The sequence below is a fragment of the Bacillus sp. F9_6S_D1_P_5 genome, from assembly GCF_054823925.1.
This window is the reverse complement of sequence record NZ_JBTREW010000027.1, coordinates 1-55,857: the sequence shown is the minus strand read 5'-3', so window position 1 is coordinate 55,857 and position 55,857 is coordinate 1. Positions and strand designations below refer to the sequence as shown.

71 protein-coding genes, 1 rRNA gene and 2 other annotated features (1 of these 74 only partly in view) are annotated in these 55,857 nt (G+C 39.1%); of the genes, 1 reads left to right on the top strand and 71 read right to left on the bottom strand.

Annotation, left to right across the window (positions count from 1 at the left end):
• Positions 1 to 276, top strand: the end of a protein-coding gene (gene gerD, locus ACUXEY_RS24770; RefSeq protein WP_166705278.1) for a spore germination protein GerD. It extends 342 nt beyond the left edge of the window; 276 of the gene's 618 nt are visible here — the last part of the coding sequence; its start codon lies beyond the left edge, outside the window; it ends in the stop codon at positions 274 to 276.
• A gap of 53 nt (positions 277 to 329) precedes the next feature.
• Here the strand turns inward: gerD and ACUXEY_RS24765 are convergent, their stop codons facing one another.
• From ACUXEY_RS24765 to rrf, 71 genes are all read right to left on the bottom strand, one after another.
• Entirely contained in the window at positions 330 to 1,397 is a 1,068-nt protein-coding gene (locus tag ACUXEY_RS24765; RefSeq protein ID WP_166705277.1) for an Mrp/NBP35 family ATP-binding protein, read from the bottom strand.
• A gap of 141 nt (positions 1,398 to 1,538) precedes the next feature.
• The gene (cwlD, locus tag ACUXEY_RS24760) at positions 1,539 to 2,252 is read right to left on the bottom strand and encodes an N-acetylmuramoyl-L-alanine amidase CwlD (protein WP_060629217.1); all 714 of its coding nucleotides are present in this window, start codon (positions 2,250 to 2,252) and stop codon (positions 1,539 to 1,541) included.
• Between the two features lie 66 nt (positions 2,253 to 2,318).
• Positions 2,319 to 2,747, bottom strand: a complete 429-nt coding sequence (locus ACUXEY_RS24755) for a DUF2521 family protein (protein ID WP_048526371.1) — start codon at positions 2,745 to 2,747, stop codon at positions 2,319 to 2,321.
• Positions 2,748 to 2,909: 162 nt separating this feature from the next.
• Complete coding sequence (gene rpsI, locus ACUXEY_RS24750; RefSeq protein ID WP_000079986.1) at positions 2,910 to 3,302, bottom strand: 30S ribosomal protein S9; 393 nt, start codon at positions 3,300 to 3,302, stop codon at positions 2,910 to 2,912.
• A gap of 21 nt (positions 3,303 to 3,323) precedes the next feature.
• Positions 3,324 to 3,761, bottom strand: a complete 438-nt coding sequence (gene rplM, locus ACUXEY_RS24745; RefSeq protein ID WP_001260793.1) for a 50S ribosomal protein L13 — start codon at positions 3,759 to 3,761, stop codon at positions 3,324 to 3,326.
• Positions 3,762 to 3,913: 152 nt separating this feature from the next.
• Entirely contained in the window at positions 3,914 to 4,657 is a 744-nt protein-coding gene (gene truA / locus ACUXEY_RS24740) for a tRNA pseudouridine(38-40) synthase TruA (protein WP_461301811.1), read from the bottom strand.
• A 14-nt stretch (positions 4,658 to 4,671) separates the two neighbouring features.
• A complete protein-coding gene (locus ACUXEY_RS24735) occupies positions 4,672 to 5,466 on the bottom strand; it encodes an energy-coupling factor transporter transmembrane component T family protein (protein ID WP_001186532.1) in 795 nt (264 codons plus the stop codon).
• Positions 5,454 to 6,335 (bottom strand): energy-coupling factor ABC transporter ATP-binding protein, encoded by an 882-nt coding sequence (locus ACUXEY_RS24730; RefSeq protein WP_000406519.1) that lies wholly within the window; start codon positions 6,333 to 6,335, stop codon positions 5,454 to 5,456. Before ACUXEY_RS24730 ends, ACUXEY_RS24735 begins: the two co-directional genes overlap by 13 nt.
• Positions 6,311 to 7,153 (bottom strand): energy-coupling factor ABC transporter ATP-binding protein, encoded by an 843-nt coding sequence (locus ACUXEY_RS24725; RefSeq protein ID WP_000711782.1) that lies wholly within the window; start codon positions 7,151 to 7,153, stop codon positions 6,311 to 6,313. The genes ACUXEY_RS24730 and ACUXEY_RS24725 overlap by 25 nt, the downstream gene beginning before the upstream one ends.
• Positions 7,154 to 7,256: 103 nt before the next feature.
• Positions 7,257 to 7,619: a 50S ribosomal protein L17 gene (gene rplQ, locus ACUXEY_RS24720; protein ID WP_000331490.1), complete on the bottom strand. Its 363-nt coding sequence runs from the start codon at positions 7,617 to 7,619 to the stop codon at positions 7,257 to 7,259.
• Positions 7,620 to 7,654: 35 nt separating this feature from the next.
• The gene (locus ACUXEY_RS24715) at positions 7,655 to 8,599 is read right to left on the bottom strand and encodes a DNA-directed RNA polymerase subunit alpha (protein WP_000569643.1); all 945 of its coding nucleotides are present in this window, start codon (positions 8,597 to 8,599) and stop codon (positions 7,655 to 7,657) included.
• Positions 8,600 to 8,779: 180 nt separating this feature from the next.
• Entirely contained in the window at positions 8,780 to 9,169 is a 390-nt protein-coding gene (rpsK, locus tag ACUXEY_RS24710; protein ID WP_000101798.1) for a 30S ribosomal protein S11, read from the bottom strand.
• A 24-nt stretch (positions 9,170 to 9,193) separates the two neighbouring features.
• Positions 9,194 to 9,559 (bottom strand): 30S ribosomal protein S13, encoded by a 366-nt coding sequence (rpsM, locus tag ACUXEY_RS24705; protein WP_000090788.1) that lies wholly within the window; start codon positions 9,557 to 9,559, stop codon positions 9,194 to 9,196.
• A 21-nt stretch (positions 9,560 to 9,580) separates the two neighbouring features.
• Positions 9,581 to 9,694, bottom strand: a complete 114-nt coding sequence (gene rpmJ, locus ACUXEY_RS24700) for a 50S ribosomal protein L36 (RefSeq protein ID WP_000868344.1) — start codon at positions 9,692 to 9,694, stop codon at positions 9,581 to 9,583.
• A 35-nt stretch (positions 9,695 to 9,729) separates the two neighbouring features.
• Positions 9,730 to 9,948 (bottom strand): translation initiation factor IF-1, encoded by a 219-nt coding sequence (gene infA, locus ACUXEY_RS24695; protein WP_001029884.1) that lies wholly within the window; start codon positions 9,946 to 9,948, stop codon positions 9,730 to 9,732.
• A 68-nt stretch (positions 9,949 to 10,016) separates the two neighbouring features.
• Positions 10,017 to 10,763 carry a type I methionyl aminopeptidase gene (map, locus tag ACUXEY_RS24690; protein WP_000582539.1) on the bottom strand — a complete coding sequence of 249 codons (747 nt, stop codon included), beginning with the start codon at positions 10,761 to 10,763 and terminating at the stop codon, positions 10,017 to 10,019.
• The gene (locus ACUXEY_RS24685) at positions 10,763 to 11,413 is read right to left on the bottom strand and encodes an adenylate kinase (protein ID WP_048526368.1); all 651 of its coding nucleotides are present in this window, start codon (positions 11,411 to 11,413) and stop codon (positions 10,763 to 10,765) included. Before ACUXEY_RS24685 ends, map begins: the two co-directional genes overlap by 1 nt.
• A 56-nt stretch (positions 11,414 to 11,469) precedes the next feature.
• Positions 11,470 to 12,771, bottom strand: coding sequence for a preprotein translocase subunit SecY (secY, locus tag ACUXEY_RS24680; protein WP_000490117.1), 1,302 nt, complete (start codon positions 12,769 to 12,771; stop codon positions 11,470 to 11,472).
• Positions 12,771 to 13,211, bottom strand: coding sequence for a 50S ribosomal protein L15 (gene rplO, locus ACUXEY_RS24675; protein ID WP_000766080.1), 441 nt, complete (start codon positions 13,209 to 13,211; stop codon positions 12,771 to 12,773). Before rplO ends, secY begins: the two co-directional genes overlap by 1 nt.
• A gap of 33 nt (positions 13,212 to 13,244) precedes the next feature.
• Positions 13,245 to 13,427 carry a 50S ribosomal protein L30 gene (rpmD, locus tag ACUXEY_RS24670; protein WP_001085231.1) on the bottom strand — a complete coding sequence of 61 codons (183 nt, stop codon included), beginning with the start codon at positions 13,425 to 13,427 and terminating at the stop codon, positions 13,245 to 13,247.
• A 13-nt stretch (positions 13,428 to 13,440) separates the two neighbouring features.
• Positions 13,441 to 13,941: a 30S ribosomal protein S5 gene (gene rpsE / locus ACUXEY_RS24665; protein ID WP_000554646.1), complete on the bottom strand. Its 501-nt coding sequence runs from the start codon at positions 13,939 to 13,941 to the stop codon at positions 13,441 to 13,443.
• A 21-nt stretch (positions 13,942 to 13,962) separates the two neighbouring features.
• Positions 13,963 to 14,325: a 50S ribosomal protein L18 gene (gene rplR, locus ACUXEY_RS24660; protein ID WP_000628818.1), complete on the bottom strand. Its 363-nt coding sequence runs from the start codon at positions 14,323 to 14,325 to the stop codon at positions 13,963 to 13,965.
• 33 nt (positions 14,326 to 14,358) lie between these two features.
• Positions 14,359 to 14,898, bottom strand: coding sequence for a 50S ribosomal protein L6 (rplF, locus tag ACUXEY_RS24655; protein ID WP_000086556.1), 540 nt, complete (start codon positions 14,896 to 14,898; stop codon positions 14,359 to 14,361).
• A gap of 32 nt (positions 14,899 to 14,930) precedes the next feature.
• Positions 14,931 to 15,329: a 30S ribosomal protein S8 gene (gene rpsH / locus ACUXEY_RS24650; RefSeq protein WP_000245511.1), complete on the bottom strand. Its 399-nt coding sequence runs from the start codon at positions 15,327 to 15,329 to the stop codon at positions 14,931 to 14,933.
• Between the two features lie 29 nt (positions 15,330 to 15,358).
• Entirely contained in the window at positions 15,359 to 15,544 is a 186-nt protein-coding gene (gene rpsN / locus ACUXEY_RS24645) for a 30S ribosomal protein S14 (RefSeq protein ID WP_001085700.1), read from the bottom strand.
• Between the two features lie 33 nt (positions 15,545 to 15,577).
• A complete protein-coding gene (gene rplE / locus ACUXEY_RS24640; RefSeq protein ID WP_001080829.1) occupies positions 15,578 to 16,117 on the bottom strand; it encodes a 50S ribosomal protein L5 in 540 nt (179 codons plus the stop codon).
• A 26-nt stretch (positions 16,118 to 16,143) separates the two neighbouring features.
• A complete protein-coding gene (gene rplX / locus ACUXEY_RS24635) occupies positions 16,144 to 16,455 on the bottom strand; it encodes a 50S ribosomal protein L24 (RefSeq protein WP_000558200.1) in 312 nt (103 codons plus the stop codon).
• 38 nt (positions 16,456 to 16,493) lie between these two features.
• Entirely contained in the window at positions 16,494 to 16,862 is a 369-nt protein-coding gene (gene rplN, locus ACUXEY_RS24630) for a 50S ribosomal protein L14 (protein ID WP_000615912.1), read from the bottom strand.
• Between the two features lie 43 nt (positions 16,863 to 16,905).
• Positions 16,906 to 17,169, bottom strand: a complete 264-nt coding sequence (rpsQ, locus tag ACUXEY_RS24625; RefSeq protein WP_000004106.1) for a 30S ribosomal protein S17 — start codon at positions 17,167 to 17,169, stop codon at positions 16,906 to 16,908.
• A gap of 20 nt (positions 17,170 to 17,189) precedes the next feature.
• Positions 17,190 to 17,390 (bottom strand): 50S ribosomal protein L29, encoded by a 201-nt coding sequence (rpmC, locus tag ACUXEY_RS24620; RefSeq protein ID WP_000855718.1) that lies wholly within the window; start codon positions 17,388 to 17,390, stop codon positions 17,190 to 17,192.
• Positions 17,380 to 17,814 carry a 50S ribosomal protein L16 gene (rplP, locus tag ACUXEY_RS24615; RefSeq protein WP_000928969.1) on the bottom strand — a complete coding sequence of 145 codons (435 nt, stop codon included), beginning with the start codon at positions 17,812 to 17,814 and terminating at the stop codon, positions 17,380 to 17,382. The genes rpmC and rplP overlap by 11 nt, the downstream gene beginning before the upstream one ends.
• A 1-nt stretch (position 17,815) precedes the next feature.
• A complete protein-coding gene (gene rpsC, locus ACUXEY_RS24610; RefSeq protein ID WP_000529956.1) occupies positions 17,816 to 18,475 on the bottom strand; it encodes a 30S ribosomal protein S3 in 660 nt (219 codons plus the stop codon).
• Positions 18,476 to 18,478: 3 nt separating this feature from the next.
• Positions 18,479 to 18,820 carry a 50S ribosomal protein L22 gene (gene rplV, locus ACUXEY_RS24605; RefSeq protein ID WP_001148024.1) on the bottom strand — a complete coding sequence of 114 codons (342 nt, stop codon included), beginning with the start codon at positions 18,818 to 18,820 and terminating at the stop codon, positions 18,479 to 18,481.
• A 17-nt stretch (positions 18,821 to 18,837) separates the two neighbouring features.
• A complete protein-coding gene (gene rpsS, locus ACUXEY_RS24600) occupies positions 18,838 to 19,116 on the bottom strand; it encodes a 30S ribosomal protein S19 (RefSeq protein WP_000124454.1) in 279 nt (92 codons plus the stop codon).
• A 60-nt stretch (positions 19,117 to 19,176) separates the two neighbouring features.
• Complete coding sequence (rplB, locus tag ACUXEY_RS24595) at positions 19,177 to 20,007, bottom strand: 50S ribosomal protein L2 (RefSeq protein ID WP_000511583.1); 831 nt, start codon at positions 20,005 to 20,007, stop codon at positions 19,177 to 19,179.
• Positions 20,008 to 20,035: 28 nt separating this feature from the next.
• The gene (rplW, locus tag ACUXEY_RS24590; protein WP_001205558.1) at positions 20,036 to 20,326 is read right to left on the bottom strand and encodes a 50S ribosomal protein L23; all 291 of its coding nucleotides are present in this window, start codon (positions 20,324 to 20,326) and stop codon (positions 20,036 to 20,038) included.
• Positions 20,326 to 20,949, bottom strand: a complete 624-nt coding sequence (rplD, locus tag ACUXEY_RS24585) for a 50S ribosomal protein L4 (RefSeq protein ID WP_001127258.1) — start codon at positions 20,947 to 20,949, stop codon at positions 20,326 to 20,328. The genes rplW and rplD overlap by 1 nt, the downstream gene beginning before the upstream one ends.
• Positions 20,950 to 20,974: 25 nt before the next feature.
• Positions 20,975 to 21,607 carry a 50S ribosomal protein L3 gene (rplC, locus tag ACUXEY_RS24580; protein WP_048526367.1) on the bottom strand — a complete coding sequence of 211 codons (633 nt, stop codon included), beginning with the start codon at positions 21,605 to 21,607 and terminating at the stop codon, positions 20,975 to 20,977.
• 34 nt (positions 21,608 to 21,641) lie between these two features.
• Entirely contained in the window at positions 21,642 to 21,950 is a 309-nt protein-coding gene (gene rpsJ, locus ACUXEY_RS24575) for a 30S ribosomal protein S10 (RefSeq protein ID WP_001040596.1), read from the bottom strand.
• 399 nt (positions 21,951 to 22,349) lie between these two features.
• Complete coding sequence (gene tuf, locus ACUXEY_RS24570; protein WP_098759792.1) at positions 22,350 to 23,537, bottom strand: elongation factor Tu; 1,188 nt, start codon at positions 23,535 to 23,537, stop codon at positions 22,350 to 22,352.
• Positions 23,538 to 23,654: 117 nt separating this feature from the next.
• The gene (gene fusA / locus ACUXEY_RS24565) at positions 23,655 to 25,733 is read right to left on the bottom strand and encodes an elongation factor G (protein ID WP_000090370.1); all 2,079 of its coding nucleotides are present in this window, start codon (positions 25,731 to 25,733) and stop codon (positions 23,655 to 23,657) included.
• Between the two features lie 207 nt (positions 25,734 to 25,940).
• Positions 25,941 to 26,411 carry a 30S ribosomal protein S7 gene (rpsG, locus tag ACUXEY_RS24560; RefSeq protein ID WP_001137491.1) on the bottom strand — a complete coding sequence of 157 codons (471 nt, stop codon included), beginning with the start codon at positions 26,409 to 26,411 and terminating at the stop codon, positions 25,941 to 25,943.
• Between the two features lie 29 nt (positions 26,412 to 26,440).
• Positions 26,441 to 26,863 carry a 30S ribosomal protein S12 gene (rpsL, locus tag ACUXEY_RS24555; protein ID WP_001142341.1) on the bottom strand — a complete coding sequence of 141 codons (423 nt, stop codon included), beginning with the start codon at positions 26,861 to 26,863 and terminating at the stop codon, positions 26,441 to 26,443.
• Positions 26,864 to 26,977: 114 nt separating this feature from the next.
• Positions 26,978 to 27,226, bottom strand: a complete 249-nt coding sequence (locus tag ACUXEY_RS24550) for a 50S ribosomal protein L7ae-like protein (RefSeq protein WP_016089671.1) — start codon at positions 27,224 to 27,226, stop codon at positions 26,978 to 26,980.
• 113 nt (positions 27,227 to 27,339) lie between these two features.
• Positions 27,340 to 30,951, bottom strand: a complete 3,612-nt coding sequence (rpoC, locus tag ACUXEY_RS24545; RefSeq protein ID WP_048526366.1) for a DNA-directed RNA polymerase subunit beta' — start codon at positions 30,949 to 30,951, stop codon at positions 27,340 to 27,342.
• 37 nt (positions 30,952 to 30,988) lie between these two features.
• Positions 30,989 to 34,522 (bottom strand): DNA-directed RNA polymerase subunit beta, encoded by a 3,534-nt coding sequence (gene rpoB, locus ACUXEY_RS24540; RefSeq protein ID WP_029439122.1) that lies wholly within the window; start codon positions 34,520 to 34,522, stop codon positions 30,989 to 30,991.
• 292 nt (positions 34,523 to 34,814) lie between these two features.
• Positions 34,815 to 35,414: a class I SAM-dependent methyltransferase gene (locus tag ACUXEY_RS24535; protein WP_000763282.1), complete on the bottom strand. Its 600-nt coding sequence runs from the start codon at positions 35,412 to 35,414 to the stop codon at positions 34,815 to 34,817.
• Positions 35,415 to 35,489: 75 nt separating this feature from the next.
• On the bottom strand, positions 35,490 to 35,849 hold the full coding sequence (gene rplL, locus ACUXEY_RS24530) for a 50S ribosomal protein L7/L12 (protein WP_000159736.1): 360 nt from the start codon (positions 35,847 to 35,849) through the stop codon (positions 35,490 to 35,492).
• 67 nt (positions 35,850 to 35,916) lie between these two features.
• Positions 35,917 to 36,417, bottom strand: a complete 501-nt coding sequence (gene rplJ / locus ACUXEY_RS24525) for a 50S ribosomal protein L10 (protein ID WP_144616205.1) — start codon at positions 36,415 to 36,417, stop codon at positions 35,917 to 35,919.
• A 39-nt stretch (positions 36,418 to 36,456) separates the two neighbouring features.
• Positions 36,457 to 36,600, bottom strand: a sequence feature (ribosomal protein L10 leader region).
• Between the two features lie 49 nt (positions 36,601 to 36,649).
• Positions 36,650 to 37,342, bottom strand: a complete 693-nt coding sequence (gene rplA / locus ACUXEY_RS24520; protein ID WP_063222350.1) for a 50S ribosomal protein L1 — start codon at positions 37,340 to 37,342, stop codon at positions 36,650 to 36,652.
• A 177-nt stretch (positions 37,343 to 37,519) separates the two neighbouring features.
• The gene (rplK, locus tag ACUXEY_RS24515) at positions 37,520 to 37,945 is read right to left on the bottom strand and encodes a 50S ribosomal protein L11 (RefSeq protein WP_001085872.1); all 426 of its coding nucleotides are present in this window, start codon (positions 37,943 to 37,945) and stop codon (positions 37,520 to 37,522) included.
• A 167-nt stretch (positions 37,946 to 38,112) separates the two neighbouring features.
• Complete coding sequence (gene nusG, locus ACUXEY_RS24510) at positions 38,113 to 38,646, bottom strand: transcription termination/antitermination protein NusG (protein WP_000415794.1); 534 nt, start codon at positions 38,644 to 38,646, stop codon at positions 38,113 to 38,115.
• Positions 38,647 to 38,777: 131 nt separating this feature from the next.
• Positions 38,778 to 38,957 (bottom strand): preprotein translocase subunit SecE, encoded by a 180-nt coding sequence (secE, locus tag ACUXEY_RS24505; protein ID WP_001241321.1) that lies wholly within the window; start codon positions 38,955 to 38,957, stop codon positions 38,778 to 38,780.
• Positions 38,958 to 38,989: 32 nt separating this feature from the next.
• Entirely contained in the window at positions 38,990 to 39,136 is a 147-nt protein-coding gene (gene rpmG, locus ACUXEY_RS24500; protein ID WP_002070160.1) for a 50S ribosomal protein L33, read from the bottom strand.
• Between the two features lie 128 nt (positions 39,137 to 39,264).
• The gene (locus ACUXEY_RS24495; protein ID WP_000387198.1) at positions 39,265 to 39,924 is read right to left on the bottom strand and encodes an RNA polymerase factor sigma-70; all 660 of its coding nucleotides are present in this window, start codon (positions 39,922 to 39,924) and stop codon (positions 39,265 to 39,267) included.
• Between the two features lie 67 nt (positions 39,925 to 39,991).
• Entirely contained in the window at positions 39,992 to 40,504 is a 513-nt protein-coding gene (locus tag ACUXEY_RS24490; RefSeq protein WP_000997883.1) for an NYN domain-containing protein, read from the bottom strand.
• Between the two features lie 3 nt (positions 40,505 to 40,507).
• Positions 40,508 to 41,251, bottom strand: a complete 744-nt coding sequence (rlmB, locus tag ACUXEY_RS24485) for a 23S rRNA (guanosine(2251)-2'-O)-methyltransferase RlmB (RefSeq protein ID WP_000093759.1) — start codon at positions 41,249 to 41,251, stop codon at positions 40,508 to 40,510.
• A complete protein-coding gene (locus ACUXEY_RS24480; RefSeq protein WP_000564261.1) occupies positions 41,248 to 41,655 on the bottom strand; it encodes a Mini-ribonuclease 3 in 408 nt (135 codons plus the stop codon). Before ACUXEY_RS24480 ends, rlmB begins: the two co-directional genes overlap by 4 nt.
• Before the next feature lie 2 nt (positions 41,656 to 41,657).
• On the bottom strand, positions 41,658 to 43,055 hold the full coding sequence (cysS, locus tag ACUXEY_RS24475) for a cysteine--tRNA ligase (RefSeq protein ID WP_016089674.1): 1,398 nt from the start codon (positions 43,053 to 43,055) through the stop codon (positions 41,658 to 41,660).
• Positions 43,036 to 43,701 carry a serine O-acetyltransferase gene (gene cysE / locus ACUXEY_RS24470; RefSeq protein WP_000476500.1) on the bottom strand — a complete coding sequence of 222 codons (666 nt, stop codon included), beginning with the start codon at positions 43,699 to 43,701 and terminating at the stop codon, positions 43,036 to 43,038. The genes cysS and cysE overlap by 20 nt, the downstream gene beginning before the upstream one ends.
• A 138-nt stretch (positions 43,702 to 43,839) precedes the next feature.
• Positions 43,840 to 44,086: a binding site (T-box leader), on the bottom strand.
• A 47-nt stretch (positions 44,087 to 44,133) separates the two neighbouring features.
• Complete coding sequence (gltX, locus tag ACUXEY_RS24465; protein ID WP_166705272.1) at positions 44,134 to 45,591, bottom strand: glutamate--tRNA ligase; 1,458 nt, start codon at positions 45,589 to 45,591, stop codon at positions 44,134 to 44,136.
• An 89-nt stretch (positions 45,592 to 45,680) separates the two neighbouring features.
• Positions 45,681 to 46,157, bottom strand: coding sequence for a 2-C-methyl-D-erythritol 2,4-cyclodiphosphate synthase (gene ispF, locus ACUXEY_RS24460; RefSeq protein WP_461301810.1), 477 nt, complete (start codon positions 46,155 to 46,157; stop codon positions 45,681 to 45,683).
• A gap of 115 nt (positions 46,158 to 46,272) precedes the next feature.
• On the bottom strand, positions 46,273 to 46,953 hold the full coding sequence (gene ispD, locus ACUXEY_RS24455) for a 2-C-methyl-D-erythritol 4-phosphate cytidylyltransferase (protein WP_166705270.1): 681 nt from the start codon (positions 46,951 to 46,953) through the stop codon (positions 46,273 to 46,275).
• 16 nt (positions 46,954 to 46,969) lie between these two features.
• Positions 46,970 to 48,079, bottom strand: coding sequence for a PIN/TRAM domain-containing protein (locus tag ACUXEY_RS24450; RefSeq protein WP_048526358.1), 1,110 nt, complete (start codon positions 48,077 to 48,079; stop codon positions 46,970 to 46,972).
• Positions 48,080 to 48,239: 160 nt separating this feature from the next.
• On the bottom strand, positions 48,240 to 49,313 hold the full coding sequence (gene disA / locus ACUXEY_RS24445) for a DNA integrity scanning diadenylate cyclase DisA (protein WP_166705269.1): 1,074 nt from the start codon (positions 49,311 to 49,313) through the stop codon (positions 48,240 to 48,242).
• 3 nt (positions 49,314 to 49,316) lie between these two features.
• The gene (gene radA / locus ACUXEY_RS24440; protein WP_061678381.1) at positions 49,317 to 50,693 is read right to left on the bottom strand and encodes a DNA repair protein RadA; all 1,377 of its coding nucleotides are present in this window, start codon (positions 50,691 to 50,693) and stop codon (positions 49,317 to 49,319) included.
• Between the two features lie 96 nt (positions 50,694 to 50,789).
• Positions 50,790 to 53,225, bottom strand: coding sequence for an ATP-dependent protease ATP-binding subunit ClpC (clpC, locus tag ACUXEY_RS24435; protein ID WP_144616197.1), 2,436 nt, complete (start codon positions 53,223 to 53,225; stop codon positions 50,790 to 50,792).
• Between the two features lie 22 nt (positions 53,226 to 53,247).
• Positions 53,248 to 54,312 (bottom strand): protein arginine kinase, encoded by a 1,065-nt coding sequence (locus tag ACUXEY_RS24430; RefSeq protein ID WP_166705267.1) that lies wholly within the window; start codon positions 54,310 to 54,312, stop codon positions 53,248 to 53,250.
• A 4-nt stretch (positions 54,313 to 54,316) separates the two neighbouring features.
• Entirely contained in the window at positions 54,317 to 54,865 is a 549-nt protein-coding gene (locus tag ACUXEY_RS24425) for a UvrB/UvrC motif-containing protein (protein WP_166705266.1), read from the bottom strand.
• Between the two features lie 173 nt (positions 54,866 to 55,038).
• The gene (gene ctsR / locus ACUXEY_RS24420; protein WP_048526354.1) at positions 55,039 to 55,500 is read right to left on the bottom strand and encodes a transcriptional regulator CtsR; all 462 of its coding nucleotides are present in this window, start codon (positions 55,498 to 55,500) and stop codon (positions 55,039 to 55,041) included.
• A gap of 207 nt (positions 55,501 to 55,707) precedes the next feature.
• Positions 55,708 to 55,823, bottom strand: a 5S ribosomal RNA gene (gene rrf, locus ACUXEY_RS24415).
• Positions 55,824 to 55,857 lie beyond the last annotated feature (34 nt).

The window sequence follows — 55,857 nt, the reverse complement described above, 5'->3', positions numbered from 1 at the left end:
AAAACATTACTAAAAGACCCCGAATACCAAGCAGGCGTTATAGAAATTATGAAAAACCCTGAAGTAGAAAAAATGATGCTACAAACGATGAAGAGCAAAGAATACCGCCAATATTTACAACAAGTACTAACAGAAACTGCCGAAAGCCCACTCTTCCAAGCTAAGATGATAGATATTATTAGTAAAGGTGTACAAAAGGCTGAAAAAAGTGGTTCTGATAAAAAAGAAGCAGGCGGTGAAGGTGGTTCTCAAGACGGTAAAAAGGAACAGCAGTAATTATAGTTATAGTAATGAGTGGACAATATATGTATCGTCCACTCATTATTATTTTATTTTTGCGCAACAGCTGTTTTATCAATTACTGTCTCAGCTATCGTGCGATAAATAAGACCTGTCGTATGTGTATCCTCGTATACTGACGGCGCAAAGTCTTCTTTATTCCAATCAGGTTGTTGAAGCGGGATTCGGCCAATTACTTCCGTTTGAAGTTCTGTAGCTAATTTATCTCCTCCACCTCTTCCAAACACATATTCTTTTTCACCAGTTGTTTTGCTTTCAAAATACGCCATATTTTCAACAACCCCAAGAATACTATGTTCTGTACGTAAAGCCATAGCTCCAGCACGCGCTGCTACAAATGCCGCTGTTGGATGTGGTGTTGTTACAATAATCTCTTTACAAGCCGGCAACATTGAATGTAAGTCTAGCGCAACATCACCTGTACCCGGTGGTAAATCTAAAACTAAATAGTCTAAATCGCCCCACTCTACTTCTGTAAAGAAATGATTTAACATTTTCCCAAGCATAGGTCCTCTCCAAATAACCGGTGCATTATCCTCTACAAAGAACCCCATTGAGATTACCTTTACACCTAGACGTTCCACTGGGATGATTCTATCTCCTCTTACAACAGGACGTTTTTCTATCCCCATCATATCCGGTACACTAAACCCATAAATATCGGCATCAATGATACCAACCTTTTTCCCTAGACGAGCTAAAGCAATAGCAAGGTTAACAGAAACTGTTGATTTTCCGACTCCACCTTTTCCACTCGCCACTGCTAAAAATGTCGTTTTTGAATTTGGTGACAATAAAGATTCTGTTTGCTCTTCTTCCTGTTCTGGTGCAAACTGAGATAATTCCTCTTCTGTAAATTCTGCAAAGCGAAGCCCTACTGTTGCTGCTCCTAGTTCTTTTACTAACTTTACAATTCCAGATTGCAATTGCATTTGTTCCGCTGTACCGGTTTTTACGATTGCAATTTTAACACTTACATGTTCCTTCTCAGGCTTAACTGTTACCTCTTTAATTGCCCCTGTTTCTTTTAACGTTTTATGTAAAAACGGATCTACAATCCCTTCTAACGCTTCCACTACTTGCTCTTTCGTTACCATAATTAGCCCAGCCCCCTGTATGAAAAATAACGTAATGTTAATTTAATGTCTCTCTTTATTCTCAAAATAAATGCGTTTACATTTCCAGTATAACATATTTTCGGAAAACTTCGTTAACGAGAGAAACGCAAAAAATCCTCCTTATTCTGGAGGATTTCCTTTTTCGGTGAAATAACGTAATATACCACGATATACTGCAGCCGCTACCTTTTGCTGATATTTCTCCGAATTTAACATATACCTTTCATTTACATTCGATAAAAAGCCAGCTTCAATTAAAGCGCCTGGTGTTTTCGCATACTTTAATAAATACACATGAGAAATTGTTTTAGCAGAACGATTCGTATTCTCTAAACTCGTTCTCAATTCAGCTTGTATAAATTTTGCAGCACGTTCATTTTCAATTGAAGAACGGTAATAGAACGTTTGTGCGCCTTTCGATCCACTACTAGTTAAAGCGTTTAAATGAATACTCGCAAAAAAGTCTACATCAGGTTTATTAATAATCTCTACACGCTTTTTTAAATCCTCTGCTTTACGTCTACTATATGATTTTGTATCTTTCTGAGCTAAATCATAATCTCCATCTCTCGTTAAAATAACTAGCGCACCTTGCTCTTGTAAATAATCTTGCACCTTCTTTGTAATCTCAAGCGTAATATCCTTTTCTACAATATCCTTTCCACCAACTGCCCCTCCGTCAGGTCCACCATGCCCAGCATCTAATACAATTACTTTCCCTGATAAGGGTAAATTCCAAGCTCGCCACGATTTTGTAATTTGAAACTCTTGTTTGACTAAAAAAAACAAAACAACCGCAGCGAGTGCAAAAGAGATAATTCGAATTCTCTTCATACCTTTCCTCCTCCAGCTAGTCCCTCTAATTACTTATATGGGACAAGAGGAAAGTTTATGCTTGTCTTAATGAAGCTTTAATCGATATCTTCTTTCACCTTTTTCATATCCTTCCTGCCACCATAAGCCGATAAACTGCTGGCAAGATTCAAAAAGCAATTCCTCATCTTGTAACTTAATTTCACGCATAGTCATGCTCGCTAAAAATTGAAATAGTGTTTCCGTTAATTGTTGCTCTTCTTCTAAAGCTCTATATTTCACATCAAAGAATGATTCACCATAATAACCAAACTTACTGTATCTCGCTCCTAATAAATACGATTCTATCCCTAATTCAATACAGTAATCTTCATACTGCCGATGAAGTTCCTGCATCTGAAAGGCATCTCTAATATTTGAACGTAATGTTTTTAATGATAATTCCCGCAGCATCTTCCGTTCATATTTCAACTGCTTTTCTTTTTGTTTTTCTTGTAAGCTGACAATGACATTCATAGTACTTATAAACCTCCCTAATACGTATTAGTCTAAACTTCTAAAGAAGAAGCATACGCGAGAGGGCAGCACTAAAATATTCCAAACTACAAAAATTCCAAATGAGGAATGAAACATAAAAAAACCCCAACCAAAATGGTTGGGGTTTGTAGTTCGCAAAAATTAACGTTTTGAGAACTGAGGTGCACGACGTGCGCCTTTAAGACCGTATTTTTTACGCTCTTTCATACGTGCATCACGAGTTAATAGACCTGCACGTTTTAGTGTTAGACGGTATTCTGGATCAGCTTTTAATAAAGCGCGAGAAATACCGTGACGAATAGCACCAGCTTGACCAGTGTATCCACCACCATTTACGTTTACAAGTACATCGTAGTTACCTAAAGTTTCTGTTGCAACTAGAGGTTGTTTCACTACTTCACGTAATGCAGCAAATGGGATATAGTTTTCAAAATCACGACCGTTAATGATAACGCGTCCTTCGCCTGGAACTAGGCGTACGCGCGCTACTGAACTCTTACGACGTCCAGTGCCATAGTATTGAACCTGTGCCAAAGTAAGCCCTCCTTTAATTAATTATCCGCGAAGTTCGTAAACTTCTGGTTTTTGTGCTTGGTGTGGATGCTCTGCTCCAGCATACACGTTTAGTTTCTTAGAAACTTGACGGCCTAAGCGTCCTTTTGGAAGCATGCCTTTAATTGCAAGCTCTAACATTTGTACAGGGTAGTTTGTACGCATTTCTAGAGCTGTTCTTTGTTTAAGTCCACCTGGGTGGTTAGTGTGACGGTAGTAAATTTTATCGTTTAATTTATTACCTGTTAAATGAATTTTTTCAGCGTTAATAATAATTACATGATCACCCGTGTCAACGTGTGGTGTAAATGTAGGTTTGTTTTTACCGCGTAAAATGGATGCTACTTCACTAGCAAGGCGACCTAAAGTTTGACCTTCAGCATCAACCACATACCATTTACGCTCAACTTCGTTAGCTTTTGCCATAAAAGTCGTACGCATGTGTTTCCCTCCTCGTTATCTTTTCCATAGAAAAAATCTATTGTTTATCTTAAACACGATTTCCTTCCGGGGCTAATCGTGGTTTTAGAAACAATACCATATGTTATGATATACTTTTGAGTTTCTAATGTCAAGCAAATGTTACACCAGGATTAGTTGTTATAGTTTACGTGCCATAAGTAAAGCCCATGACCAGGAGCCATCTTTCCAGCAAACTGACGATTTTGTTTCGCTAGAATCTCTGGAATGCTATCCGGATCAAGCTTTCCTTGCCCTACGCTCAGTAACGTACCAACAATAATTCTGACCATATTATATAAAAATCCATTACCTACAAAACGAAAAATCAATTCATCGTCTTGCTCAATTAGCTCAATTTCATAAATTGTTCTCACTTTATCTTTTTTGTCAGTTTTTGCCGAACAAAAAGAAGTGAAATCATGCGTTCCAATAAAATAAGGGATTGCTTTTCTTATAGAGTTTATTTCGAGTGGATATGGATATTGATATACGTAATTTCTACGGAATACATCCGCAGTCTTTGATAATAATACACGATAACGATATTCTTTTCTCTCAACACCGTAACGCGCATGAAATTCTTCTGTTTTTTTCTCTACCTGCCTGATAACAATATCATCTGGCAACATTGTGTTCAATGCATTACTCCATTGCCACTCTTCAAGAGACAACGGTGTATCAAAGTGTATCACTTGTCCTTTAGCATGAACAGTAGAATCCGTTCTGCCCGATGCTTGAACACGAACAAGCTCTCCTTTATGCAATTTCTGTAAAGCTTTCTCTATTTCTTGTTGAACAGTACGATGCTGCGGCTGAATTTGATAACCACAAAAATGCATGCCATCATATGCAACCGTACATTTTATTCTATCCATTTCTCTATTCTCCATTACGATCGCACCCATGCCAAAATACAAGCTAAACAAAGTAAGCTTATAATCGTTACTGTATCACTTGTTTTCCAGCGTAGTTGCCTAAATTTAGTACGTCCTTCGCCACTTTGATACCCACGAGCTTCCATAGCAATTGCTAAGTCCTCAGCACGCTTAAAAGCACTGATAAATAGAGGAACGAGTAGGGAGATAATGGCTTTCATCCTATCTTTTATCGGTCCTCCTGCGAAATCAATACCACGTGACGATTGTGCCTTCATTATTTTACTCGTTTCATCCATTAATGTTGGAATAAAACGAAGAGAAATTGACATCATTAATGCGATTTCATGAACAGGAACTTTTATACGCTTCAACGGCTTTAATAACGTCTCCAAACCATCTGTAATCTCAATAGGTGTCGTCGTTAACGTTAATAATGTCGTCATTAAAATAATAACGAAGAATCGTATAGAAATGTATATCCCTTGCTCTAATCCTTTTTCATGTATCGAAAACCAACCAAGCTGGAATAGTACTTCCCCTTCTTTATTTGTAAAAATATGCAGGAAAAATGTAAAAAGAAAAATCCATAGAATTGGTTTTAAGCCCGAAAGTACATAACGAATCGGCACTTTTGCAAAAAATAAAGCAATGAGTGCATATAAAAATAAAAATCCATATGAAATCGCATTATTTGCTAAGAAAACAACAAATACATATAAAAAGACAATCAGCAGCTTCGTACGTGGATCAAGTTGATGAATAAGAGAATTCCCTGGAATATACCTTCCAATAATCAACTGCTGCATGATTCATGACCACCTTTTCGTAACACCTGCACAACTTCATGAGTAAGATCCTCTAAAGATAAGGTAGCCTTTGGGATTGAAATGCCAAACTTCTCTTCAATTGCACGTTTATACTTTAAAGACATAGGAAGATCCACGCCGATTTTCTCTAATTCATCAGCATGTGAAAATACTTCCTCTGCACTTCCTTGCAAAAAGACCGTTCCTTTATGCATGACCACAATCTGCTCCGCATACTTAGCAGCATCCTCCATATTATGCGTTACAAGGATAACCGTAAGACCTTTCTCCTTATGAAGCTTATAAAACATCTCCATAAGTTCATTCTGCCCTTTTGGATCTAGTCCTGCTGTAGGTTCATCTAATACAAGCACTTCGGGTTCCATCGCCAATACGCCCGCTATCGCAACACGCCTCATTTGCCCACCACTTAACTCAAACGGTGAACGTGTTAACAGTTCTGGTTCTAACCCTACAAGTTCAATTGCCTCTCTTGCCTTTTGCTTCGCTTCTTCTACAGATACCCCAAAATTAGTAGGGCCGAAACAAATATCTTTCTCCACAGTCTCTTCAAACAACTGATGTTCTGGGAATTGAAAGACAACCCCTACCTTTTTACGTAGTGGCTTTAGCTTTTTTTCTTTCTTTCCTGCCGAAATGAAATGTTCACCAATTTGAACTGTGCCATTTGTCGGCTGCAATAAACCATTTAAATGTTGAATCATCGTCGACTTACCTGAACCAGTATGACCGATAATGGCATAATAGCCCCCACTTGGAAACGACACGTCTACATCATAAAGTGCGCGTCTTTCAAATGGAGTTTTATATTGATAACGATGTTCTACTTTTTGGAATGTAATCTCCAAAGTTCGTTCACCAAGCTTTCCATTGTAAGATGCGTATTTTGCAAGAGAATTTCATTTCTTTTTAATAATTCTGCTATTTTCACTGAAAATGGTACATCTAATCCAATTTCTTGGAGCATATGAGAGGATTTGAAAATTTGTTCTGGAGTCCCTTCCTCTAATATCTCTCCCTTATTTAAAATAATGACACGGTCTGATTGTGCCGCTTCTTCTAAATCGTGCGTAATTGATAACACGGTAATACCTTTTTGATTAACAAGTTGTCTAACCGTTTCTACTACTTCACGTCTCCCTTGGGGGTCTAGCATTGACGTTGCTTCATCTAATATTAAAATAGATGGCTGAAGTGCTAAAACGCCTGCTATTGCCACTCGCTGCTTTTGCCCACCAGATAACGAATGAGGCTCATCATTAAGAAAATCTTCCATACGGACAAGTTTGAGAGCCTGATCTAATCTTTCTACCATCTGTTCTCTTGGCATTCCGATATTCTCTAAGCCAAAAACAACGTCGTCTTGCACTGTCGTTCCAACAAATTGATTATCTGGGTTTTGAAATACCATCCCAATTTGTTTTCGAACATCCCATACCGTTTCCTCTGATAAAACCATTGTATCATTTACTGTAATAGTTCCTGCTTCTGGCAAAAACAAACCATTCAATAATTTTGCAAGTGTAGACTTCCCTGAACCGTTTTGTCCAATAACAGATACCCATTCTCCCTCATATAAGGAAAATGAAACATCTTTTAATGCATAAGTGGCTGCCCCAGGATATTGAAAGGATATATTTTCTGTCCGAAGTTTCTCTTTTTTCAATACAAGGCACCCTTTCCTTCGCCAAGTTAGCCTATTTTTATATTTAAAAAAAAGGGCCATGACCAGTTTCTTGAAAAGAACTGTCCTGCCCTTTTAATTATCATTATACTAACTCGATAATTACCATTGGTGCTGCGTCTCCGCGACGTGGACCAATTTTTGCAATACGAGTGTATCCGCCTTGGCGCTCAGCATAGCGTGGAGCTACATCAGCGAATAATTTTTGAAGTGCATCTTGACCAGTCTCAGCGTTAGCTACTTCATTGCGAATGAAAGCTGCTGCTTGACGACGAGCATGAAGATCTCCGCGTTTACCTAAAGTGATCATTTTTTCCACTACAGAACGAAGTTCTTTTGCACGAGTTTCTGTCGTTTGGATGCGCTCGTTGATAATTAAATCAGTAGCTAAGTCACGTAACATAGCTTTACGTTGCGCACTTGTACGGCCTAATTTTCTGTATGCCATTCGTAGTTCCCTCCTTTGTTGATGGGTTTAAATCCTCAGTCGTCTTTACGTAAACCTAAACCTAATTCCTCAAGTTTATGTTTAACTTCTTCTAAGGATTTACGTCCTAAGTTACGAACTTTCATCATATCTTCTTCTGTTTTGTTCGCAAGCTCTTGTACAGTATTAATTCCTGCACGTTTAAGGCAATTATAAGAACGAACAGAAAGATCTAGTTCCTCGATAGTCATCTCAAGAACTTTCTCTTTTTGATCTTCTTCCTTCTCAACCATAATCTCAGCATTTTGTGCTTCATCAGTTAAACCAACAAAGATATTTAAATGCTCAGTTAAGATTTTGGCACCTAAAGAGATAGCTTCTTTTGGCCCGATGCTTCCATCCGTCCATACATCAAGCGTAAGCTTATCATAATTAGCCACTTGTCCGACACGTGTCTTTTCCACTTGGTAAGTCACACGTGATACTGGAGTATAAATAGAATCAATAGGAATTACTCCTATTGGTTGATCTTCGCTTTTATTTGCATCAGCTGGCGTATACCCACGGCCACGCTTTGCAGTTAAACGCACGCGGAAATGCGCATCTTTTGCTAACGTTGCAATGTGTAAATCTGGATTTAAGATTTCTACATCACTATCGTGAGTAATATCAGCAGCTGTGACAATACCTTCGCCCTGCACATCAATTTCCAACGTCTTCTCTTCTTCAGAGTAGATTTTAAGAGCTAACTTTTTCAAGTTTAAGATGATCGTTGTAACGTCTTCTACTACGCCCTCAACTGTTGAAAATTCATGTAATACGCCATCGATTTGGATAGCAGTAACAGCGGCACCAGGGAGTGAAGATAAAAGAATACGACGTAAGGAGTTACCCAACGTAGTACCATATCCACGCTCAAGCGGTTCAATTACGAATTTACCATATTTAGCATCTTCGTTAAGTTCAACCGTTTCGATTTTCGGCTTTTCGATTTCAATCATTAACTAAACCCTCCTTCAAAACGTCGAAACCCCGGTTAAACAAAGGTACAACCCCTGTCTAACCGAAAGTCCCCCTTAGGCAGTTCCCGATTGTGCACAACAAGCGATGTTTCTGTACGAAATTTCTCGATAATGCATCATATCCATTATAGACAAAAGGGAAAATTCTATACAGAAAAATTACACACGACGACGTTTTGGTGGACGACATCCATTATGAGGAACTGGAGTAACATCTCTAATTGCTGTTACTTCTAGACCTGCAGCTTGAAGAGCACGAATTGCAGCTTCACGACCAGCACCAGGACCTTTAACAGTAACCTCTAAAGTTTTTAAACCGTGTTCCATTGCAGCTTTAGCAGCAGTTTCAGCAGCCATTTGCGCAGCGAATGGAGTAGATTTACGAGATCCACGGAAACCAAGTGCACCAGCACTAGACCAAGAAAGTGCGTTACCGTGAGTATCTGTAAGAGTTACGATTGTGTTGTTGAAAGTAGAACGAATATGAGCTATACCAGCTTCAATATTCTTTTTCACACGTTTTTTACGAGTGTTTGTTTTACGTGCCATTGTTAGTTCAACCTCCTTTACTTATTATTTCTTTTTATTTGCTACTGTACGACGTGGACCTTTACGTGTACGAGCATTGTTTTTAGAATTTTGACCACGAACTGGTAAGCCACGACGGTGACGAAGACCACGGTAAGAACCGATCTCCATTAGACGTTTAATGTTAAGAGATACTTCACGACGAAGGTCTCCCTCAACTTTAATACGATCGATGATATCACGGATACGTCCTAATTCGTCTTCCGTTAAATCACGAACTCGTGTTTCTTCAGAAATACCTGCTTCAGCAAGAATTTTTTCAGCAGTTGTGCGACCAATGCCGAATACGTAAGTTAAAGAAATAACAACGCGTTTGTCTCGAGGAATATCTACACCTGCGATACGTGCCATTACGAATGCACCTCCTTCTGATTAACCTTGTTTTTGTTTATGTTTAGGGTTTTCACAAATAACCATTACTTTTCCACGTCTACGAATAACTTTACATTTTTCGCAGATTGGTTTAACTGACGGTCTTACTTTCATGTCTCGAACCTCCTTAAAGATTACGGAGTGCTATATTATTTAAAACGGTACGTAATACGACCACGATTTAAATCGTACGGAGATAATTCTACCGTAACTTTGTCTCCTGGTAAAATACGAATGAAGTTCATACGGATTTTACCAGAAACGTGAGCCAATACGACATGCCCATTCTCTAATTCTACTTTGAACATAGCATTTGGCAACGTTTCAAGAACGGTACCTTCGACTTCAATTACATCATCTTTAGCCATTCAATAGTTCTCCCTTCTTCAAATCAGTAACATTTTACACTGCTCTGAAATCCCGGAGAGCCAGCTACTTATAAAGTGGTAAGGATTTCGTATCCTGCTTCTGTAAGAGCAATCGTGTGCTCAAAATGGGCACACCATTTACCATCTACCGTTACCACTGTCCAGTCATCAGATAGTGTTTTTACATATCGTCTTCCTTGATTCACCATCGGCTCAACACAGATGACCATTCCCGGCTTTAATCTAGGGCCTCTATTTGGTGGACCATAGTGCGGGATTTGAGGGTCCTCATGTAAGTCTTGCCCGATTCCGTGACCAACATACTCCCTAACGATCGAGAATCCATTCTCTTCAGCATGGGTTTGAACCGCATGTGAGATATTTGATAATCTTTCGCCTGGTTTTACTTGTTCTAGACCAAGATACAACGATTTTTCTGTGACATCAAGTAGCTTTTGAACAGATTCAGAAATGTTTCCAACTGGATACGTCCATGCAGAATCGCCATGGTACCCATTGTATTTCGCACCAATATCGATACTGATGATATCGCCCTCTTTGAGCTTGCGCTTCCCTGGAATTCCGTGTACAAGCTCTTCATTTACAGAAGCACATATGCTCCCCGGAAATCCGTTGTATCCTTTAAAAGATGGCGTAGCACCATATTTTTGAATCGTCTTTTCCGCTATTTGATCGAGCTCTTTCGTTGTAATTCCTGGAGTAATGTGCTGTTTCAACTCTTGATGAGTTAAAGCAACGATCCTGCCAGCTTCTCGCATGATTTCTATCTCGCGAGGAGTTTTGCAGATTATCATTACGCTAAGCCTCCGATGAGAACATCGATATCAGCAAATACTTTATTGATATCTTGCTCACCATTAATGCTTTGTAGGTAACCAAGCTCCTCGTAGAAATCAAGCAAAGGTTTTGTTTGCTTAATATTTACATCTAAACGATTTGCTACAGTTTCTTCATTGTCATCAGAGCGTTGATATAATTCGCCACCACATTTATCGCACACGTCAGCTTTTGCTGGCGCATTGAATTCTAAGTGGTAAGTCGCACCGCACTCTTTACAAATACGACGGCCTGTAAGGCGTTTTAATAACAACCCTGAATCCACATTAATGTTTAAAACATAGTCGATTTTTTTGCCAAGATCTTTCATAATCTCTTCAAGAGCTGATGCTTGTGCAACAGTTCGTGGGAAACCGTCTAGTAAGAAGCCTTTTGCGCAGTCTTCTTGACTTAAACGTTCACGAACGATTCCGATTGTAACTTCATCTGGAACAAGTGCACCTTTATCAATAAAAGATTTTGCTTGTAAACCCATTTCAGTTTCAGCCTTCATAGCTGCACGGAACATATCTCCTGTTGAGATGTGAGGGATGTTATACTTGGCAACAATCTGTTCGGCTTGTGTACCTTTACCAGCACCAGGAAGCCCCATTAAAATTAAGTTCATCCTTGTTCCCCCTCAGAGTACATGAGCATGTAGGGAAGATAATACTTCCCACTTACTCACTGCTTGATAAACCCTTTGTAATGGCGTTTTACCAGTTGGCTTTCTAGCTGCTTCATTGTTTCTAAAGCAACGCCGACAACGATTAACATACTCGTTCCACCAATCTGTGCAGATGGAGGAAGATTTCCCAGCTTCGTAAAGATAACTGGTAAGATTGCAATCGCTGCTAGGAAAATTGATCCTACAAAGGTCAAACGATACAAGATTTTTGTTAGATATTGTTCCGTATTCTTACCCGGACGAATACCTGGAACATATCCACCTTGTTTGTTTAGATTCTCTGACATTTGCTCTGGATTAACCTGAACAAACGCATAGAAATATGTGAAGGCTACAATGAGCGCAACATATATGATCATTCCCACTGGGTGGGAATAGTTAAAGTTTGCAATAATCCACTGCGATACATCATGTTTCGGGAAGAACTGTGCAATAGTCGGAGGCGTAATTAAGAATGAAACAGCAAAAATTACTGGAATAACACCAGCACTATTTACCTTAAGGGGTAAATGCGTGTTTTGTGCTCCAGCATAACCACCATTTCCTCCTGTTACACGCTTCGCATATTGAATTGGGATCTTTCTAACAGCCTGTTGAATGAAAATAACACCCACAATAACTGCTAGCACAGCTAGTAAGATCAATGCAACTTTAACGATACTCATGAACAATTGATCTCCGATATTTTGAAACTGTTGCTGATACACTTGAGATATAACACTTGGGATCGCTGCGGCAATACCACCAAAGATAAGGATGGAAATACCATTACCTACACCTTTAGCTGTAATCTGTTCACCTAACCACATTAAAAATGCAGTACCAGCAGTCAGTACCGTAGCAATGTATAAATAAGTGCTCCAACCTGGATTCAAAATTAATTGCCCACCTACCATACCGTTAAAACCGATTGACATACCAAACCCCTGAATAAACGCAAGAACAATTGTAAAGTAACGCGTGAATTGCGTTAGTTTACGACGGCCCATTTCACCTTGCTTCGACCATTCCGAAAATTTAGGAACAACATCCATCTGCAATAATTGCACGATGATGGATGCTGTAATATACGGCATGATTCCCATCGCAAAGATGGAGAAGTTTTTCAAGGCGCCACCGCCAAATGTATTTAGGATACCTAAGGCATTTAATTGATCTTGTGCTTTCAGTACGTCTCCATTTGTAAATGGCACAGGGATAAACGTGCCAATCCTGAATACGATTAACATCGCTAAAGTGAATAATATTTTACGTCTTATCTCAGCAACGCGCATAAAGTTGGAGATTGTACGAAACATTAGATCACCTCAACTGATCCGCCAGCTGCTTCAATTGCTTCTTTAGCACTTGAAGAGAACTTGTGCGCTTTAACAGTTAGTTTTTTCTCTACTGCGCCGCTTGCAAGAATTTTAACACCGTCGTTTAACTTGCTGATAACGCCAGTTTCCAGCAATAATTCAGGTGTTACTTCTGTACCATCTTCAAAACGATTTAACGTTGATAAGTTTACAATAGCAAACTCTTTACGGTTAATGTTTGTGAAGCCGCGTTTTGGTAAACGACGGAATAATGGAGTTTGACCACCTTCGAAGCCAAGACGAACACCGCCACCAGAACGTGCGTTTTGTCCTTTATGACCTTTACCAGCAGTTTTACCGTTACCAGAACCGATACCACGACCGACACGGTTACGTACTTTACGAGAACCTTCTGCAGGTTTTAATTCATGAAGTTTCATTCCCAGGCACCTCCTTATATTAATGAGTTATCCTTAAGCTTCTTTTACAGTTATAAGGTGAGAAACTTTGTTGATCATACCAAGAATAGCAGGAGTTTCTTCCTTAACTACAGTTGAATTCAACTTTTTAAGACCTAAAGCTTCTACCGTCGCACGTTGATCTTGTGGACGACCAATTACACTACGAGTGAGGGTAATTTCTAACTTTTTCGCCATTTGTTTTCCCTCCTTAACCTAGTAGCTCTTCTACAGATTTACCGCGTAATTTTGCAACATCTTCAGCGCGCTTAAGTTCGCTTAATCCGTTCACAGTAGCGCGAATCATGTTGATTGGTGTGTTAGAACCAAGAGATTTCGAAAGAATATCTTGTACACCAGCTAATTCAAGGACCGCACGAACAGGTCCACCAGCAATAACACCAGTACCTTCAGCAGCAGGTTTTAAGAATACTTCACCAGCTCCAAAGTGACCGTTGATTGTGTGTGGAATTGTTGTACCAACTAATGGTACAGCGATTAAGTTTTTCTTAGCGTCTTCGATAGCTTTGCGGATTGCGTCTGGTACCTCTTGTGCTTTACCAGTACCGAATCCAACATGACCGTTTTTATCGCCAACTACAACTAGTGCAGCAAAGCGGAAACGACGACCACCCTTAACAACTTTCGCGACACGATTTATCGTAACTACACGTTCTTCAAGTTCTAATTTACTTGGGTCAATGCGATGCATCAATTTTCCCTCCTTTGACCATTAAAATTGTAATCCAGCCTCACGAGCAGCTTCAGCTAGAGCTTTAACACGGCCATGGTATAAGTAACCACCGCGATCGAATACTACTTCTTTAACGCCTTTCTCTACAGCACGCTTAGCAACTGATTCTCCTACTTTCGTAGCAGCTTCAGTATTGCTAGTACCGTTAAGAGCAAGGTCTTTATCAAGAGTAGATGCACTTACTAACGTTACACCATTCACATCATCAATAACTTGAGCGTAAATATGTTGGTTAGAACGGAACACGTTTAAACGTGGACGCTCTGCAGTACCAGTAAGTTTAGCACGTACACGTGCATGTCTTTTCTTACGAGTCGCATTTTTATCAGCTTTAGTGATCATTTTCTTGTCACTCCTTTCTCTCACCTAACGGGTTTACTTAGCAGTTTTACCTTCTTTACGACGAACAACTTCGCCTTCGTAACGAATACCTTTACCTTTGTAAGGCTCAGGAGCACGTACAGCACGGATGTTAGCAGCAAATTCGCCAACACGTTGCTTGTCGATACCTTTGATTACGATTTTAGTTGGTGCAGGTACTTCAACTTCAAGACCTGCTTCCGGAGTCATTTCTACTGGATGAGAATAACCTACGCTTAATACAAGTTTATCACCTTGTTTTTGAGCACGGTAACCAACACCGACTAATTCAAGTCCGCGTGCGAAACCTGCAGTTACACCTTCAACCATGTTTCCGATTAAAGCACGAGTTGTACCGTGTAATGCACGGTGTTCCTTCTGTTCAGATGGACGCTCAACTGTTAATGTATTCTCTTCAATTTTGATAAGCATATCAGCATTGAAAGTACGAGTTAATTCACCTTTAGGGCCTTTTACTGTTACAGTATTGTCTTCTGCAACTGTAATAGTAACACCTGCAGGGATTTCAAGAATCTTTTTACCAATACGAGACATGTGGTCACACCTCCGTTCGTTTTAAATATATATTACCAAACGTATGCTACTACTTCTCCACCAGTTTGTAATTGACGAGCGTCTTTGTCTGTCATTACTCCCTTAGATGTAGAAACAAGAGCGATACCTAATCCGTTAAGTACACGTGGTACTTCATCAGCTTTAGCGTAAACGCGTAAGCCAGGTTTACTGATACGTTTTAATCCAGTGATTACACGTTCATTGTTTGCACCATATTTCAGGAAAATACGAAGGATACCTTGTTTGTTATCCTCGATGTATTCTACATCACGAATGAAACCTTCACGTTTTAAAAGTTCAGCGATCTCTTTTTTGATTTTAGAAGCAGGAACCTCTAATTTCTCATGACGTACCATGTTCGCATTACGGATGCGAGTAAGCATGTCTGCAATTGGATCTGTCATCACCATGTGTTTTACCTCCTTCCCATTTGTGGGTTTTACCAACTAGCTTTTTTAACACCAGGAATTTGACCTTTATATGCAAGTTCACGGAAACAAATACGGCAAAGTTTAAATTTGCGGTATACAGAATGCGGACGACCGCAGCGTTCGCAACGTGTATACTCTTGTACTTTAAACTTAGGAGTACGCTTTTGTTTCGCTATCATAGATTTTTTAGCCACGTTTTCGCCTCCTCTACTTAGCGTTGGCTTCCATTATTTTTGGAATGGCATACCGAATTGTGTTAACAGTTCACGAGCTTCTTCATCAGTTTTCGCTGTAGTAACGATTACGATGTCCATACCGCGGACTTTGCTTACTTTATCATAATCAATCTCAGGGAAAATAAGTTGCTCTTTAACACCTAATGTATAGTTTCCACGACCATCGAATGATTTCTTAGAAACACCACGGAAATCACGTACACGTGGTAAAGAAACTGATACTAATTTGTCGAAGAACTCATACATTTGCTCGCCGCGTAAAGTTACTTTCGCACCGATTGGCATACCTTCACGAAGACGGAAACCAGCGATTGATTTTTTAGCACGAGTTACAACAGGTTTTTGACCTGCGATTTGTGTTAATTCTTCTACTGCATTGTCTAAAGCTTTTGAGTTAGATACCGCGTCACCAACACCAGTGTTGATTACGATCTTTTCGATTTTCGGTACTTCCATCACAGATTTATAGTTAAACTTGCTCACTAGAGCAGGAGTAATTTCCTTTTGGAACTTCTCTTTAAGGCGATTCAATGAAGTGACCTCCTTTCTTAAGAAAATTATTTATCTAATAATTCACCAGATTTTTTTGCAATACGAACTTTTTTACCATCTTCTACTTTGAAGCCTACACGAGTAGGTTCACCTGTTTTCGGATCTAAAATCATAACGTTAGAAACGTGAATAGGTGCTTCTTTAGTAATAATTCCACCTTGTGGATTTAATTGAGATGGCTTAGAGTGCTTCTTAACGATATTGACACCCTCAACGATAACACGGTTTTGCTTTGGGAAAGCCACAAGGATAACGCCTTGTTTTCCTTTGTCTTTACCAGTGATTACCTGTACTTTATCACCTTTTTTTACATGCATCTTAATTCTGCACCTCCTTAGCAAGGCAATACCTTAAATTATAGAACTTCTGGAGCTAAAGAAACGATCTTCATGAAGTTGCTATCACGTAATTCACGAGCTACTGGTCCGAAGATACGAGTACCACGTGGGCTCTTATCGTCTTTAATGATAACCGCTGCGTTTTCATCAAATTTGATGTAAGAACCGTCCGGACGACGAGCTCCGCTCTTCGTACGTACTACTACTGCTTTAACAACGTCACCTTTTTTAACAACGCCACCTGGTGTTGCTTGTTTTACCGTAGCAACGATAATATCACCAATGTTAGCATATTTACGACCAGAGCCGCCTAATACTTTAATTGTTAAAAGTTCACGTGCACCAGAGTTGTCAGCAACTTTCAAACGAGATTCTTGTTGGATCATGTTATGAAACCTCCCTTCGGACTAAAAATTCCGATTCGTCTATTTAGATAATAACCGCTTCTTCAACGATTTCAACTAAACGGAAACGCTTAGTAGCAGAAAGCGGGCGAGTTTCCATGATTTTAACGATATCGCCAAGTTTCGCTTGGTTTTGCTCATCATGGGCTTTGTACTTCTTAGAATACTTAACACGTTTTCCGTACAAGGAATGAGTTTTGTAAGTTTCAACTAAAACTGTAATCGTTTTGTCCATTTTGTCAGACACAACACGACCAGTATAAACTTTGCGTTGGTTACGTTCGCTCACTATGCAAACCTCCCCTCAATTTATCGATTAATTCCGATCTCTCTTTCACGAACTACAGTTTTCATACGAGCAATTGCTTTACGCACTTCACGAATGCGAGTTGGATTCTCTAATTGTCCTGTAGCAAGTTGGAAGCGAAGATTAAACAACTCTTCCTTTAAAGCTTTAACTTTTGTTTCGATTTCGGCAGTGGTTAATTCACGAATATCATTAGTTTTCATTAGATTCACCACCATTTTCTTCACGTTTTACGAATTTACATTTCACAGGTAACTTGTGAGCTGCAAGACGTAATGCTTCGCGTGCTACCTCTTCAGATACACCCGCGATTTCGAACATAATTTTCCCAGGTTTTACTACTGCTACCCAGCCTTCTGGTGCCCCTTTACCGGAACCCATACGTACTTCTAGAGGTTTTGCAGTGTAAGGCTTAGAAGGGAAAATTTTAATCCATACTTTACCGCCACGTTTCATGTAACGAGTCATTGCACGACGAGCAGCTTCGATTTGACGGTTTGTAATCCATGAAGCAGCTTGTGCTTGTAAACCAAATTCACCGAAAGCAATTTCAGTTCCACCTTTTGCACGACCACGCATTTTACCACGATGCTCTCTACGATATTTTACGCGTTTTGGCATTAACATATTATTTTCCTCCTTCCTCAGAAGCTTTCTTTTTTGTAGGAAGGACTTCTCCACGGTAGATCCATACTTTTACGCCTAATTTACCGTATGTTGTATCAGCTTCAACTGCTGCATAGTCAATATCAGCGCGAAGTGTATGAAGTGGAACAGTTCCTTCACTGTAAGATTCTGCACGAGCGATATCAGCTCCGCCAAGACGACCAGAAACCTGTGTTTTAATACCTTTAGCACCTGCACGCATAGCACGTTGAATAACTTGCTTTTGTGCACGACGGAATGATACACGGTTTTCTAATTGACGAGCGATGTTTTCGCCTACTAATTTAGCGTTAAGATCAGCTCTCTTAACTTCTAAAATGTTGATGTGTACACGCTTGCCTGTTAATTGGTTAAGAGCTTTACGAAGTGCTTCAACTTCAGTACCACCTTTACCAATTACCATACCAGGTTTTGCAGTGTGAATTGTAACATTTACACGATTTGCTGCACGTTCGATTTCTACTTTAGCAACAGCAGAATCTTTTAAGCGTACATTAATGTACTCACGGATTTTGATGTCTTCATGTAATAATGTAGCATAATCTTTCTCTGCGAACCAACGAGATTCCCAGTCACGGATAACGCCGACACGAAGACCAATTGGATTAACCTTTTGACCCATCGATTATCCCTCCTTCTTTTCTGATACCACAACTGTGATGTGGCTTGTGCGTTTGTTAATTTGGCTTGCACGACCCATTGCACGTGGACGGAAACGTTTTAACGTTGGACCTTCGTCAACGAAAACTTTCTCAACAACTAGGTTGTTAATATCCATTTCATAATTGTGCTCTGCATTTGCGATTGCAGATTTTAAAACTTTCTCTACAACTGGAGAAGCAGTTTTTGGTGTGTGGTTAAGGATAGCAATCGCTTCACCCACTTGCTTACCTCGGATTAAGTCTACTACTAAACGAACTTTACGAGGAGCAATACGAACTGTTCTCGCTACTGCTTTAGCTTGCATTGAAGTGCCTCCTCTCATTATCTTCTAGTTTTCTTATCGTCAGCAAGGTGACCTTTATACGTACGAGTTGGTGCGAATTCACCTAACTTATGGCCAACCATATCCTCAGTGATGTACACAGGTACGTGTTTACGACCATCATATACAGCGATTGTGTGTCCGATGAACTGAGGGAAGATTGTTGAACGGCGAGACCAAGTTTTAACAACTTGTTTTTGCTCAGATGCAACTAATTTTTCCATTTTGCTCATTAAGTGATCATCGACAAATGGTCCTTTTTTTAAGCTACGAGCCATTTTGGTGCCTCCCTTCGTGATTGGCGTACGGTTCTAGAAATGAACCGTACTACAATCCCATTATTTTTTACGACGACGAACGATGAATTTGTCAGACGCTTTGTTTTTCTTACGAGTCTTGAATCCAAGAGTTGGTTTACCCCATGGAGACATTGGAGACTTACGTCCGATTGGAGAACGTCCTTCACCACCACCGTGTGGGTGATCAACCGGGTTCATTACAGAACCACGAACTGTTGGGCGTTTACCTAACCAGCGAGAGCGACCTGCTTTACCGATTTTGATAAGTTCGTGTTGTTCGTTACCTACTTGACCGATTGAAGCGCGACAAGCAGATAATACAAGACGTACTTCACCAGAAGTTAAACGTACAAGTACGTATTTACCTTCTTTACCAAGTACTTGAGCAGATGTACCAGCAGAACGAACTAATTGTCCGCCACGACCAGGCTTAAGCTCGATGTTATGAACAACAGTACCTACTGGAATGTTGATTAATGGTAATGCGTTACCGATTTTGATGTCAGCCTCTGGGCCAGACATAACTTCCATACCTACTTCTAAAGATTTAGGAGCAAGAATGTAACGTTTTTCACCGTCAACGTAGTTAATTAATGCGATATTCGCAGAGCGGTTTGGATCGTATTCGATCGTAGCAACGCGTCCTGGAATTCCATCTTTGTTACGCTTAAAGTCGATGATACGGTATTGACGCTTATGTCCGCCACCTTGATGACGTACAGTAATTTTACCTTGGTTATTACGACCAGCCTTCTTGCTTAAAGGAGCAAGTAATGACTTTTCGGGTCTGTCAGTCGTGATTTCAGCGAAATCATTCGTAGTCATATTACGACGACCGTTAGTAGTTGGATTATACTTTTTGATTCCCATCTCAATTTCCCTCCTTCTTTAGTAAGAATTAAACGCCTTGGAAGATTTCGATTTCTTTGCTGTCAGCAGTTAGCTTAACGATTGCTTTACGACGACGGCTAGTAAAACCAGCGTGACGACCAACGCGTTTTGCTTTCGGCTTGTAGTTCATGATGTTCACTTTTTCTACTTTAACACCAAAGATCGCTTCAAGAGCATCTTTAACTTCTGTTTTATTAGATTTAACGTCCACATCGAACGTGTATTTTTTTTCAGCCATCATTTCCATAGAACGTTCAGTGATAACTGGGCGCTTAATGATATCACGAGGATCTCTCATTATGCAAGCACCTCCTCTACTTTTTCCACTGCCGCTTTTGTCATGATTAGCTTATCATGATGAAGCACGTCTAAAACGTTTACGCCATCAGCAGTGATTACTGTTACTCCAGGGATATTGCGAGCAGATAACTCTACAGATTCGTTTGCATCAGCAGTTACGATAAGAGCTTTCTTCTCAACAGTTAATCCTTTAAGTACTGCTAGCATGTCTTTTGTTTTTGGTGCATTTAACACTAGGTCTTCAAGAACTACAATGTTGTTCTCAACTACTTTAGTAGCTAATGCAGATTTGATTGCTAAACGACGAACTTTCTTAGGAAGTTTGTACGCATAGCTTCTTGGTGTAGGTCCGAATACCGTACCACCACCACGCCATTGAGGAGAGCGGATAGACCCTTGACGAGCACGTCCTGTTCCTTTTTGACGCCATGGTTTACGACCACCACCGCGAACTTCAGAGCGAGTTTTTACTTTGTGTGTACCTTGACGTAAAGATGCACGTTGCATCATTACAGCTTCGAAAAGTACAGCTTCATTTGGTTCGATACCGAAAATAGCTTCAGCTAATTCGATTTCACCAACCTGTGAACCAGTTTGGTTATATACAGTAACTTTTGGCATTGGAATTCCTCCTTCCTATTGTGAATTATTTGCTAACCTTCACAGCGCCTTGAACAACTACAAGAGATTTCTTAGCACCTGGAACGTTACCTTTTACTAGTAATAAGTTGCGCTCAGTGTCAACTTGAACGATTTCTAAGTTTTGGATAGTAACTTGGTCTCCACCCATACGTCCAGCAAGTTTTTTGCCTTTGAATACACGGTTCGGAGCAACTGGGCCCATTGAACCTGGACGACGGTGATAACGAGAACCATGAGACATAGGTCCGCGAGATTGTCCGTGGCGTTTGATAACACCTTGGAAACCTTTACCTTTAGAAATTCCTGTTACATCAACGATTTCACCTGCAGCGAATACGTCAACTTTTAGCTCTTGACCAACCTCTAATCCGTCCACGTCTGCATCGCGGATTTCGCGAATGAAGCGCTTAGGAGTTGTAGATGCTTTAGCAGTGTGGCCTTGTTCAGGTTTGTTAGTTAACTTTTCACGTTTATCTTCAAATCCTAACTGGATTGCATTGTAGCCATCAGTTTCAGTTGTTTTCTTTTGAAGAACAACGTTTGGATTAGCAGCGATAACTGTTACTGGGATTAACTCACCGTTCTCAGCAAATACTTGAGTCATACCGATCTTTCTTCCTAAGATTCCTTTGGTCATGAGTTACACCTCCTACATTTTTAAGTTATATAAATTATAATTTGATTTCGATATCTACACCAGATGGTAAGTCTAAACGCATTAATGAATCTACTGTTTGTGGAGTAGGACTCACGATGTCGATTAGACGTTTGTGCGTGCGCATTTCGAATTGCTCACGAGAATCTTTGTACTTATGAACAGCACGAAGAATTGTGTAAACAGTCTTCTCAGTTGGTAATGGGATCGGACCAGAAACTGTTGCCCCAGAACGCTTAGCTGTTTCTACAATTTTCTCAGCTGACTGATCAAGAATACGGTGATCGTAAGCTTTTAAACGGATACGAATTTTTTCTTTTGCCATTATTTTCCCTCCTTCGTTCGCCTATTTCTAAAATAGACCTTCTCCATGGAAATTTCCCCACACCATGCCATGGCAAAGCGGCCGGGTGTGTCAGCAACCTTCCACTTCATCGCAGTCAAAGACCAACATTGTCTATTATACAATGTTATTCGTCTAGATGCAAGCATCTTTTTGTTTGCATCTGCTTTTCTCTACTTTTGCTATTATACATGGCGCTTTAAAGAATTTCAAGTTTTCATCTCACAGAATTCATTTTACAGTTTCTGGGTTTCTTTCTGTTGATTTTATATTACTATAGAAGAAACTCGTCAAAACATAAAAACATCATTTCATTCATTATACAAACACAAACAAAAAACCCAAGGGAAAATCCCTTGGGTTTTTTTATATCAGTTAAGATTACTCAACGATAGTAGCAACTACACCGTAACCTACTGTACGTCCACCTTCACGAATAGAGAATTTAGTTCCCTCTTCGATAGCGATTGGAGCGATAAGTTCGATAGTCATTTCGATGTTGTCACCAGGCATTACCATTTCAGTACCTTCTGGTAATTGGATGATACCAGTTACGTCAGTTGTACGGAAGTAGAACTGAGGACGGTAGTTAGCGAAGAATGGAGTGTGACGTCCACCTTCTTCTTTAGATAATACGAAAACTTCAGCTTTGAATTTAGCGTGAGCTTTTACAGAGCCAGTTTTTGCAAGTACTTGTCCACGTTGGATGTCTTCACGAGCAACCCCACGAAGTAAAGCACCGATGTTGTCTCCAGCTTGAGCTTGGTCAAGAAGTTTACGGAACATCTCTACACCAGTTACAGTTGTAGAAGCATTTTCTTCAGCAAGACCGATGATTTCTACTACGTCACCAACTTTAACGATACCGCGCTCAACACGACCAGTAGCAACTGTACCACGACCTGTGATAGAGAATACATCCTCTACAGGCATTAAGAATGGTTTGTCAGTTTCACGTTCTGGAGTTGGGATGTAAGCATCAACTTCAGCCATTAATTCAATGATTTTTGCTTCCCAATCAGCTTCTCCTTGAAGAGCTTTAAGAGCAGAACCTTTGATTACAGGAATGTCGTCGCCTGGGAATCCGTATTCAGATAATAGGTCGCGAACTTCCATTTCTACTAATTCTAATAATTCTTCGTCGTCTACCATGTCGCATTTGTTTAAGAATACAACGATGTAAGGAACACCTACTTGACGAGAAAGAAGGATGTGCTCACGTGTTTGAGGCATTGGGCCATCAGCAGCAGATACTACTAAGATACCGCCGTCCATTTGAGCAGCACCAGTGATCATGTTTTTAACATAGTCAGCGTGACCTGGGCAGTCAACGTGTGCATAGTGACGAGTTTCAGTTTCGTACTCAACGTGTGCAGTTGAGATTGTGATACCGCGCTCTCTTTCTTCTGGAGCAGCGTCGATTTGATCGTATCCGCGTGCTTCAGCACCACCAGCTTTTGCAAGAACTGTAGTGATCGCAGCAGTTAATGTAGTTTTACCATGGTCAACGTGGCCGATTGTACCGATGTTAACATGGGGTTTAGAACGTTCGAATTTAGCTTTAGCCATTCTAAATTCCTCCTTAGTTTATATAGGTTATTTTATATTTAGGCTAGAAAGTGAAACTTGCGCTCCACTTTCTAAGCTTACATAAGTAGTTATACGTGAAGAATCGATAAAAATCAATTATTCACCTTTATTTTTTTTGATAATTTCTTCAGAAACAGACTTTGGTACTTCTTCATAGTGATCAAACACCATAGAGAATGTTCCGCGTCCTTGAGTGTTAGAACGTAATGACGTTGCATAACCGAACATTTCAGAAAGTGGAACCATAGCGCGAACAACTTGAGCGTTACCGCGAGCTTCCATACCTTCTACACGTCCACGACGAGATGTTACGTCACCCATAATGTCACCCATGTACTCTTCAGGAATTACAACTTCAACTTTCATCATTGGCTCAAGAATTACTGGGCTACATTTAGAAACCGCAGCTTTAAGTGCCATAGATGCAGCGATTTTGAACGCCATCTCAGATGAATCGACATCATGGTAAGATCCGTCAACTAATGCAGCTTTAATGTCAACTAGTGGATAACCAGCTAGTACACCATTTTTAAGTGCATCTTCAAGACCTGCTCCAACAGCTGGGATGTATTCACGAGGAACTACACCACCGACGATCTTGTTTTCGAATTCGAATCCTTTACCTTCTTCGTTAGGTTCAAACTCAATCCAAACGTGACCGAATTGTCCACGTCCACCAGATTGACGAGCGAACTTACCTTCAACTTTCGCAGCAGCGCGGAAAGTTTCACGGTATGCTACCTGAGGAGCACCAACGTTTGCTTCAACTTTGAATTCACGGCGCATACGGTCAACGATGATATCAAGGTGAAGTTCACCCATACCAGCGATGATTGTTTGGCCAGTTTCTTGGTCAGTGTGAGCACGGAATGTTGGATCTTCTTCAGAAAGCTTAGATAATGCTGTACCCATTTTATCTTGGTCAGCTTTTGATTTTGGTTCGATAGCTACAGAGATAACTGGCTCTGGGAATTCCATAGACTCAAGGATAACAAGGCTCTTCTCGTCACAAAGAGTATCACCAGTAGTAGTATCTTTTAAACCTACAGCAGCAGCGATATCACCAGCGTAAACTGTTGAAATCTCTTCACGGCTGTTAGCGTGCATTTGTAGGATACGACCTACACGCTCACGCTTACCTTTAGTTGAGTTTTTCACGTATGATCCAGAGTTTAACACACCAGAGTACACACGGAAGAACGTTAACTTACCAACATAAGGGTCAGTCATGATTTTGAATGCTAAAGCCGCGAATGGTTCTTCATCGCTAGACTTACGTTCTACTTCTTCATCTGTATCCGGAAGAGTACCTTTAATAGCTGGTACATCTAATGGAGATGGTAGGTAGTCGATAACTGCGTCTAACAGAATTTGAACACCTTTATTTTTGAATGCAGAACCACAGATTACTGGGAAGAATTCTACAGAAGTTGTAGCCTTACGGATACCAGCTTTAAGCTCTTCTACAGTGATTTCTTCACCTTCTAGGTACTTCATCATCATTTCTTCATCAAGCTCAGCTACCGCTTCAATAAGCTTTCCACGGTATTCTTCAGCTAGTTCTTTGTGCTCTTCAGGAATTTCAACACGTTGAATGTCTGTTCCTAAATCGTTACCGTACATGTAAGCACATTCTTCAACAAGGTCAATGATACCATTGAACTCATCTTCAGCACCGATTGGTAACTGAATTGGGTGTGCGTTTGCTTGTAAACGATCGTGGATTGTTCCTACAGAGTATAAGAAATCTGCACCGATTTTATCCATTTTGTTAACGAATACGATACGAGGTACGCCGTAAGTAGTAGCCTGACGCCAAACAGTTTCTGTTTGTGGTTCTACACCAGATTGTGCATCAAGTACTGCTACCGCGCCATCAAGTACGCGTAAAGAACGTTCTACTTCTACTGTAAAGTCTACGTGACCTGGAGTGTCAATGATGTTTACACGGTGACCTTTCCATTGTGCTGTAGTTGCAGCAGAAGTAATTGTGATACCACGCTCTTGCTCTTGCTCCATCCAGTCCATCTGAGATGCACCTTCGTGAGTTTCACCGATTTTGTGAATACGTCCTGTATAGTACAGAATACGCTCAGTAGCTGTTGTTTTACCAGCATCGATGTGAGCCATGATACCAATATTACGAGTGTTTTCTAAAGAGAACTCTCTTGCCATTTGGTGTCTTGCTCCTTCCATATATGGATTGGATTTTTTATTTTAAGTAGCAAAAAAGCCACTTTATATTGTTACACATGTCAGTATGTCCAGTACTCTCATTATGTAAAACGAGCGCCCAACGAAAGGGAGAGGCATTCTCCCTCTCCACACTTCCATAAGCGACAAATAAAGCGGTTTATGCTTACATTTATTTTACGTTGAATCCTACCAACGGTAATGAGCAAATGCTTTGTTAGCTTCTGCCATTTTATGAGTGTCTTCGCGTTTCTTAACAGATGCACCAGCGTTGTTAGCTGCATCTAAGATTTCGTTAGCAAGACGCTCTTCCATAGTTTTTTCACCACGAAGACGAGCGTAGTTTACTAACCAACGAAGACCTAAAGTTGTACGGCGTTCTGGACGAACCTCAACTGGAACTTGGTAGTTAGCACCACCAACACGACGAGCGCGTACTTCAAGAACAGGCATAATGTTCTTAAGAGCTTGCTCGAATACTTCCATTGGCTCTTTACCAGTACGTTCGTTTACGATATCGAACGCATTATAAAGAATTGTTTGAGATTTACCTTTTTTACCGTCAACCATCATTTTGTTGATAAGGCGTGTTACTAGCTTCGAATTGTACATTGGATCTGGTAACACGTCACGTTTCGCAACAGGTCCTTTACGAGGCATATTGAGTTCCTCCTTTCATTTTAAAGTTATTATTTTTTAGCAGGTTTTGGTCTCTTAGTACCATATTTAGAACGTCCTTGCATACGTTTGTCAACACCAGCTGTGTCAAGCGCACCACGAACGATGTGGTAACGTACCCCCGGTAAATCCTTTACACGACCACCGCGAATTAATACTACGCTATGCTCTTGTAGGTTATGACCGATACCTGGGATGTAAGCTGTAACCTCGATACCGTTTGTTAAACGTACACGAGCGTATTTACGTAACGCTGAGTTAGGTTTCTTTGGAGTCATTGTACCAACACGAGTACATACACCACGTTTTTGAGGTGCAGAGATATCAGTTGATTTTTTCTTTAAAGAGTTGAACCCTTTGTTTAACGCAGGTGATTTAGATTTCCATACTTTATCAGTACGACCATTTCTCACTAATTGGTTAATAGTAGGCATTTGATTATCCTCCCTTCGCTTGTTTGTATGACCACATATCCAGGTGGTTCATTATTAGTTGAAAACAAAGTTTTTGCAAGGGAGAGCAAATGCTCTCTCCTCACAAAAACAGTTTTAACTTATTATTCCTATTGCTGAAGCTCCCACTTGAATCCCCGAAACTTTTCCAAGTTTACGAACTGATTCAACTTTGGTTATGGGTATGTTATGTTGCAATGCAGTACGAATGATAACATGGGTTAACCGCATATCAGCATCTTCCGCAATGACAACTTCTTTAACTATACCATTTTTGATTGCCTCCAATGTGCGTTTATGACCAACGACTACATTTTCAGCATTTGACACTTTTTGATAAGACATATAAATATCCTCCAAAGCATCGTTCAGGAGCAACCTTGCTTATAGTAACATTTTGACTCATACAATGTCAACTAGGATTAACTGTTTTTATACAAAATTTACGACGGAAAATTTTACTGTTCCACGTAAACTTCATCGTTTTCTACATTCATGTCATCTTGTGTTGTTTTTACAAGATCCACTTTGCGATAACGATTCATACCTGTTCCAGCAGGAACAAGTTTACCGATAATAACATTTTCTTTCAATCCTAGAAGCTCATCGCGTTTACCCTTAATTGCTGCATCAGTTAAGACACGAGTTGTTTCTTGGAACGATGCTGCAGATAAGAATGAATCTGTTTCAAGTGAAGCTTTTGTAATACCAAGTAGAACAGGTCTAGCTGTTGCTGGTTGTTTACCTTGCAGTAACACCTTCGCATTCGCATCAGTAAACTGATGGATATCTAGTAATGTTCCTGGTAATACATCTGTTTCACCTGCATCACTTACACGAACTTTACGTAACATTTGGCGTACCATTACTTCTACGTGCTTGTCACCAATTTCTACCCCTTGCATACGGTATACTTTTTGAACTTCACGTAATAAGTATTCTTGAACTGCCGTAATGTCCGTTACTTTTAGTAATTCTTTCGGATCAATAGAACCTTCTGTTAACTCTTTACCGTGGCTAATTTGCTGTCCTGGAATTACTTTCAGACGAGCACCGTAAGGAATAGCATACGTACGAGCTTCAACTTCACCCTGTACAACTACTTCTTGGCGATCTTTAACATCGTTGATCGCTGCGATAACACCGTCGATTTCACTGATAACTGCCTGACCTTTCGGATTACGAGCTTCGAAGATCTCTTGGATACGAGGTAAACCTTGAGTGATATCATCTCCGGCAACCCCACCTGTATGGAACGTACGCATCGTTAACTGTGTACCTGGCTCACCGATAGATTGAGCTGCGATAATACCTACCGCTTCCCCTACTTCTACGTCTGTTCCAGTTGCTAAGTTACGACCGTAACACTTCTTACATACACCATGGCGAGTGTTACACGTGAACGCTGAACGAATGTTTACAGTTTCAACACCCGAGTTTTCAACGATATGAGCGATATCTTCAGTAATTAATTGATTTTCAGCAACTAATACTTCACCTGTTTCAGGATGTTTTACAGTTTTTCTTGCAAAACGTCCAACAAGACGATCATATAATGACTCAATAACTTCATTACCCTCTTTAATCGCACCAATTAATAAACCGCGATCTGTTCCACAGTCATCTTCACGAACGATTACATCTTGTGCAACGTCAACAAGACGACGTGTTAAGTAACCAGAATCGGCAGTTTTAAGTGCTGTATCGGCAAGACCTTTACGCGCACCATGCGTAGAGATGAAGTACTCAAGTACTGTTAAACCTTCACGGAAACTTGATTTGATCGGAAGTTCGATGATACGACCAGATGGATTGGCCATCAGACCACGCATACCAGCAAGCTGAGTAAAGTTTGATGCGTTACCACGGGCACCGGAATCACTCATCATGAAGATTGGGTTGCGTTTATTCAAGGACTTCATCAGTTTTCCTTGGATAACATCTTTTGCATTACTCCAAATAGAGATAACGCGATCGTAACGTTCTTCTTCCGTGATTAAACCGCGACGGAATTGTTTAATTACATTATCTACTTTTGCTTGTGCTTCGTGGAGAATTTCATCTTTTTCGCCTAATACAAGAATGTCAGATACCCCAACTGTAATACCAGCTTTTGTAGAGTATTTGAATCCTAAGTTTTTCATACGGTCAAGCATGCGAGACGTTTCTGTAATTTTGAAACGTTTAAATACTTCCGCAATGATGTTACCAAGGATTTTCTTGCTGAATGGCGCCACTTCTTCGCGACTAGCAATAATTTCTTTAATGTTCGCACCTTTTTCAACGAAATACTTCGCTGGTGTTTCTTTTTCAAGGTTTGAATTTGTTGGTTCATTAATATAAGGGAACGACTCTGGTAAGATTTCGTTAAATATTAATTTACCAACTGTTGTTAATAGAAGCATGCTCTTTTGCTCTTCAGTAAATGTTGCGTTGTTTACTGCACTTGCAGCAACTGCAACACGTGTATGAAGATGTACATATCCATTTTGGTATGCAAGTAATGCTTCGTTTGCATCTTTGAAGACCATACCTTCACCGATTGCACCTTCACGCTCAAGTGTTAAGTAATAGTTACCTAATACCATATCCTGAGATGGAGTAACAACTGGTTTACCGTCTTTCGGGTTCAAGATGTTTTGTGCCGCTAACATAAGAAGACGAGCTTCTGCTTGTGCTTCTGATGATAAAGGTACGTGAACGGCCATTTGGTCACCGTCAAAGTCCGCGTTGTATGCAGTACATACAAGTGGGTGAAGACGGATTGCGCGACCTTCTACTAATGTAGGTTCAAACGCCTGAATACCAAGACGGTGAAGTGTTGGTGCGCGGTTTAGAAGTACTGGATGTTCTTTAATCACAGATTCTAAAACGTCCCAAACTTCAGGTTGTACACGCTCGATTTTACGTTTCGCACTCTTAATGTTGTGTGCTAATCCTTTTTCAACTAACTCTTTCATTACGAAAGGTTTGAACAGTTCAAGTGCCATCTCTTTCGGTAATCCACATTGGTACATCTTTAAGTTCGGTCCTACAACGATTACAGAACGGCCAGAGTAGTCAACACGTTTACCTAATAAGTTTTGACGGAAACGCCCTTGTTTACCTTTAAGCATGTGAGATAGTGATTTTAATGGACGGTTACCCGGTCCAGTTACTGGACGGCCACGACGACCATTATCGATTAATGCGTCTACAGCTTCTTGCAACATACGTTTTTCGTTTTGAACAATGATGCTTGGTGCACCTAGGTCCAATAGACGTTTTAAACGGTTGTTACGGTTAATTACACGACGGTATAAGTCGTTTAAGTCAGAAGTAGCAAAACGTCCACCATCTAACTGTACCATTGGGCGTAGTTCTGGTGGGATTACTGGTAGAACATCTAAGATCATCCAAGATGGCTCATTTCCAGAGTTACGGAATGCTTCTAATACTTCTAGACGTTTAATAGCACGAGTACGGCGTTGTCCTTGTGCTGTTTTTAATTCTTCTTTTAAGAAGTCTACTTCTTTATCTAAATCGATGTCTTGTAATAGCTTTTTAATCGCTTCTGCACCCATAGCAGCTTGGAATGTGCTACCATATCGATCACGATATGCACGGTATTCTTTTTCAGAAAGTAATTGCTTCTTATCAAGTGGTGTATCTCCACTTTCTGTTACAACATAAGAAGCGAAATAAATTACTTCTTCAAGCGCGCGAGGGGACATGTCTAAGACAAGTCCCATGCGGCTCGGGATACCTTTGAAATACCAAATATGAGATACAGGAGCAGCTAATTCGATATGACCCATACGTTCACGACGTACTTTTGCACGCGTTACTTCAACGCCACATCGATCACAAACTACACCTTTATAACGTACACGTTTGTATTTTCCGCAATGACATTCCCAGTCCTTTTGTGGTCCGAAAATACGCTCACAGAACAAGCCGTCTTTTTCAGGCTTTAACGTACGATAGTTAATTGTTTCTGGTTTCTTAACTTCACCGTATGACCAAGAACGAATCTTGTCAGGTGAAGCAAGTCCAATCTTCATATATTCAAAGTTATTTACATCTATCAAGGGGCCTACCTCCCTTTTAGTCTACAGGTTATCCCAATTATTCCTTAGTTGTCTCAACTTCGACATTCAATTTATCTGCTGATTGATGATCATCGTCATCTTCCGTATCACGCATTTCAATTTCTGTATCGTCGCTAGACATCATTTTAACGTCCATACCTAAACTTTGCAGCTCTTTAATCAATACTTTGAATGATTCAGGAACGCCTGGTTCTGGAACATTTTCGCCTTTAACAATTGCTTCATACGTCTTAACACGTCCAACAACATCATCAGACTTCACTGTTAAGATTTCTTGAAGAGTATAAGCAGCACCGTAAGCTTCAAGTGCCCAAACCTCCATCTCACCGAAACGCTGTCCACCGAACTGAGCTTTACCTCCAAGAGGCTGCTGCGTTACAAGTGAGTATGGTCCAGTAGAACGAGCATGAAGTTTATCGTCAACCATGTGCGCAAGTTTGATCATATACATGACACCAACAGATACGCGGTTATCGAATGGTTCACCAGTACGTCCGTCATACAGGATTGTTTTCGCGTCATTTGCCATACCAGCTTCTTCAATCGTGCCCCAAACATCTTCCTCACGAGCACCATCGAATACTGGTGTTGCAATGTGAATGCCAAGGTATCTTGCTGCCATACCAAGATGAAGCTCTAATACCTGACCGATATTCATACGAGATGGTACCCCTAATGGGTTTAACATGATATCGATTGGCGTACCGTCTGGTAAGTAAGGCATATCTTCTTCTGGTAAAATACGAGAGATAACACCTTTGTTACCGTGACGTCCGGCCATTTTGTCACCTTCAGAAATTTTACGTTTTTGAACGATATATGCACGTACAAGTTGATTCACGCCTGGTGGCAATTCATCGCCATCTTCACGGTTGAATACTTTTACGTCTAAGATAATACCGCCACCACCGTGTGGTACACGTAGTGATGTATCACGTACTTCACGTGCTTTTTCGCCAAAGATAGCATGTAATAGACGTTCTTCAGCTGTTAATTCTGTTACACCTTTAGGTGTTACTTTACCAACAAGTAAATCTCCATCTTTTACTTCTGCACCAACGCGAATGATACCGCGCTCGTCAAGGTTACGTAATGCGTCTTCCCCAACGTTTGGAATGTCACGTGTAATTTCTTCTGGTCCAAGCTTCGTATCACGAGCTTCTGACTCATATTCTTCAATATGAATAGAAGTGTACACATCATCTTTTACAAGGCGCTCACTCATGATGATCGCATCCTCGTAGTTATAACCGTCCCAAGTCATGAAGCCAACAAGCACGTTACGTCCAAGTGCTAGTTCGCCTAATTCCATAGAAGGACCATCCGCAAGGATTTCACCTTTTACAACTTCATTTCCAACACTTACGATTGGACGTTGGTTGTAACAAGTTCCTTGGTTAGAACGAATGAATTTTTGCATTTTGTAGCGATCTAAGTCGCCTTTTACTGTTTGACCGTCAACTTCTACATAGCGACGTACCCAAACTTCACGTGCTTCTACGCGCTCAACAACACCAGGATGTTTACAGATTACTGCAGCACCTGAGTCTTTTGCTGATACGTACTCCATACCTGTACCTACAATCGGAGATTCCGGATTCATTAACGGAACCGCCTGACGTTGCATGTTCGCTCCCATAAGTGCGCGGTTAGAGTCATCGTTTTCTAAGAACGGAATACAAGCTGTCGCTGCCGACACTACTTGTTTTGGAGATACATCCATGTAGTCGATGCGTTCTCTATTTGTCACAATGTTTTCACCACGGAAACGAGCTACGATATCTTCACTTAGGAATTCACCTTCATCAGATAATTTCATATTCGCTTGGGCTACAACATAGTTATCTTCTTCATCTGCCGTTAAGTAATCAACCTGCCCTGTTACAAGACCAGTTTCTGGGTCAACACGACGGTATGGTGTTTCAATGAAACCAAACTCATTTACTTTCGCGAACGAAGATAATGAGTTAATCAAACCGATGTTTGGTCCCTCTGGTGTTTCAATCGGACACATACGACCATAGTGAGAGTAATGAACGTCACGCACTTCAAAGCCTGCGCGCTCACGCGTTAAACCACCGGGTCCTAATGCAGATAGTCTTCGTTTGTGAGTTAACTCTGCTAATGGGTTTGTTTGGTCCATGAACTGAGATAACTGAGAACTTCCGAAGAACTCTTTAATAGATGCAATAACAGGACGAATATTAATTAGTGCCTGTGGTGTAATTGCATTTGTATCTTGGATCGACATTCTCTCACGAACAACACGTTCCATACGAGAAAGACCGATACGGAATTGATTTTGTAATAGTTCTCCAACAGAACGCAGACGACGGTTTCCTAAGTGGTCGATATCATCTGTATCCCCTACTTTGTATAGTAGGTTGAAGAAGTAACTGATAGAAGCAAGGATATCACCTGGTGTGATGTGTTTTACATCACGAGTAATATTCGCATTACCAATTACGTTAATTACGCGCTCGCCTTCTGACTCAGGAGCATAAATCTTAATAGATTGCAGCTCAACATCGCCTTCTACCACTCCACCCATTGGTTTCGCTGTTTTGAATCCAATGTTTTTCTCTAAGTAAGGTAAAATGCGATCAAGTGTACGACGATCTAAGATTGTTCCTTCTGCCGCTAAAATTTCACCAGTTTCTGGATCCACTAATGTTTCAGCTAAACGTTGATTAAACAATCTGTTTTTAATGTGTAACTTCTTGTTGATCTTGTAGCGACCTACATTTGCTAAATCGTAGCGCTTTGGATCGAAGAAACGAGACACAAGTAAGCTCTTAGCATTTTCTACTGTTGGTGGTTCACCAGGACGTAGACGCTCATAAATTTCAAGCAATGCTTTTTCTGTGCTATCTGTGTTGTCTTTTTCTAATGTGTTGCTTAAGTATTCGTTATCACCTAAAAGCTCGGTGATTTCTTGATCAGAGCCAAACCCTAATGCGCGTAACAAAACAGTTACAGGAAGTTTACGCGTACGGTCAATACGCACATATACAACATCCTTAGCATCTGTCTCATACTCTAACCAAGCTCCGCGGTTTGGAATTACAGTAGCAGTAAAACCACGTTTTCCGTTTTTATCCACTTTGCCACTATAGTATACGCTTGGAGAGCGAACTAACTGGGAAACGATAACACGTTCTGCACCGTTAATTACGAATGTTCCAGTCTCTGTCATGAGTGGGAAATCTCCCATGAACACATCTTGTTCTTTTACTTCACCAGTTTCCTTGTTGATTAGACGCACTTTTACACGAAGTGGTGCTGCATACGTCACATCACGCTCTTTGCATTCGTCTACAGAGTATTTAGGTTCACCTAAGCTGTAGTCGATAAATTCAAGCGATAGATTTCCCGTAAAGTCTTCAATCGGAGAAATGTCTTGGAACATTTCTCGCAAACCCTCATCAAGAAACCACTGATAAGAAGAGGTTTGAATTTCGATAAGATTTGGTAACTCTAATACTTCACTAATACGGGCATAACTTCTTCGTTGGCGGTGGCGTCCGTATTGAACTAGTTGACCTGTCAACTGCTTCACCCCTCAAATCATGAGTATTATAAATGCACAAAAAAATTTGTGCAAAATCACAAATAAATACAACTACTGCTATTAGCGTAGTCTTTTTTCTCTTAAAGATAAATACGTTGAGTCTTTCTACCTGCTCAAAAAAGAAAAATGGCTTCTATAAGAAAACCATCATTCTGTTTCATAATCTGCTGATTTTACTATCTTTTCCAAGAGAAACAAAAATATACATCTTTCTCAACGCAGAAAATCATATATTGGCATTGTATAATGTTAACATAGCCAAAAATAACCGTCAACGTTTTTTTGATTTTATGATATAATATCCTTTTTTCTTTTCTACAACTTCGACTTCAGAAAATACTTCTTCTAGTTTTTTCAGCGCAGATGGTGCACCTTGCTTCTTTTGAATAACAATCCACAACTCTCCACCTGGAACTAAATGCTCTACAGCTTTTTCTAAAATCTCATGCACGATATCTTTACCTGCACGAATTGGAGGATTAGATAGAATAGCAGCATACATACCATCTACATTTTCATAGACGCTACTTTGAAAAATGTGTACATTTCCAATTCTATTGTTAGCGGCATTTTCTTTTGCAAGCTCAAGCGCCCTTTCATTCACATCCACCATGTGAACTTTACGGTCTTGAAACTCTTTCGCCAACGATAAACCAATTGGTCCATATCCACAACCTACGTCTAATATATCACCTTTAATATCTGGCACTTGAAACGCTTCAATTAAAAGACGAGAACCAAAGTCCACTTCGTTTTTCGAGAACACCCCACGGTCAGATAAGAAAGTAAATTGAGATCCACGAAGTGTAAATTCCCATCGCTTACGATCACTTTTACTAGAAGGGTCGTTAGAAAAATAATGGTCTGCCATATGGCCACCTCTTTCTTTACAGTTAAAAAAAAAGCTCGCATGAGAGCGAGCTTTTTTTAAAGCATCAAAAGTTAATTACTTAACTTCTACAGCAGCGCCAACTTCTTCAAGTTTAGCTTTGATTTCTTCAGCTTCTTCTTTAGCAGCAGCTTCTTTGATTACTTTTGGAGTGTTGTCAACTAATTCTTTAGCTTCTTTTAAGCCAAGACCAGTGATTTCACGAACAACTTTGATAACTTTGATTTTTTGTGCACCAGCGCTAGTTAGTTCCACATCAAATTCAGTTTTCTCAGCAGCAGCTTCTCCAGCGCCACCAGCAACAGCTACAGGAGCAGCAGCAGTTACGCCGAATTCTTCCTCGATAGCTTTTACTAAGTCGTTAAGTTCTAATACAGTCATAGATTTAACTGCTTCAATGATTTGTTCTTTAGTCATTGTAAATATCCTCCCTTAAATAGGTTTGTATTGTTTTATCGATAATACGTAATTATCTTTTAAAAAATTAAGCGCCTTGCTCTTCCTTTTGTTCTGCAACTGCTTTAGTAGCAAGTGCAAGGTTACGGATTGGAGCTTGAAGAACGCTAAGAAGCATAGAAAGTAAGCCTTCACGTGATGGAAGAGTAGCGATAGCTTTAACCTCATCAAGTGTTACAAGTTTACCTTCGATTACGCCCGCTTTAATTTCTAAAGCTTCATGATCTTTAGCGAAGTCGTTTAATACTTTCGCAGGAGCAACTACATCCTCGTTACTGAACGCGATTGCGTTTGGTCCTGTTAAGAATTCATTTAACTCAGCCATTTCAGCAGACTCTGCAGCACGACGAGTTAGAGAGTTTTTGTAAACTTTGAACTCAACGCCAGCTTCACGTAATTGCTTACGTAATTCTGTTGCTTCAGAAACTGTTAAACCACGGTAGTCAACAACGATTGTAGATTTACTAGCGCGAAGTTTGTCCGCGATTTCAGTTACAACTTGTTGTTTAGTTTCGATTACTTTGCTCATGTTATTACACCTCCTGTAGATTATATAGAAGATGTACCGAAAGTGCACTAAAAACCTCCATGCCCAACTTGTAGACATGGAGGCATATAGTCACAGAAAAAAATTCCGTTTCGTATATTAACACCTAGGTAGGAAATTAAGTCTATCGACACCTACTGTCTACGGTACACTAATTAAATTCACAACATAAATGATTATATAAAAACTTCTTTATGAAGTCAACTTCCAAAATTTACGCTAATGTAGAAACGTCCACACGTACGCCAGGTCCCATTGTAGAAGCAACTGTTACGTTCTTCATGTAAGTACCTTTTGCAGCAGCTGGTTTAACTTTTTGTAAAGTATCAGCAATTGTTCTGAAGTTTTCTACTAATTTAGCATCTTCGAAAGATACTTTACCGATTGGAACGTGGATGTTACCAGCTTTATCAACGCGGTATTCAACTTTACCAGCTTTGATTTCGTTAACAGCTTTAGTTACATCGAAAGTAACTGTTCCAGTTTTAGGGTTTGGCATTAAACCTTTAGGTCCTAATACGCGGCCAAGTTTACCAACTTCACCCATCATGTCAGGAGTTGCTACTACTACATCGAAATCGAACCAACCTTGTTGGATTTTACCGATGTAATCAGTATCGCCTACAAAGTCAGCTCCAGCAGCTTCAGCTTCTTTAGCTTTTTCACCTTTAGCGAATACTAATACACGTTGTACTTTACCAGTACCGTGTGGAAGAACAACTGCACCACGGATTTGTTGGTCAGCTTTCTTAGGGTCAACACCTAAACGGAATGCAGCTTCTACAGTTGCATCAAATTTAGCTGTGTTTGTTTTCTTTACTAATTCTACTGCTTCTGTTGCAGAGTAAGCAGCTGCACGATCAACAAGCTTTGCAGCTTCTACGTACTTTTTACCTCTTTTAGCCATTTTTATTTCCTCCTCGAATGTGGTTTTAGCGGAATAACCTCCCACGTTTACGCTTATTTTCAGGTATAACCTGAGGATGCGCGCCATCCATTTATTTAAAAACGATAATCATTTACGATAATAAAGGTTGCGAATTGGAATTCCAGACCCGCAACCTTTTTTAAAAAACAAATCGAATTAGTCTTCGATAACGATGCCCATACTGCGTGCAGTACCTTCAACCATACGCATTGCAGCTTCTACGCTAGCAGCGTTTAGGTCAGGCATTTTAGTTTCAGCGATTTCGCGTACTTTATCACGCTTAACAGTTGCCACTTTATTACGGTTTGGTTCACCAGAACCAGACTCAATACCAGCTACTTTCTTAAGAAGAACAGCAGCAGGAGGAGTTTTAGTAATGAAAGTGAATGAACGGTCCTCAAATACCGTAATTTCAACAGGGATGATAAGACCAGCTTGATCAGCTGTACGAGCGTTAAACTCTTTACAGAAGCCCATGATGTTAACACCTGCTTGTCCTAATGCTGGACCAACTGGTGGAGCTGGGTTAGCTTTACCTGCAGGAATTTGAAGCTTTACCATTTTAATTACCTTTTTAGCCACGAGACACACCTCCTTAAGTCCGTGATGTGGTCAATTGGACAGTGATTTGCCCTCCCACGTCATATTTTATCTGTAAGGATAAAATCTTTCAAAAAACGTCTCCGATAACGAAGACGTACTGACTTAAAAGATATTATCACTTTTTACAATTCATTTCAAGTTTCATTTTATAATTTTTCAATTTGATGGAAGTCAAGCTCAACTGGAGTCTCGCGACCGAACATGTCCACAAGCACGCTAACCTTTTTCTTCTCCACATCAATTTCTTCGATAGCACCTGTATAATCTGCGAATGGTCCCTCATTTACACGTACTGTCTCATGAAGTTCAAAGTCGAAATCAACCACTTCATTGTCCATTCCCATATGTTTCATAATGGTAACAACTTCCTCTTCTAATAGAGGCGATGGTTTAGAACCTGAACCAGAAGAACCAACGAACCCAGTTACACCTGGTGTGTTACGTACAACATACCAAGAGTCATCAGTCATGATTAATTCTACTAATACATAACCTGGGAACACTTTTCTTTTCATTAATTTTTCTTTACCGTTTTTCATTTCTACTTCTACTTCTTCCGGGACAACAACACGGAAAATTTTATCTTGCATACCCATTGATTCTACACGTTTCTCTAGGTTTGCTTTTACTTTATTTTCATATCCAGAATAAGTATGGACAACATACCAACTTTTTTCCATTCATTTAGGACGAGCGTCCTTCCCTCCCTGACGTACATTTTTTTGCGCAAATGAAAAAACCCGTTCACCGGGCTTTTACACAGTTCTTATAAATAACATTATATCATGGATAAGTGCTTCTTATTCAAGAATTAACCAAGAATTAACCGAATTAAAGAAGAAATGCCCATATCAACCACTGCGAAGAAAATCGCAAAGAAGACAACTGTAGCAATAACAGTCGCTGTTGAACGGAGTAATTCATCTTTTTTAGGCCAACTTACTTTTTTCATTTCGCGACCTACATCGCCGAAAAAGTTCGTTAAACGCATCTACGGGACCTCCAGTGTATTATTTCAATTATTTATTTTGTTTCCTTGTGAACTGTATGCTGATTGCATGTTTTACAGAATTTCTTTATTTCAAGTCGCTCTACTGAGCTCGTATCTTTCATCGTAGAGTAGTTTCGATTTTTACACTCTTCACATGAGAGTACAACTTTTTTCCTCATTAGTTACACCAACCTTGTAACATTATGTCCCTAAAAATGTATCATACAACAAAAGACAATGTCAATGTCATGCCTTTTGTACTCTCCACAAAAAGAAAACAGGTGATTTTGTACACCTGTAGCACTTGTTATGAATTTAAAGTGGTACTCTCTCTCATTTCCATATATCGTTCCAATTTCCGCTTCACCCTCTGTAAAGCATTATCAATAGATTTCACATGTCTATTTAACTGTTCCGAAATCTCTTGATAAGAACGACCATCTAGATACAAAGAAAGCACTTTTCTTTCTAAATCGCTTAATAATTCAGATATTTTAGATTCTATGTCTGTATATTCTTCCTGACTTATAATCATTTCTTCAGGATCAGTTACCTTCGCTTCCGAAATAACATCTAATAATGTCCGATCAGATTCCTCATCATAAATCGGTTTATCTAAAGACACATACGAATTTAACGGAATATGCTTTTGCCTGGTTGCTGTTTTAATAGCGGTAATAATTTGTCGAGTGATACACAGTTCAGCAAATGCTTTGAATGAAGACAGCTTGTCCTCCTTATAATCACGAATCGCTTTAAACAACCCAATCATACCTTCTTGAACAATATCTTCTCGATCGGCACCCACTAAGAAATAAGATCTCGATTTCGCGCGAACAAAGTTCTTATATTTGTGAATCAAATATTCTAGAGCGTCAGTATTACCTTTTCGAACTAACTCAACGATTGCCTCATCTTCTAAATCACGAAATGTAACGTCGCCTACACTTACGAAGCCTGCTTCCACCTTGATCCCTCCGACCGCTATTTATTTAGAAATATTATACAGTAAAAAGACAAAGAGCGTCAATGCTTCAACGCTCTCCTCTTCTTAATTTTTCTAATTTTTCTGTAATATCTTTACTGAATATCTTTCGCATAGCGGGTTGCTTCTCTTTTGTGTCTTGTGTACGTCTTCTTACTTGTTGCTCCATCGCTTGTACTTCTAACTCTAACTCACGTGCAGATTTCCGAAGAGCACCTTGTGCAAATATAACCCATTGTTCTGTATAATCAGAAGTTGCAACATATATTTGCGTATTTATATTTCTAAGCTCAATCGCAAGTTGCTCTATCTTTTCATCTGCAGTTTGATTCTTCCTCGTGAATATAACTTCCACACGCGATTGTTTCATCTTTTTTTCAATACCGTGAACTGTATATGCATCGAAGACTATCATTACCTTTGTACCTGTGTAACCTTGGTAATCCGCCATCTTATCAATCAGTGCATCTCTTGATGATTGCAAATCTACATCCCGTAGTTTCTTCAAGTCTCCCCAAGCTCCAATAATGTTGTAACCGTCAACGATTAAAATATCGTTCATTTTTTATTTACCAATTTCGTTACGTTTACGATATACCTCATACATTAACAAACTTGCGGCTACTGAAGCATTTAAGGATGTAACTTTACCAACCATCGGTAAAGTAATTAAGAAATCACATTTTTCACCAATAATACGACTCATACCTTTTCCTTCACTTCCAATTACTAATCCAATTGGCATTTTACCATCTAAATTACGGTAATCCGTTTTCCCTTTTGCATCTGTACCAGCAATCCAAAGTCCACGCTCTTTTAATTCATCGATTGTACGAGATAAATTCGTTACACGCGCAACAGGAATATATTCAATTGCTCCAGTAGATGCTTTCGCAACTGATGCTGTAAGTCCTACCGCTCTTCTTTTCGGAATAATAATTCCATGGGCGCCTGTTGCATCCGCAGTACGCATAATAGAACCTAGGTTATGCGGGTCTTCAATTTCATCTAAAATTAAGAAGAACGGATCTTCATTACGCTTCTCTGCTACTTTAAATAGATCTTCTAACTCAGCATATTGATATGCAGCCACTTGAGCAATTACACCTTGATGGTTCCCCTCAACTAATTGATCTAACTTCTTCTTTGGCGCATGTTGTAAAATAATCTTATTTTCTTTCGCTAGTGCTAGTACAATTTGTACTTGTCCTTTGGCAGCACCTTCCGCGATCCAAATTTTATTAATATCTCTTCCTGATCGTAACGCTTCAATTACAGGGTTACGTCCGATAATATACTCACTACTCATGATGATGTGCCCCCTTCCTTTTCTTCTAAAACAGCAATTGCCTTATATACAATTTCGTCTAATCTTTCACGATTATTTAATAAGTGATGATAGCCAATTAACGCTTCAAAGGCTGTACTATGTCGATATGTTTGTACATCCGTATTTTTCGGAACAGTACCTGAATTGGCATTACGCCCTCTTCTTAGTACCGCTTCTTCTTCTTCAGTTAAAAATGCTGTCTCTAATAAATGATAAACAACTTTCGCCTGCGCTTTTGCCGAAACAAAGCTTGTCCCTAATCGATGTAATTGATTAGGACGAACTTTCCCTTTTTGAAGTAGGTGATAGCGGATATATTGTTCATACACCGCATCACCCATATATGCTAACGCTAAGCTGTTTAATTGCTTTGCATCAATCATTCTTATCCTCTTTTCCATCTTGTACCTTGAGCGGTATCTTCTAAAATAATATTACGATCTTTTAAATCATCGCGAATTTGATCTGATAATGCAAAATCACGATTTTTACGAGCTTCAATACGTTTTTGAATAAGCGCCTCAATTTCTTCATCGAGTAACTCTTCTTGCGCTAATTCTAACCCTAAAATATCAAATAATGTTTCAAGTTGTTTTACGTATGCTTCAATTACTACTGTAGACGTATGTTCTTCCAGTAAATATTGATTTGCATGATTTGCTACATTATATAACTCAGTGATTGCATTAGCTGTATTGAAGTCATCATTCATCGCTTCTTCAAATGCAGTCTGGAATTTTTCCAGTTCAGCTAACCATTTCTCATTATGATCTGTTAAATCCGTACTACTTTCCATACGGTGTTTCAAGTTACCGTAAGCCGTTTTAATTCTTTCCAGCCCGTTATTTGTACTTTGTAATAACTCTTCACTGAAATTAATTGGGTGACGGTAATGTACTGATAGCATAAAGAATCTAATTAACTGCGGATCATATTGCTTAATGATATCGTGAACTAAAATGAAGTTCCCAAGTGACTTAGACATCTTCTCATTATTAATATTAATATATCCATTGTGCATCCAATAACGTGCAAATGTTTTTCCTGTTAACGCCTCAGATTGCGCAATTTCATTCTCATGATGAGGAAATGCCAAGTCTTGACCACCAGCGTGAATATCAATTGTGTCCCCTAAGTATTTACGCGCCATTGCCGAGCATTCGATATGCCAACCTGGACGACCTTTCCCCCAAGGACTTTCCCAGAAGATTTCTCCTTCTTTCGCCGCTTTCCATAAAGCAAAATCAAGAGGGTCTTGTTTCTTTTCTCCTACTTCAATGCGCGCACCGTGACGTAAGTCTGCGATTGGTTGATGCGATAATTTACCGTATCCTTCGAATTCCTTCGTTCTAAAGTACACATCACCTTCTGATTCATATGCATATCCTTTATTCACAAGTTCTTGAATAAATTCAATAATGATATCCATATTTTCCGTTACACGCGGATGAACCGTTGCATGTTTGCAACCTAGTGCCGTTACATCCTCAAAGTACGCTTCAACGAAACGGTCCGCAATCGTTGGCACATCTTCACCTAACTCATTTGCTGCTTTAATTAATTTATCATCTACGTCTGTAAAGTTAGATACATACTGCACATCGTATCCTTTATATTCTAAATAACGGCGTACCGTATCAAATACCATAGGTGGTCTTGCATTCCCAATGTGAATGTAGTTATAAACTGTAGGTCCGCATACATACATCTTTACCTTATTTTCTTCTAATGGAGTAAATTCTTCCTTTTGACGTGTTAACGTATTATAAATGTGAATAGTCATTTTTATCCTTCCTTTCTACCTTTACTTCAAGTTGTTTTTTCAATTTATCAAGTTCTACTTCCATAACCTTTAATTTATCAAAGATTGGGTCTGGAAGGTCAGAATGATTTAATTCTTGACCGATCTTTACTCCATTTTGAATAACGACTCGGCCAGGTATACCTACAACTGTAGAGTGTGCAGGGACTTCTTTTAATACGACAGATCCTGCTCCAATTTTAGAATTCTCTCCAACTGTAATAGAACCTAGTACTTTGGCACCTGTTGCAATTAATACATTATCCTGAATTGTAGGGTGCCTCTTTCCCTTTTCTTTACCCGTACCACCTAATGTAACCCCTTGATAGATCGTTACATTATCACCAATTTCGCACGTTTCTCCAATTACAACCCCCATTCCATGGTCTATGAAAAAACGACGACCAATTGTTGCTCCTGGATGAATCTCGATGCCAGTAAAGAAACGACTAACTTGTGAGATCCAACGTGCAATAAAGAAGAAATTCTTTTTATAAAAAGCATGTGCAATTCGATGGGCCCAAACTGCATGTAATCCAGAGTAAGTCAAAATGACTTCGAAATAACTTCTTGCCGCTGGATCCTGTTCAAAAACGACTTCAATATCTTCCCGAAGCCTCTTAAACATCGACGTTCCCTCCCCTTTATGGGCTGCTTTTTCGAGTGAACTAACTCCCTACTTATCTCCCTAAATCTTTATACACGTAGATAAAACTTATACTCATACCCAGTTTTATGGTATAAAAAAAGACGCCTCTGTCATATTGACAGAGACGCCTTATAAGCGCGGTTCCACTCTGTTTAGGCTAAAAAAGCCTCAAACTCATCTCTGATAACGGTGTACACCGCTTCTGCTTACTTTAACGCCCTAAGACGTTTCACAAAACATTTTGCTGTTCAGCAGAAGACTCGAAGGGGCATTTCAAAAAACCGCTTATAAACCACTTCCAGCCTAAAGGTGGTTCTCTCTGTAAAAAGCCTGATTTTCTACTTCTCCTTCTCGTCGCTTTTCCTTATTAGGTTTTAAGTATACTTATTATATTTCTAAACCTAGAAAATGTTAACCAATTACTTTTTGAAGACGATTTAAAACTTTTTCTTTTCCAAGAAGTGCAATAGCATTAGGAAGCTCTGGTCCATGTGTTTGACCAGTAGTTGCAACACGGATTGGCATAAATAAGTTTTTACCTTTATGACCTGTTTCCTTTTGAACTGCTTTAATAGCCGCCTTAATTGCTGCAGGTTCCATCGCTTCTAGTGCTTCTACTTGACCAGCAAATGCACGAAGTACTTCTGGTACTTGTTCACCTTTTAATACTTCTTGTCCTTCTTCCTCATGATCAACATGATCTTTGAAGAACATTTCAGAAAGCTCTACAATTTCAGCTCCAAAGCTCATTTGTTCATGATATAACGCAATTACATCACGAATCCAAGCTTGTTCTTGTTCACTTAAAGTTTCACCTATACGTCCAGCTTTCACTAAATGCGGTAAGCTTAATTCTACCACCGTATCTAAATCTTGCTTTTTCATATATTGGTTGTTCATCCATTTTAGTTTTTGAGAATCAAATAATGCAGGTGATTTTGATAAACGAGCTGCATCAAACATTTTGATAAACTCTTCTTGAGAGAAGATTTCTTCTTCTCCTACCGGCGACCAACCTAGTAATGCAATAAAGTTAAAGATTGCTTCTGGAAGATATCCAAGCTCTTTATATTGCTCAATAAATTGAATGATAGATTCATCGCGCTTACTTAATTTTTTACGGCTTTCATTTACAATTAAAGTCATATGACCGAATTGCGGAATATCCCAACCGAAAGCTTCATAAATCATCATTTGTTTTGGCGTGTTTGAAATATGGTCATCACCACGAAGTACGTGTGTAATTTCCATTAAGTGATCATCTACTGCTACTGCAAAGTTATAAGTTGGAATTCCATCTTTTTTCACGATAACGAAATCACCGAAATCATTTGAATGGAATGCAACTTCATCTTTTACAATATCTTTAAATGTGTAATCACGGTCAGCTGGTACACGGAAACGAATACTTGGAATACGTCCCTCAGCTTCAAATTCTTTCACTTGCGCTTCAGTTAAATCACGGTGGTTACCTGCATAACGAGGTGTTTCACCACGAGAGATTTGCCCTTCACGTTCTGCTTCTAGCTCTTCTTCTGTCATATAACATTTGTAAGCTAAGCCACGCTCTAATAAATCTTCATATAATTTTTTATAAATATCTAAACGCTCTGTTTGACGATATGGTCCAAATTCACCACCAACATCAACACCTTCATCCCAGTCCATACCGAGCCATTTCAAGTATTTTAATTGGCTTTCTTCTCCACCTGCAACATTACGTTTTACATCAGTATCTTCAATACGAATAATAAACTTACCATCTTGATGACGAGCAAATAAATAATTAAATAATGCCGTACGCGCATTTCCGATATGTAAGTGTCCTGTTGGACTTGGCGCATAGCGCACTCTCACTTGCTTTTCCATAATTGGTACACCTTCCATTCTTAATGTCAACACATTCTATAATTGTACACCAAACAAATGTGATTATCCATCTTACGAATTAAAAACCATTATTTTTTCTGTAATAAAACAACTGCTTGAGAAGCAATTCCTTCTTCTCTACCTGTAAATCCTAATTTTTCTGTTGTTGTTGCCTTTACATTGATATTATCAATAGACGTTTCTAACAGTTCACTAATGCGTTTACGCATACTTTCGATATGTGGTGCCATTTTTGGCTTTTGAGCAATAATTGTACAATCTAAATTCCCTAATTCATAACCTTGGTTACGCACAAATTCCCAAACCTTTTGCAGTAATACAGCTGAATCAGCATCCTTAAAGGCAGGATCTGTATCAGGGAAATGTTTTCCGATATCTCCTGCTGCGATTGCACCTAAACATGCGTCCGCGATCGTATGTAACAATACGTCTGCATCAGAGTGACCAATTAATCCTTTCTCATGTGGAATTGTAATCCCGCCAATAATTAACGGTCTACATTCCGCGAATTCATGCACATCAAAACCTTGTCCAATTCGAAACATTCTTTACATCCTCCTCGAGCTAAACTACTGAGCTTTATGATTCTATATTATATCGCTATCCTTATAAAGAAAAGCCCGGCCGTTGCCGAGCTTTTCTTCGCTATAATCATTGCTATCATTTCTTTTGAACGTGAAGAAAACTTTCAGCAATTAGTAAATCCTCTGGAGTCGTCACTTTAATATTATAGTAACTCCCCTCTACTACACCTACTTGCTTCCCGATACGTTCTACAAGACTTGCATCATCTGTACCAAGGAAACAGCTCTGCTTCGCGCTTCTATGAGCTTCTAATAAAAGAGAAACAGCAAACCCTTGCGGTGTTTGTACAGCTTTAAGCTGAGATCTTTCTACCGTTTCGACAACAACACCCTGCTCTACTTTCTTAACGGTATCTTTCACTGGCACTGCACAAATGGAAGCCCCATGTTTTTCTGCTGCAGTTAATACATCTTGAATCACTTTATTCGTTACGAACGGGCGTGCACCGTCATGTACAAGAACATACTCAACCTCACTCGTATGCTGAATCGCGTTATACACACTATCTTGTCTTTCAGCTCCACCTTGAATAAATTGTACTGGCTTTTCAACCGGATACTTCTGCATTAACTCTTCAAAATATGGGCGCTCTTCTTCATTAATTGCCATAATAATATTTTTACATGCCTTATCCTTTTCAAAAGCACGTAACGTATGCACAATAATTGGTACTTCATTAATAAGTAAGAACAACTTATTTTTGCCAGCACCCATCCGCTTTCCTTGACCAGCTGCTGGAATAATTAATGTATACATATTAATAATCCTCTACTTATAATGCTTTTTCTAATAATTTACGTTTGGCGAAAATCATACGACCTGCCGATGTTTGTAACACACTAGTAACAAGTACATCGAGTTGTGAACCTACATATTCTCTACCATCTTCTACTACAATCATCGTGCCGTCATCTAAATATGCAACACCTTGATTTTGTTCTTTACCATCTTTTACAACATAAACACTTAGTTCTTCACCTGGGAGTACAACAGGTTTAATTGCATTAGCTAAATCGTTAATGTTTAAAACTGTTACCCCTTGTAATTCAGAAACTTTATTTAAGTTGAAATCATTCGTTACTACCGTTCCACCAGTGATTTTCGCCAACTTTACAAGTTTGCTGTCCACTTCTTGAATATCATCGAAATCGCCTTCATAAATTTCTACCGGAATCGGCATCTCTTTTTGAATACGATTTAAAATATCTAATCCTCTGCGACCACGATTACGCTTTAAAGCATCAGAAGAATCGGCAATGTGCTGAAGCTCTTCTAACACGAATTGTGGAATGACAATTGTTCCTTCTAAAAACTTCGTTTGGCAAATATCAGCAATACGTCCATCGATAATTACACTCGTATCGAGAATTTTCCAGTGGGTTGTAGATTCCTCTACCTCAGTTTCAGTTTCTTCATTCTCACTATTATTATTTTTCTTCTTCCCACGTTGTGGTAATGTAAATAACCCTAGCAATTCATTCCTCTTTTTAAATCCTACTTGGAATCCTAAATACCCAAGTAAAAGAGTAAAGAACACTTGCAACACTGTACTAATAACTGGAATTGTAAATTCACGAATTGGGATTAAAATTAAATATGCAACAATAAGGCCAGAGATTAAACCTAATGTACCAAATAAAACATCTGCTACAGGCGCCTTTACAAGAGCCTCTTCAATATGCTTAATAAGTTGAACAATATAATCTACAAGCCAAAATGTTGTTAAAAATAAAATAATTGCACCAATAATTGCACGAGCATACGATCCTTCCAATAAAGGAACGGCACCGATGTCTAATACATTAATAACTTTTGGGATTAAGTAAATCCCCAACGCTCCCCCGATTACTAGAAAGAAGAGCTGTACAATCCGTTTTAACATCCAACCACCTCCTACTCATTATTAACCATTGTTTCGCTAATCAAAACGCCGAATGCAAAAGCGGACGTGTTTTTTTATAAATAGTTTTATTTACCAATATATCATATCATATACCAAAAGTGTTCTAGTGTCGTTATATTGTGGAATCAATGTAATATTCTTAATTGTGTCTACTCATATAGAGATGCTCTTGGATTCTTTTTAGACCTTCTCGTATTTTCTTCGCCCTGACTTCCCCAATTCCTTCCACATCATCTAATTCATTAATAGTTGCCCGACAAACACCTTGCAAAGTTTTAAATCGATTAATTAAATTTTCAATGATAAGTGGTGGAACGCGTGAAATCTTACTGGTGATTCGGTATCCTCTCGGCGTCACACTTTCTTCTAAACTCGTTTGTCCCGGATATCCAAGCAATTTAACTAAATCGCTATCCTCTAGAAGTTGTGTATTCGCAAGATCTTGTAATTTTTTCAAAATTTGATGATGGTCTTGTGTTTTTTCTTGATAGTAATCTTTAATTAATAACGCTGCTTCTGCCTCTAAATCAGCTAGTAGTTCGGTAAGTTGTAAACGAATTAACCTACCTTCTGTTCCTAATTCATGGATATAGCTTAATATTTCATTTTTAATACGCAGTACCATTTCAACACTATGTAAAACATGAACTACTTCGGACATTGTAACGACTTCTTCAAATTCCAGGATACCCAAATTCGTAATCCCATCATTCCATACAGCCTTATATTTTTCTAACGTTTGAATAGCTTGGTTTGCCTTTGTTAAAATAACACCTATATCTTTTAGTGTATAACGTAAATTCCCTTGATATAGCGTAATTACGTTACGTCTTTGTGAAATAGCCACTACAAGGCTACCTGTCTGCTTTGCTACACGCTCCGCTGTTCGGTGGCGCATACCTGTTTCAATAGAATCAATAGATGCCTCTGGAACTAACTGTGCATTTGCAATTAAAATTTTACTTCCAGTTTCATTTAAAATAAGTGCCCCATCCATTTTTGCTAATTCATATAAACTAGCAGGAGAGAATGCGCAATTAATATGAAAGCCTCCATCTACAATACTTTTAATTTGTTCATTATATCCAAGAACAATTAGTCCCCCTGTTTGTGCGCGAAGCACATTATCTATCCCTTCGCGCAGTGGTGTTCCTGGGGCCACGAGTTGTAAAATATTAATTATACTTTTGACACGTTGCTTGTTTTCTTCCATAGCCTAGCCTCCTAATGTCAAACGAAGCGCTTCCCCTAAATTAGATACACCTACTACCTCAATCCCATCTGGAATTGTCCATCCTCCCAAATTTTTTCTAGGAATAATAGCACGCTGAAATCCTAATTTAGCTGCTTCTTGTACACGTTGTTCAATTCTTGATACTCTTCTTATTTCTCCAGTTAATCCTACTTCTCCTATTACTGCATCAGTTGGTGCCGTAGATTTATCTCTAAAACTTGAAGCGATACTTAAAGCCACAGCTAAATCAATTGCTGGTTCATCTAATTTCAAACCACCTGCTACTTTTAAATATGCATCTTGATTTTGCAATAATAAACCTGTTCTTTTTTCTAACACTGCCATAATAAGCGATACACGGTTATGATCAATTCCCGTCGCCATTCTTCGAGGGTTTCCAAAACTAGTAGGGGAGATTAATGCTTGTATTTCTACTAAAACAGGTCTTGTTCCTTCCATTGAGGCAACTACTGTTGATCCTGCGACTCCAACGGGTCTTTCCTCAAGAAAAATTTCAGAAGGATTTAAAACTTCCGCAAGACCAAGCTCTTTCATTTCAAAAATACCCATTTCATTCGTGGAACCAAAACGATTCTTCACAGCTCGTAAAATACGATATGTATGATGACGATCTCCTTCAAAGTAAAGCACTGCATCGACCATATGTTCTAGCATACGAGGTCCTGCAATTGCCCCCTCTTTAGTTACATGTCCGACGATAAAAATAGGGATTCCTTTCGTTTTTGCAAGTTTCATTAATTCTGCTGTACATTCACGTACTTGTGCCACACTTCCCGGCGCTGATGTTACTTCAGGTAAATGTATTGTTTGAATGGAATCAATAACAACAAAAGCTGGATTCATCTCTTCAATGTGTGCTGCAATTCGTTGCAAGTCCGTCTCTGATACAACAAATAGATTACTACCATTTACATGTAAACGATCTGCACGAAGTTTAATTTGTTTTGCCGATTCTTCACCAGATATATATAGTACATCATATGAAGAATCTGCTAATTGCGATGAAATCTGTAATAGCAATGTTGATTTTCCAATACCAGGGTCTCCACCAATAAGTACTAAGGATCCATCTACAATCCCACCACCAAGCACACGGTTAAACTCTTGGAATTTCGTTTCAATACGCGCCTCAGATTTTGTTTCTACTTCTGTTAGGCGTCTTGGTTTTGTTACTTCCGATTGAATTGCATTGGCATAATTAAGGCGTCTTGATGATACAACAGGTTCCATCTCTTCAACAAGCGTATTCCATTGACCACAACCAGGGCATTTCCCCATATATTTTGGTGACTGATAACCACACTCTTGACATGTGAATTTTGTTTTCTTTTTAGCCATATCGTTTTATATTTCACTTCACTTTCATCTATAAACAGTTTATTCTTCCCGTACAAGAAAGAGGGCTATCTCGTAGCCCTCTTAGTTTGTCTATACTTATTTTACCTTTTCAGCACTATGAATGACAAATGTTTCCCCTTCAACATCAAAGATAACTTTTTGTCCTTTCTCAATAGCACCTTTTAAAAGTTCTTCCGATAGTCTATCTTCTACATGTTTCTGAATTGCTCTACGAAGCGGGCGAGCACCGTATTCTCGGTCAAATCCTTTATCAGCAATGGCTGAAATTGCTCCTTCTGTTAAATGCAATTCAATTTCTTGCTCTTTTAAGCGATTCACTAACTGATTTACCATAAGTGTTACAATCTCTTGAATATGTTTTTTCTCAAGCATATGGAACACGATAATTTCATCAATACGGTTTAAGAATTCTGGACGAAATGCCTTTTTCAGTTCATCCATTACTTTACCTTTCATATCTGAATAATCGCGGCTCTCATCTTGTACGTTAAATCCAAGGTGTTTATTACGTTTTAACGCGTCTGCACCAACGTTAGATGTCATAATAACAATTGTATTACGAAAATCAACCGTACGCCCTTTAGAATCCGTTAAGCGACCATCTTCTAATACTTGTAGTAAAATGTTAAACACATCAGGGTGAGCTTTCTCTACTTCATCTAACAGGACAACTGAATATGGCTTACGGCGAACCTTTTCTGTTAATTGTCCACCTTCTTCATATCCAACATATCCTGGAGGAGATCCAACTAAACGAGAAGTAGAATGCTTCTCCATGTACTCAGACATATCGATGCGAATCATTGCATCCTCATCACCGAACATAGATTCTGCTAACGCTCTTGCTAGCTCCGTTTTACCTACACCTGTTGGTCCTAAGAAAATAAATGAACCAATCGGACGTTTTGGATCTTTCAATCCCGCTCTAGCACGACGAACAGCTTTCGCTACAGCTACTACCGCTTCATCTTGACCAATAACACGATCATGAAGAATGGATTCTAAGTTTAATAATTTATCAGTCTCTGTTTGTGCAAGTTTAGAGACCGGTATACGAGTCCACGTAGAAACGACATTTGCAATATCTTCTACTGTCACTTCTGAGTTTTCTTTTCCTTGTTGCTCTTTCCATTGACGCTTCGTATCTTCTAACTTCTCACGTAAGCGTTGTTCCATATCACGTAAGGAAGCAGCTTTTTCAAATTCTTGACTTTGTACAGCTGCATCTTTTTCTTTTCTAATTTCCTCAAGCTTCACTTCAAGCTCTTTTAGATTTGGTGGTGTTGTATAAGAACGTAAGCGAACCTTTGAAGCAGCTTCATCAATTAAGTCAATTGCTTTATCTGGTAAGAAACGATCTGTAATATAACGGTCTGACAGCTTTACAGCTGCATCAATTGCATCATCTGTAATAGATACACGGTGATGTGCCTCGTAACGATCACGTAAACCTTTCAAGATTTGAGTTGATTCTTCTAAACTTGGCTCATCAACGTGAATTGGTTGGAAACGTCTCTCTAAAGCCGCGTCTTTTTCAATATATTTACGATATTCATCTAAAGTTGTTGCCCCAATACATTGTAACTCTCCGCGTGCTAAAGATGGTTTTAAAATGTTCGATGCATCAATGGCACCTTCTGCTCCACCTGCACCAATTAATGTATGAAGTTCATCAATAAATAGAATAATGTTGCCAGCTTGACGAATTTCATCCATAACTTTCTTTAAACGATCTTCAAATTCACCACGATACTTCGTTCCAGCTACCACTGTACCCATATCTAGTGTCATAACGCGCTTATCTCTTAAAGTTTCAGGAACTTCATTATTTACGATTTGTTGTGCTAATCCTTCTGCAATTGCCGTTTTACCTACACCAGGCTCTCCAATTAATACTGGATTGTTTTTTGTTCTACGGCTTAACACTTCAATTACACGTTGAATTTCTTTACCACGTCCAATAACAGGATCTAAACGATTTTCACGTGCAACAACCGTTAAATCACGCGCTAAGCTATCAAGTGTTGGTGTATTTGCATTTGTTGAAGAACCGCCTTGGTGACCTGAACTTGCTTCATTACTTCCAAGCAGTTGCAATACTTGTTGTCTTGCCTTATTTAGGCTAACACCTAAGTTATTTAAAACACGTGCTGCTACACCTTCACCCTCACGGATTAAACCGAGTAGGATATGTTCTGTTCCAACGTAAGAATGACCTAACTTACGAGCTTCATCCATAGACAACTCAATAACCTTTTTAGCACGCGGTGTATAATGTACAGTTTGAGAAGCTTCTGTTCCGCGCCCAATTAACGCTTCTACCTCTTTTTGAACTTTCTCTGGACTTAATCCAAGAGCAATTAACGCTTTTGCTGCAATTCCTTCTCCTTCGCGTACAAGCCCAAGTAAAATATGTTCTGTTCCAATATTATTATGCCCAATGCGAATTGCTTCCTCTTGAGATAAAGCTAATACTTTCTGTGCTCTTTCTGTAAATCTTCCAAACATCATAGAAATCGCCTCCTACTTGCGCTTAGTTTTTTTCAATACGTAATCGCTCACGGATTAAGGTTGCTCTTCGATAATCTCTTTCTTCTGGTCCTAAAGGCCCTCCCGCATATTGTTGTAAAATGCCCGGTTGTGTAAGAACCATTAGCTCAGTCAAAATATTTCTCGATACACCTTTTATATATCCTAAATCAATACCAAGTCGTACATCTGATAAGCAAGTGGACGCTTCCGCAGATTGAATTAACCGACTGTTTGCTAGTATGCCATAAGAGCGATAAACTTTGTCTTCAAGCTCAATACTTGAATTTTGTACAATTAATTCTCTAGCCATTTTTTCTTGCTGTATAATTTGTTGAATGACACTCTTTAAATCTGCAATAATATCTTCTTCAGATTTTCCTAGTGTCATTTGATTTGACACTTGAAATATATTACCTAACGCTTCGCTACCCTCACCGTATATTCCTCTTACTACTAACCCTAATTTTTGAATTACTTGTATGATACGACTAATTCTTTTCGTTAAGACGAGTCCCGGTAAATGAATCATCACAGAAGCCCTCAATCCGGTACCAACGTTAGTAGGACAACTCGTAATATATCCAAGTGATTCATCAAAAGCATATTCAACCTCTTTCTCTATCCAATTATCTATTTGATTGGCACTTTGAAGAGCCTCGGATAACTGCAATCCTGAAAATAAGCACTGAATCCGAATATGGTCTTCTTCATTCAACATAACACTAATATGTTCACTTTCTGACAATAGACATGCTCCGTACTCTGTTCCAGCAAGGTTAGGACTAATTAAATGCTTTTCAACTAATACTCTCCTCTGAAGAGGTGTTAATTCATTCATTTTTAATAGTTCAAACTCTCCAAAGGGTTCTACTGTTTTATTTATAAATTCCTTTTTAAATAACTCATGAATCTGTTTAGCTTCTTCTTCGTTTTGCATAGTAGAGAATTGATATTTTTTTAAATTACGAGCCAAACGAATTCGACTACTTAAAACAATATCAGAATCAGGGCCATCCCCCTTCATCCATGGACTAATCGCTTCATTCATAATTTTGTCCAGTGACATAGAACTATTCCCCCTCTCTATGCTCACTAAGCTGATTTTCAAGACCTCGAATTTTATCCCTTATTTCAGCAGCTTTCTCAAATTCCTCTTTCTGCACATATTGTTTCAGAATGAGTTTTAGTTCATCTAATTCTTTCTTTAAGTGGATATTTCCTTCTATACGCTCCGGAATTTTTCCACAATGATCTGTATGCCCTCCGTGAAGACGTTTTAATAATGGCTTTAAATGTTCCTTAAATGTATCGTAACAAGAAGCACATCCAAAGCGTCCGACCTTTGTAAATTGCTCATATGTCATCTTACAATCTGGACACCTTAATATACTTGTATTCGAAAATCCGTTTTTTCCTTCTTCAAACATTGTTGATTCACCGTGTAATAACCCAGCAAATAAATCATGGAATGAAAAGTTAGACTGCGATGATTGAAAGAAAGACGTATAGCCACTTTGTTCTGCACATTGCTCACAAAGATGAACTTCCGCCTTCTTTTCGTTAATTACTTTTGTATAATGTAAAGTTGCTGGTCTTATATTACAGTTTTGACAAGTCATCACTATCCCCACCTTTACAACAGGAACGATCTATCTCATAGTACTTTTCATACATTACTAGATTGTTCACTTTCCTTTATTCGTTTAAATAAAAGTGCGTGTTCTTTTTTCAAAACTTCTACAATATTTAACTGCCTTATCTTTTAGTTATTATTCTTTTACAAAAGCTGTATTTATTTATATTTCAGTGTTCTTAACATTGCGCATAATATTCGAGCCCTAAGTTCATCTCGAGAAGGAACATCCATTGATAATACAGAACGATCTAGCACGCTTAACATAAGCTTAGCTTCACGATTTGTTATGATTCCCTCTTCTATTAAACGTATAATCATACTCTCTGCATTTCCTTGCGCAACGCTATGATCAATCATATGAAGCATTTGATCAATAATGTCTATATCGTCATGCAGTTTGACTTTTATAATGCGAATGTAACCTCCTCCACCACGTTTACTTTCTACTACGAATCCTCTTTCTAACGTAAAACGGGTATTGATTACATAATTGATTTGAGATGGTACGCACTCGAATCGATCCGCAATCTCATTTCTTTTGATTTCAATCACATTATTATTACTTAAGTCAATAACTTGCTTTAGATATTTCTCAATGATATCAGATATATTTCTCATTTATCCGCCACCTTTATTGACTTTGACTATCTTTGACTTTAATTATATACGTATTAATAAAATTTGCAACTCTTTTGCTTATTCACTATCCTAGCCACATTCCCCTGTATTTAATCAAAATAATTATTATTTAAACACATTTTTTTATTACTATGGATTATAAAAGAAAACACGAAAAAACACGAGTCATTCGACTCGTGTTTAGTTGCTTGGCGACGTCCTACTCTCACAGGGACAAGGTCCCAACTACCATCGGCGCTAAAGAGCTTAACTTCCGTGTTCGGTATGGGAACGGGTGTGACCTCTCTGCCATCATCACCAAACTATGAAGGCATATTCCTTCAAAACTAGATAACA

What these genes read in the sequence shown, in the direction of transcription:
- ctsR (WP_048526354.1), bottom strand. Translation starts at nt 55,500, where the DNA reads ATGAGAAATATATCTGATATCATTGAGAAATATCTAAAGCAAGTTATT.
- rplJ (WP_144616205.1), bottom strand. Translation starts at nt 36,417, where the DNA reads ATGAGCAAAGTAATCGAAACTAAACAACAAGTTGTAACTGAAATCGCG.
- ACUXEY_RS24765 (WP_166705277.1), bottom strand. Translation starts at nt 1,397, where the DNA reads ATGGTAACGAAAGAGCAAGTAGTGGAAGCGTTAGAAGGGATTGTAGAT.
- rplQ (WP_000331490.1), bottom strand. Translation starts at nt 7,619, where the DNA reads ATGGCATACAGAAAATTAGGCCGTACAAGTGCGCAACGTAAAGCTATG.
- cwlD (WP_060629217.1), bottom strand. Translation starts at nt 2,252, where the DNA reads ATGAAGAGAATTCGAATTATCTCTTTTGCACTCGCTGCGGTTGTTTTG.
- ACUXEY_RS24535 (WP_000763282.1), bottom strand. Translation starts at nt 35,414, where the DNA reads ATGGCAGACCATTATTTTTCTAACGACCCTTCTAGTAAAAGTGATCGT.
- secE (WP_001241321.1), bottom strand. Translation starts at nt 38,957, where the DNA reads ATGCGTTTAACGAACTTTTTCGGCGATGTAGGTCGCGAAATGAAAAAA.
- rplF (WP_000086556.1), bottom strand. Translation starts at nt 14,898, where the DNA reads ATGTCTCGTATTGGTAAAAAGATTCTTGAAATCCCTGCAGGTGTTACT.
- rpsJ (WP_001040596.1), bottom strand. Translation starts at nt 21,950, where the DNA reads ATGGCAAAAGAAAAAATTCGTATCCGTTTAAAAGCTTACGATCACCGT.
- rplB (WP_000511583.1), bottom strand. Translation starts at nt 20,007, where the DNA reads ATGGGAATCAAAAAGTATAATCCAACTACTAACGGTCGTCGTAATATG.
- rplL (WP_000159736.1), bottom strand. Translation starts at nt 35,849, where the DNA reads ATGACTAAAGAACAAATCATTGAAGCAGTTAAATCTATGACTGTATTA.
- infA (WP_001029884.1), bottom strand. Translation starts at nt 9,948, where the DNA reads ATGGCTAAAGATGATGTAATTGAAGTCGAAGGTACCGTTCTTGAAACG.
- map (WP_000582539.1), bottom strand. Translation starts at nt 10,763, where the DNA reads ATGATAATCTGCAAAACTCCTCGCGAGATAGAAATCATGCGAGAAGCT.
- rplW (WP_001205558.1), bottom strand. Translation starts at nt 20,326, where the DNA reads ATGAGAGATCCTCGTGATATCATTAAGCGCCCAGTTATCACTGAACGT.
- ispF (WP_461301810.1), bottom strand. Translation starts at nt 46,157, where the DNA reads ATGTTTCGAATTGGACAAGGTTTTGATGTGCATGAATTCGCGGAATGT.
- rplM (WP_001260793.1), bottom strand. Translation starts at nt 3,761, where the DNA reads ATGCGTACGACTTTTATGGCAAAAGCTAACGAAGTTGAGCGTAAATGG.
- rplP (WP_000928969.1), bottom strand. Translation starts at nt 17,814, where the DNA reads ATGTTAATGCCAAAACGCGTAAAATATCGTAGAGAGCATCGTGGTAAA.
- ACUXEY_RS24425 (WP_166705266.1), bottom strand. Translation starts at nt 54,865, where the DNA reads ATGACTTGTCAAAACTGTAATATAAGACCAGCAACTTTACATTATACA.
- ACUXEY_RS24430 (WP_166705267.1), bottom strand. Translation starts at nt 54,312, where the DNA reads ATGTCACTGGACAAAATTATGAATGAAGCGATTAGTCCATGGATGAAG.
- rpsM (WP_000090788.1), bottom strand. Translation starts at nt 9,559, where the DNA reads ATGGCACGTATCGCAGGTGTAGATATTCCTCGAGACAAACGCGTTGTT.
- rpsS (WP_000124454.1), bottom strand. Translation starts at nt 19,116, where the DNA reads ATGGCTCGTAGCTTAAAAAAAGGACCATTTGTCGATGATCACTTAATG.
- ACUXEY_RS24685 (WP_048526368.1), bottom strand. Translation starts at nt 11,413, where the DNA reads ATGAACTTAATTTTAATGGGGCTTCCTGGTGCTGGTAAAGGTACACAA.
- rpmJ (WP_000868344.1), bottom strand. Translation starts at nt 9,694, where the DNA reads ATGAAAGTAAGACCGTCAGTTAAACCAATCTGCGAAAAATGTAAAGTT.
- cysS (WP_016089674.1), bottom strand. Translation starts at nt 43,055, where the DNA reads ATGACTATTCACATTTATAATACGTTAACACGTCAAAAGGAAGAATTT.
- ACUXEY_RS24735 (WP_001186532.1), bottom strand. Translation starts at nt 5,466, where the DNA reads ATGCAGCAGTTGATTATTGGAAGGTATATTCCAGGGAATTCTCTTATT.
- tuf (WP_098759792.1), bottom strand. Translation starts at nt 23,537, where the DNA reads ATGGCTAAAGCTAAATTCGAACGTTCTAAACCCCATGTTAACATCGGT.
- secY (WP_000490117.1), bottom strand. Translation starts at nt 12,771, where the DNA reads ATGTTTCGTACAATCTCCAACTTTATGCGCGTTGCTGAGATAAGACGT.
- rplO (WP_000766080.1), bottom strand. Translation starts at nt 13,211, where the DNA reads ATGAAACTTCATGAATTAAAACCTGCAGAAGGTTCTCGTAAAGTACGT.
- ACUXEY_RS24755 (WP_048526371.1), bottom strand. Translation starts at nt 2,747, where the DNA reads ATGAATGTCATTGTCAGCTTACAAGAAAAACAAAAAGAAAAGCAGTTG.
- rpsH (WP_000245511.1), bottom strand. Translation starts at nt 15,329, where the DNA reads ATGGTGATGACAGATCCAATTGCAGACATGCTTACTCGCATCCGTAAT.
- rpmG (WP_002070160.1), bottom strand. Translation starts at nt 39,136, where the DNA reads ATGAGGAAAAAAGTTGTACTCTCATGTGAAGAGTGTAAAAATCGAAAC.
- rlmB (WP_000093759.1), bottom strand. Translation starts at nt 41,251, where the DNA reads ATGAGTAGTGAGTATATTATCGGACGTAACCCTGTAATTGAAGCGTTA.
- rpsE (WP_000554646.1), bottom strand. Translation starts at nt 13,941, where the DNA reads ATGCATCGCATTGACCCAAGTAAATTAGAACTTGAAGAACGTGTAGTT.
- rplA (WP_063222350.1), bottom strand. Translation starts at nt 37,342, where the DNA reads ATGGCTAAAAGAGGTAAAAAGTACGTAGAAGCTGCAAAGCTTGTTGAT.
- clpC (WP_144616197.1), bottom strand. Translation starts at nt 53,225, where the DNA reads ATGATGTTTGGAAGATTTACAGAAAGAGCACAGAAAGTATTAGCTTTA.
- ACUXEY_RS24490 (WP_000997883.1), bottom strand. Translation starts at nt 40,504, where the DNA reads ATGAACGATATTTTAATCGTTGACGGTTACAACATTATTGGAGCTTGG.
- fusA (WP_000090370.1), bottom strand. Translation starts at nt 25,733, where the DNA reads ATGGCAAGAGAGTTCTCTTTAGAAAACACTCGTAATATTGGTATCATG.
- ACUXEY_RS24450 (WP_048526358.1), bottom strand. Translation starts at nt 48,079, where the DNA reads ATGTTAAAACGGATTGTACAGCTCTTCTTTCTAGTAATCGGGGGAGCG.
- radA (WP_061678381.1), bottom strand. Translation starts at nt 50,693, where the DNA reads ATGGCTAAAAAGAAAACAAAATTCACATGTCAAGAGTGTGGTTATCAG.
- gltX (WP_166705272.1), bottom strand. Translation starts at nt 45,591, where the DNA reads ATGGAAAAGCAAGTGAGAGTGCGCTATGCGCCAAGTCCAACAGGACAC.
- ACUXEY_RS24550 (WP_016089671.1), bottom strand. Translation starts at nt 27,226, where the DNA reads ATGTCTTATCAAAAAGTGTCAAATGCTGAAAATGTAGTCGTTGGTCAT.
- truA (WP_461301811.1), bottom strand. Translation starts at nt 4,657, where the DNA reads ATGGATAGAATAAAATGTACGGTTGCATATGATGGCATGCATTTTTGT.
- rpsG (WP_001137491.1), bottom strand. Translation starts at nt 26,411, where the DNA reads ATGCCTCGTAAAGGACCTGTTGCGAAACGTGACGTGTTACCAGATCCA.
- cysE (WP_000476500.1), bottom strand. Translation starts at nt 43,701, where the DNA reads ATGTTTAAGAGGCTTCGGGAAGATATTGAAGTCGTTTTTGAACAGGAT.
- rpmD (WP_001085231.1), bottom strand. Translation starts at nt 13,427, where the DNA reads ATGGCGAAAAAGTTAGAAATTACCCTCACTCGTAGTGTAATTGGTCGT.
- ispD (WP_166705270.1), bottom strand. Translation starts at nt 46,953, where the DNA reads ATGTATACATTAATTATTCCAGCAGCTGGTCAAGGAAAGCGGATGGGT.
- rplN (WP_000615912.1), bottom strand. Translation starts at nt 16,862, where the DNA reads ATGATCCAACAAGAATCTCGTTTGAAAGTTGCTGACAACTCTGGTGCA.
- ACUXEY_RS24480 (WP_000564261.1), bottom strand. Translation starts at nt 41,655, where the DNA reads ATGATTGATGCAAAGCAATTAAACAGCTTAGCGTTAGCATATATGGGT.
- rpsL (WP_001142341.1), bottom strand. Translation starts at nt 26,863, where the DNA reads ATGCCTACTATTAACCAATTAGTGAGAAATGGTCGTACTGATAAAGTA.
- rplR (WP_000628818.1), bottom strand. Translation starts at nt 14,325, where the DNA reads ATGATCACTAAAGCTGATAAAAATGCGACTCGTAAGAAAAGACATGCA.
- nusG (WP_000415794.1), bottom strand. Translation starts at nt 38,646, where the DNA reads ATGGAAAAAAGTTGGTATGTTGTCCATACTTATTCTGGATATGAAAAT.
- rplX (WP_000558200.1), bottom strand. Translation starts at nt 16,455, where the DNA reads ATGCATGTAAAAAAAGGTGATAAAGTACAGGTAATCACTGGTAAAGAC.
- rplC (WP_048526367.1), bottom strand. Translation starts at nt 21,607, where the DNA reads ATGACCAAAGGAATCTTAGGAAGAAAGATCGGTATGACTCAAGTATTT.
- rpmC (WP_000855718.1), bottom strand. Translation starts at nt 17,390, where the DNA reads ATGAAAACTAATGATATTCGTGAATTAACCACTGCCGAAATCGAAACA.
- rpsC (WP_000529956.1), bottom strand. Translation starts at nt 18,475, where the DNA reads ATGGGTCAAAAGGTTAATCCAATTGGTCTTCGTGTCGGCGTTATCCGT.
- rpsK (WP_000101798.1), bottom strand. Translation starts at nt 9,169, where the DNA reads ATGGCACGTAAAACAAACACTCGTAAAAAACGTGTGAAAAAGAATATT.
- disA (WP_166705269.1), bottom strand. Translation starts at nt 49,313, where the DNA reads ATGGAAGAAAACAAGCAACGTGTCAAAAGTATAATTAATATTTTACAA.
- rplV (WP_001148024.1), bottom strand. Translation starts at nt 18,820, where the DNA reads ATGCAAGCTAAAGCAGTAGCGAGAACAGTTCGTATTGCTCCTCGTAAA.
- ACUXEY_RS24715 (WP_000569643.1), bottom strand. Translation starts at nt 8,599, where the DNA reads ATGATTGAAATCGAAAAGCCGAAAATCGAAACGGTTGAACTTAACGAA.
- rplD (WP_001127258.1), bottom strand. Translation starts at nt 20,949, where the DNA reads ATGCCAAAAGTTACTGTATATAACCAAACTGGTTCACAGGTTGGTGAA.